The organism is Cerasicoccus frondis (genome assembly GCA_031296915.1).
GTDB classification, from domain to species: domain Bacteria; phylum Verrucomicrobiota; class Verrucomicrobiia; order Opitutales; family Cerasicoccaceae; genus Cerasicoccus; species Cerasicoccus frondis.
Window position 1 is genome coordinate 1 of sequence record JAVDPC010000011.1, and the last position, 57,104, is coordinate 57,104.

The window sequence follows — 57,104 nt, forward strand, 5'->3', positions numbered from 1 at the left end:
ACGTCGCGGACCTTGTCCACAAAGTTGGGGTCGGTGGAGAGTTGGAAGCTCTCGGTTTTGTGCGGGGCCAGACCGAAGGCTTTCCAGATGCGTGCAATGCTCTCGTGCGAGAGTCCGCATCGCTTGGCCATCGAACGGGTGCTCCAGTGCGTGGCATCCTCGGGCTTCTCCTCCAAAGTCGCCGTAACAACCTCCTGAACCTTTTCATCGCTGATTGTCCGGGGCGCGCCACTGCGAGGAAGCTCACTGATGCCCTGCAATCCTTCAGCAACAAAACGTTTGCGCCAGGAGCTCACCGTGTGAGCGCACACGCCCACTTCCTCGGCGATGGTCTTGTTGTTAAGCCCCTCATGCATCCGCATCAGCGCACGAGCACGACGCGATTCGCCCTGAGGTAGATTACGGCGACGAAGAAGGGGTTGAAGATACCCAAGCTCATCGCTGTTTAGCTCAATCTTTGCTACATTGCGTCCACGTGTTTCCATGCAAAAGAGCATGAATGGGCTCTCCGAAAAAGTACAGCTTATTTTGAGATAAACTTCGCTGACACCACACTAGGAACAGCCTTCCGGCCTCTGCTGGAGGGCTGTTGTGATTTGGGTGAGAGGAAAAAGGAAAAAGATTAAAGGAAAAAGTGGCTTCGGGGACTGTTGTCCCTTTGCGCTTTAAGCGTCGCGAATCAACTGAAGCATAGCGCCAGAGGCTGGCGCAGTTCATAGTCCCATCAGAAACCTTTTCCTTTAATCTTTTTCCTTTTTACTGCTCTCCATTAATAGAGAGCACAATCCGTCGCGAGTGCGGCATGTCGCGGTGCTCCCAGAGGAAGACGCCCTGCCAGGTTCCCAGACAGAGGCGCCCATTGACAAAGGGAATGACTTCTGAGGTGCGCGTGAGCGCCATTTTGATGTGGCTCGTCATGTCATCCGGCCCCTCCAACGTGTGTGTGTAGTTGGGGTCGTCATCCGGAACGAGTTTGTTCATGAAGTAGTGCAGGTCAGCGCGCGCTGAAGGGTCGGCATTTTCCATGATGACCAGACTGCAACTCGTGTGCTGGCAAAACACCGTCACCGTGCCCGCCTGTAGACCAGACTCACGTAAAGCGGCAGCAATTTCACTGGTAAATTCGTAAGTGCGCTGCCCACTCGTCCGCAGTGTGATCGTCTGGGTAAAATTAGGCATTCTGCACGGAATTACCCATCTGGATTGCGAATTTTGCGCATTAATTTGCCCGCTTCGTTCGTCAGGAAAGTTCGAGGCAGGTGTTGGGAGAAAAAGCACATCAATTTGTTCATAAACCCGGCGATGACGTGCTTCTTTTGCTTCGCAATGGCCTCAAGGCACGTATCAACAACGAGTTGAGTACTCGTCATGCCCGGAGGATTGTCGCCAAAGCCCGCAGCCTTGAAGAAATTAGTCTCCGTCGGTCCCGGACAAACGACAATCGTATTTACCTTAGTGTCCTTGAGGTCATTACCCAATGCTTGGCTCCAATTGAAAACAAATGTCTTCGTCGCGCCATAAACGGAGAGCACCGGCGTGGGCTGAAAAGCCGCCGTCGAAGCAATGGTCAGCACCGTGCCTCCGCGCTCCAAAAGCTGCGGCAGGAGAATCTGCGTCAGGTGCACAACCGCGCGGACATTGAGGTCGATGACCATCAATTGCTTGTCCATCGGGATATCCTGCGAAAGGCCATAAGCGCCTACCCCGCTGTTATTTACGAGCAGCACCTGGCCGGCGCCACCGTTGAGCTTCAGCCAGTCGATGACCTTCCCGCCCACGTCCGCCACTTGCGACGGCTGAGCCAGATCACCCGCGATGTGCGTGAGCATGCCGGCCGGTAAATTATTTTTAGGTTCCGAGCGAGAAATGTTGCATATCTTCGCGGACGGGTTTAATTTTGCGATCGCATCAATGAGACCGCTGCCAATACCAGAAGAACCGCCCGTCACAATGACGGCGGTATATTTTTGTACGGCACGGGATAAGCTATCGTTGTTCATGCATGGAACCTTGCGTTCTGGGCCTAGTCTTAATGTGAAGACGCAGCCTGATTGCGTGAAGGAAAATAAATGAGTGCTCCTTTACTGGAGCGAAAAACACAGAACCACAAACGGAAAATGCCAATGAATACCAAAGAAGTCATCATAAGCGGCGTTCACCTCGATCTCACGGACTCGCTCAAGCGGGTTGTGCGTGAAAAGGCTGAGAAACTCTTTAACCACGAAGAGCGCATTATTCGACTTCGCGTGGAGCTCGAGACCAACGGTCACAAGGGCAACCAGGATGAATTCATTGCGAAAGGACATATCGAAATTAACGGCCCACCAATGGTCGTTAGCGATTCCAGCGACGATCTCTACAAATCGATCGACGGGATGATCAATAAACTCGACCGTAAACTGCGCCGCCGCGCCCGCCTCATGAAGGTAAAGCGTAAGAACAAGCACAGCGTCGACATCCCTGCAGAACTTCCCAAGATGGAAGTCGCCTGACCTACGCAACTATTCGTACCACTTCCTGGCCCGTCGTTTTCTCGGCGGGCCTTTTGTTTTTGGAGACGGTGCGGGCCTTCAAGCCGCATTTGGTATGATGGGCAAATTTCCCAGACACCCGCTAAACCACTTTGCGGAAATAATAGCCGGAGAGCATCAGCATTAGCCCAAACGGCAACCAAACCGCCACTTCCAAGGGAATGACGCCCCGTGAACCCAACAAGCGGAAGATTTCCTCCAGTGCGAAAAACAAAGCAAAAAAGCCCAACGCTTTCGCCACGCCCACCACGGGATTGACCCGCACGCCAGCTACCGCGAATGGCACCGCAATGCCCACCATCACCAAGCACACCAGCGGTTGAGACAGGATACGCTGTTGCCTCAGCTCATACATAGGCAACTTGGGGTTGTCCGAGCTGGATAACGCCAGAAGCTTTTGGATTTCGGGCAACGACAAGTTATCCGGCTCATCATTGAGCGCCTGCATGAGCCAGGGGTCTTCGGTCAGCTCCGGATAAGCCTTTTCCTCGAAACCCAGTGAGCGGTAGGATTCGCCCGTCTCCGGGTCGAACAACATTTCACGCCCGTTGACGAAAACCCAGTGCCCCGCTACTTCATCAAAGTAGGCTTCATCGCCAATCAGGCGGCGAACCTCCCTGCCCTGGTCATCTCTTTCGTAAACATTCACGCCAAAGCCGTCGTAAGTAAACTCGCTAAACGCATTCATATACCAAATGCGATTTTCCGAGCGATTGTCGAACGACATGAGCGCGACCATGCCGACTCGTTTAGAATCACGGATGGAGGCCTCGTGCTGCATCTGCCAGTTGTTGCGTAGCAGGCGGCTCTGCTCGATCGAATCCGGCACCACCTTCGCGTTGAGCGCAAACAACAATACCGTTAGCAGTGCGCCGGCGATCCACAGAGAACGCGTGATCGTAAACAAATGCAGCCCACTGGCTCGCATGGCGGTGATCTCGTTATTCCGGTGCAAATTGCCCAGCGTGAACAGAATCGAGATTAACAGCGCAATGGGGAGAATCAGCGGCATGAAACTTGGCGTGAGATACAGGTAATATTTCGCCATGTCCATCGCGGTCGCCCCCCACCCGATGTAGTCCTGCATGTCGTCCTGCACATCCTCCAGCAGCAATACGCCCACCATCGCCGCCAGGGCCATGATGAACGCCTTTAACCACTCGAAGAATACATACCGGTCAAGCATCCGCCAAACCTTCACACTCCCCTCTCATTTCGCAATCCCTAAACGAGCGGCAGCCCGCCTCCCCAACCTCGCCTATCGCATTACGCCTGTTAATAGGCAATGCCTATCAATCGAATACTTACGATATATTGGCCCAATCGCAGAAACTATGTGATAATCGCTCATATCTCAGGGGCAGCTGCCGCGCTCCTGCTTGGTTTAACTAACAATATAAGGCAATCCTATGAAGCGCATGACCACCTCCGCCGGAAACCCCATTTCCGACAACCAGAATTCACTTTCCGCCGGGCCTCGCGGTCCCTTGCTGATGCAAGACTACCAGCTCATTGAAAAGCTCGCCCATCAGAACCGCGAACGCATCCCCGAACGCGTCGTGCACGCCAAGGGTTGGGGCGCACATGGCACATTCACCGTCACCAACGACATCACACAATACACCTGCGCGAGCATTTTCTCCAAGGTTGGTAAGAGCACGGAAATGATTTCCCGCTTCTCGACCGTCGCGGGCGAACTGGGCGCTGCCGATGCCGAACGCGACGTGCGGGGCTTCGCCCTCAAATTCTACACCGACGAGGGTAACTGGGACTTGGTCGGCAACAATACGCCAGTCTTCTTCGTCCGCGATCCCTATAAGTTCCCAGACTTCATTCACACGCAAAAGCGCCATCCAAAGACTAACTTGCGCTCAGCCACCGCTATGTGGGACTTCTGGTCGTTGTCTCCAGAAAGTCTGCATCAGGTAACCATCCTCATGAGTGACCGCGGCATCCCGACCGACCCGATGCACATGAACGGCTACGGCTCTCACACCTATTCCTTCTGGAACAAGGACGGCGAACGCTTTTGGGTAAAATTCCACTTCAAGACCCGCCAGGGCCACAAGCACTACACCAACGAGCAAGCAGAAAAGATCATCGGCTCTACCCGTGAAAGCTACCAGGAAGCACTCTTTGGCGCCATTGAAGACGGAAACTTTCCGCAGTGGGACGTCTACGTGCAAGTCATGCCGGAAGCCGAGGCTGAAACGACGCCATACAATCCGTTTGATTTGACCAAGGTCTGGCCTCACGGCGACTACCCATTGATCGAAGTCGGCGTACTGGAGCTCAACCGCAATGCGCAAAACTACTTCACGGAAATTGAAATGGCCGCGTATTCGCCGTCAAATATCGTCCCTGGCATCAGCTTTTCACCAGATAAAATGCTGCAAGCCCGCGTTTTCTCTTACGCCGACGCACACCGTTACCGCTTAGGCACGCACTACGAGATGTTGCCAGTCAACCAACCCAAATCCGCAGTGAACCATTACCACAAGGACGGCTCGATGCGCTTCTTTGACAACTTCAACGAAAATCCGGACGCCTACTATGAGCCCAACACCATGAATGGTCCGCAACAAGACCCATCGGTCGCCGAACCCCCATTGCGCATCAGCGGCGATGCCGATCGCTACAACCACCGTGAAGGCAACGACGACTACACGCAGCCGGGCAACCTCTTCCGAATGTTCGACGAAGGCCAACGTCAGCGCCTATTTGAAAACATAGCTGGCGCGATGGCGGGCGTCCCCGAAGAGATTGTGCAACGCCAATTGGTTCACTTCCACCGCGCAGATCCCGCCTACGCAGCAGGCGTCGCCAAGGCATTAGGAGTGGAAAACAAGGCGACCAGCATCAGCACAGAGCCGAGTCTCGAACCATCTACATCCAAATGAACGCCGTCCTAACCCCCACCGAAGAGGACCGCTACGTCGAGTTGCAAAAGCTCGCGCTCGACATGGCGCGCAAAGGCGAAACGGAGCAGCTGGCGTCGATGATCGACGCTGGGCTGCCGCCAAACCTTGCCGACGCCAAGGGGCAAAGCCTCCTCATGCTCGCCAGTTACAACGGTAACCTTGAGACCACCTGCATGCTCCTCGACAAGGGCGCTGATGTAGATCGCCGCAACGACCGGGGCCAGACCCCGCTGGGCGGCGTCTGCTTCAAGGGCTACCTGGACCTCGTGCAGCTCCTGGTGGAGCGTGGCGCCGACATTCATGCGGACAACGGCGGCGGCATGACACCCATCCGCCTAGCCGCGATGTTTGGTCGGCAGAACGTGGTGACTTACCTCAAAGGCAAGGGCGCGCGCTTGTCAGCTTTAGGCAAACTTATGGGCTTACCGGCTTACATGGGTTCGCTGTTCAAAGGCAAATAAACCGCACTTCTTTCATAGCAGCAGTAATCGACAGACTGCTTTATCTCCGGTCACCCCTGACCTGAAAACAGACCGCCACATATCTGCGGTCGGGCCCCCTCTGCCGGAGGGGGCTTTTTTAGTCACAATTACTTTCCGCCATTGCGCAAAAGAGCAGTTCGGTTACACTTCCAATCAAAAAAGATGAAAGACACCGATCCCCCAACTTCTTGGCCCCCTAGGGCATACAAAAATCTCGACTTCCTCAATAGCTCACAGGCGCGTCATATACGCATTCTCTGCGAACTGGCGGAACCCAAGAAACGCCTGCACGAAATGGGCATCTACAACACCATTGCCTTTTTCGGCTCCGCCCGCACCCCAGACAGCACCACCGCGCGCGAACGGCTGGAAGTAGCCCAAAAAGAAGCTGCTGAAGGCAAGCCCGACGACGAAGCCCTCGCCCAACGCCTGCGCGTCGCCCAACGCCAAATGCGCGCCTCCAAATACCACGACAAGGCCATGGAACTCGCGCGCCAGCTCGCGGAGTGGTCCAAGAATATTGCAGATCGCAAGCGCCGCTTTTACATCTGCACTGGCGGCGGCGCTGGCATGATGGAGGCCGCCAACCACGGAGCTTATCAGGCAGATATGCCGTCGCTGGGCTTGGGCATCAGCCTGCCCTTTGAGCAAGAGCTGAACCCCTACATCCCGCACGACCTCCAGTTTGAGTTTCACTACTTCATGATCCGCAAATACTGGTTCGCCTACCTGGCTAAGGCGATGGTGGCCACCCCCGGCGGATTCGGCACTATGGACGAGTTGTTCGAGATCATGACTCTGATCCAGACCCATAAAATCCACAAGCACATGCCAATCGTACTACTGGGCTCGGACTTCTGGAACGACATCCTCAACTTTCCCGCCTTTCTGGACTGGGGCATGATCAGCGAGCAAGACCTCAATCTCTTCCGCATTATGGACGACGTTGACGAAGCCCGGGACTGGATCATTGAGGAGCTCACCACCCATTACCTCAAACCCAAGTTACATGACCCTTACGCGCCTGGAGCCTAAGCGCTCGCTCGCATGCTGCTTGGTTCGCAAGGTCACCCCCCAAGAATATCCCCCGCAGGAATTTCACGGCTGATCTGGATGATAGCTGGGGTTTTCCGTGAGCGCCGCCCGATTACTCCATAGCCTCATATCGCTTAATTCCTCAATGGTCAGTGTCTGCACACTGCCATCAGTAAAGGCACAGACGGCCTTGCCATCATGCCGGGCGGCGACATTTCCAAATAGCGCCGGGCTAAGCTTTTCCGACCAGTCATAGCGATCCCATGTATACGGGGCGCGAATCAAGTGATACCCAAGGATGTCATCATCCAGGTCCATTTCTGGATTAGCCCCAATCCCTGCAGATGCAAAGGCGATGATGGGCTCTGTCGCTTGAAAATGCGAAGTCACTACTTCATCGATTTGATCTGCCAACATAGAACCATCTCCATAGACCTCACCGCCAACAAAGAACATATTCATGCCTAAGGCGGGCCACAAGCTGACCATGTAATCATACAACCCGCCAGTAGAGGCATTGGCTTTGTCGATGATCTGCTCTTGATTGCCATTGACGAAGATTGCTCCTTCAAATTCGTAATTCAAGTAAGGAGCCAAACGATACGGATAGCGGTGCGGCGCTTCCATAAATGAGATTTTTCGGTCCCGGAAAGTGATCGATTTCTGCGTGCGGTCCAAACCAGGCATGTACTGACCATCATGGTCCACCGAATATAATTGATACGCAGCACTCACGTTTTTCGCGGCCCCAATCTCATTAATCATTTTTGCACGCTTACTGACGTTCGTGTTAACCGCAAAAACGATGGCGCTCAGGATCCCGATGATCGCAACGGAAGCCAATAGCTCCAACAGCGTAAACCCATTCCGCGCCCTCTGACAGGACATAGAAATATGGTTAATATGTTCAGGCCTTGATGGTACTATAAAAATATTACTTAAGTATTTCATTCAATATTGACACCCATTCTCATTATATCGAAACTGGGTGTCAATATCATTAAAAACGATGAATAGAAAACTAACTCTAACTATCGTCGGAGGGATGCTGCTCAGCACTGCCCTTTCGGCGCAAAACGCAATTCTAGACGCCCTCCCCGTAGCAGTGGACCTGGGCGGAAACACCAAGTACGACGGTTGGTATAATCTCACGGCGAGCCAGAAAACCAAAACGATTCATGGCGTGGAGCAGACCATTCCAGGAAATAGCGGGTACCCGGGCTTTATGGGCAGCACCAACGCCTGGCCAAGCCCGATTTATTCCCAATTGAAGTCTTATGGAGAGACCTCGACCGTTGGTCTGCAAAAGACCGCCAATGGCGTTGCTGGTGGACCATTTCCTTCCGGCGACTCACTCTATTATGGCAGCTTTGGCTCAGAGCCGAACACATTTGGTGGTTCCGTCGGAATTTTTGAAGATTCACCACTAGCTGATTTGAACACCATTCTGTTTCAAGTACAAATCGGTGAAGCTTGGACCTATGATTACTTTGTTGATCCAGTCGACGGCATACAAGAGCCAGTCTTAACACTGGAGTATGGAGATGGCCTCAGCGCTACGATTGCAGCGGATATTTCCGAACTAATGCTGGCTGCCTACAACGGCACCGTCGAGATGCCCACTGGCGATGAAGATGTATTCATCAACCTCTATGGTTACCAGTGGGACGTCAGCGACTACAGCAACATCAGCTCTTTCTCGATCGAGTTTGACGCTGTAGAGCATGCGCAGCTTTACGCACTACAGCTTGATCAGAGCTCCGTCGATTACGGCACTACATCGATGATTCCTCAAGCAGTCCCCGAGCCAGGAACTTGGGCTCTGATTGCGGGCAGCAGCATGCTGGCAATTGTCCTCGTGCGTCGACGCCGCCCAACCACACAAGTCCAGTCTGCCTAGCGCTCATTCTTTCCAGCCATAAGCAAACCATAAAGCGAAAAGCCAAACAATCGGCGCCGGAACTTTGTTTCGGCGCCGATTCATTTTTGAAGGACTGCCTCGCTAATTAATCCGCTGCTCCATGTAGCGAGCGAGCTCAATCAGAACACGGTTGTTGCCGCCTAGTTGCTCAAAGCGCTTGATGGCTTCTTCCGTGTGCTCGTGAGCCTTGGCGCGGGATGCGTCCAGGCCATAAAGCGCAGGATACGTCATCTTGTTGTTGTCTACGTCCGCGCCCACGGGCTTACCCATCGTCTCGGCGTCAGAGGTTGCGTCCAGAATATCGTCAATGATCTGAAACGCCAGGCCGATGTGCTTGCCGGCTTCACGCATGATGGCCACCTGATCAGCGGAAGCGCCAGTCAGGCGATAGCCCATCGTCAGCGAAGTGGTGATCAGGGCCCCCGTCTTATTTAAATGAATGAACTCCAGACGCTCAGCGGTCGGCTCATCGCGCTCGCCCAAAAGGTCTTCCATCTGCCCGCCAATGAGCTTCTCACTGCCCGCAGCATCGCCCAGGTCATGAACGAGGTCTACGGCGAGCTGAGGATCGTAGCGGTATTTATCCGCCAGGATCCACAGGGCGTAAGTCAGGAGTGCGTCACCGGCTAAGAGCGCCGTTTCTTCGTCGAATTGCTTGTGGCAGGTGGGGCGACCGCGACGCAGGTCAGAGTCGTCCATGCACGGTAAGTCGTCGTGAATAAGACTGTAGGTGTGCAGACACTCCATGGCGACGCAAGCAGGCATCGGATCGTTTTCGGACTCAAAGAGTTCGTACGCTGCAAGGATCAGGCAGGGGCGCAGACGCTTTCCACCTGCCTGGAGACTGTAACGCATCGCGTCGTGCAAGACGGCCGGGCGGGTGCTGGCGGCAGGGGTGAGTTCGTCGAGGGCTTTTTCGACGCGTTCGCGGTATTCGTTTACTGTTGCTTTGAAGTCCATGGGAGTAAGAATCTGCACGTAAAAACCGGCAGGTATGGCAAGCATTGAAACTATTGGCGAGCGCATTTTTACTGAAGAAGACAGCTGGAAGAAGCTGCTCATCGGTGGCGCCTTGTGTCTAACGATCATCGGGCTACCGTTGGCTTTCGGCTATTTATTCGCCTACGCCTACCATTTACGCAAGGATGCGGGCGCTCCCCTGCCCGCTTGGGACAACTGGCAACGCATGTTCATGGTTGGCCTGCACGGGCTCGCTGTCTTCGTCGCCTGGGTGGGCATTCCGATACTCTTGGCCATACTCATCACTTGGCTTTTTGGCATGGTCCCCGGCTCCTTTCTAGACATTTTTTCCTGGCTGGCTCGATCCGCTGCGTTCGTCGTCGGGCTGCCCATGTTTGCGTCCGCGCTGATCCTTTACCAGCGCACACAGGCGTGGGGTTCACTGGCGGATGTGGAGAAAATCTTTGCCCCGGTCGAGGCCAACTGGAAGAAGCTGATCATCCCCAGCGTGGCTTGGGTCGGACTGATGTCTATTGGCCTGCCGCTCCTGCCCTTCACCTTTTTTCTTGGCATGGTGCTTTACGTTGCTTACGCGATACCGCTGCTTTCCAAATCTACCGGAGAAGCGCCCAAGCTGTAACCAACCAACGACCATGCCGACATACGATTATCACTGTTCCGCCTGCGACACGGACTTCGAGTTTTTCCAGTCTATGAAGGACGACCCGCTGAAGGATTGCCCGCACTGTAAAAAGAAGGGCAAGGTGAAGCGCATGATCAGTTCTGGCGCGGGCATCATCTTCAAAGGCAGCGGCTTTTACGAAACGGACTACAAGACCAAGTCCGGCAGCAAATCGGAAGGCGATTCCAAGGGCGGCGAATCTAAGTCAGAATCCAAGAGCGAGCCCAAAGCCGAAACGAAGTCCGAGAGCAAGAAAAGCGACTCCAAGAAAGCAACGTGACGTTGCATCCAAAGATTTTTGCCGTGCAGAAATGGCAGTGACCAGTTGACCGAAAGCCGACGACTGAGATATCCGTCCTTACCTCTTCTGCATCGTCAGCATCGTCGAACGCACGATCACGGCAAGCATCCACAGTAAGCCGCCAACCATGATCAGGCGGCCGACCAGCAACACTGCGCGCGCAATGTAAATATCCTGATCCAGGCAATCGAGCATTGTCAGGATGTTATTCCAGTCGTGCCCGTCAACTTCTCGCCCGGTGTGCCCGCCAATCAGCGTTAACTGCAATGCCCGCGCATCATTGATGTAGATCGACGTGTCCACCAAGCTTTGCCCCGCCCACCACAGGCCTAGGCCAGTTGCGTAACAGTCGCGGTTTTTAAAGAAGAACGCCCCGCCGATGATCAGCGGCATGAGCAATTGCCCCAAACCACCACCCAGAAAAGTCAACAGCTGGTAGCCGAATACGCCAAAGATCCAGTGCCCCGCCTCATGGAAAATCAGGTTCACGCGATTGAGCCAAAAATAATGCTCGTCCAGCAGCCTCAGAGGCAGTCGGAAAAACGGAATGCTCACCCAAACCACCAGACACCAAAAAACAAAGCGCGCCCCCGTCGCCCAGGTGTCATCCGCTTTCGGAGCCCCCAAGAAGCGTTCGGCAAACCAATCAAAAAAAAGAGCCGCCTGGTTCTGCTGATTCCACTGCAGCCACAGCGACCTCCGTCAATGGACTTTGGCAAGCTGGGCACGCCAGTGACGCCGCATGTGCCTGGATGGTCGAGTCTTCAAACTCCCAGCTCTGTTGGCAGGTCTTACAACGGTAGTGACGCACGCGGGCATCATCAATCACCATACAAAATACGTAAAGGTGGAAAATCACGAACCTGTGGAACGTTGGGTTGCATTGTTGCCGTGAAGCTCTACGCTGCTTCGTTTTGCCCGAAATTGGGCTTTAGAAACCAACCCGAAAACCGCACAAAAACACATGGCTCTTACTCCATTTTCCAGCCGCCTCATTGCCGACGTTGGCGTCAGCATGGGGGACGAAGGCAAGGGACGGCTCATCCCCGAGGTGATCGCCGAACTAACGGAACAAACCGGAGACGAACATTGCGTGGGCATCGTCATGAAGGTCAATGGCGGCGCCAACAGCGGACACACTGCGGGCGGCCTCAAGCTCAACCTCCTGCCTGCTGGCGTGGTCGACCGCTCAGTGCGTTGGCTCGCGATTGGCAGCGGCGTGGTGGCCGACCCCCGCAAGGCCTTGTGGGAGCTTAAGCCACTGGAAGCCAAGGGTTACAATCTCTGGGAACGCCTCGTTTTCGACCAACGCACCATGGTCAGCGACCTCTCCCACCGCTTGCTCGACTTGGCTTGGGAAGACTACCGCGTGAACGTCCTCAAGGGCGAAGCACGCGGCTCAACCGGGCGCGGCATCACCCCCGCCTACCTCGACGAAGTCGGCCAAATGCAGATTTTCTACGGCGACCTCAGCGACACGCCGGAAAACATCATCAAGCTTTTCCGCGAGCGGCTGGAGCGCGCAGTCAGCGTTATTCGCCACGTCTGCCAAGTCTCGCCCGAGGCCTGGAGCGGCTTCTTCGACACGTTGACCAACGCCGAGCAACGCGCGAACAAGGATAGCATCGAAGCCGGTATTTTTCCCGCCAGCGAATTCGACTTCACGCAGTTCCGCGGCGAAGGCGATTATGGCCTCAACGTCGATCGCGTCATTGAGGTTTACATGGGCGCGCTCAAGGAACTCGAAAACAACATTGCCGACGTGCGCGAACTCGTGATCGGTAACCAACAGGCGGGTAAATACCTGGTCGGCGAGTTCGGCCAAAGCTACTGGCTCGACAAGCGCGCGGGCTTCTCGCCCAACGTCACCGCCTCACACACCTTTACGCCTGAACTCTTCCAGAGCGCTGGCATCCCCGCCCAGCCCGTCCACACCATCGGCTGCTGCAAGGCTTACGACACCAAGGTCGGCACGCACATTTTCCTCACGAAAATGGATGACGAAGCACCGCTGACCATCGCACTCAAAAAGCTCGAGTTCGGCGTGAGCACGGGTCGTCAACGCATGGTGGGTTGGTTCGACGCGGTGGAGAAAGGCGACTGCCTGCGCTTCGGCGGCTATCAGGACCTCGTCATCAACAAACTCGACGCCCTCACTCAGCCCGACGGCGGCAGCCTCAAGGTCTGCGTCGCCTACCAGGACAGCGAAGGCAAGGTAGTCAACTACGTCCCACGTGAGGACTCCTACCGCAAGACGCTGACGCCGATCTACGAAGAGCTCGAAGGCTGGACCGAAGATATTTCCACTGTCCGCAGTTTTGGCGACCTGCCCGCCGCCGCGCAACGTTACATCGCGTTCTGCGCCAAGGCTACGCTCGACATTGCTGGCCGCGGCGGTTCGCACCCACCACTCAACGTCCGCTACGTTGGCGTGGGCCCAGATCCGTCGCAGATTATTAAGGACGTGCCGGAAATCACGGAGCTGCTCAAGTTGGCGTAAGCCAACCTGAGCGCTATTTCAGCTCATAGTAATTACCATCCAGCCGGTAGCGCATGTCCGTTTCGGCGACGTCGCCTTCGAAAATCGCCTCAAACATCCGTTTCAGGTCTTCGTTCTTGGCAATGGCTTCGCCCCAGAAGTAACCATGCTCGCCCTTCACCCAGGAAGCCTCAGTTACATTTAGATACGTGGCGTTGCGCGCGACCAACTCTTTCAGGTAATGTCCCAGACGCGCTAATTGCTCTTCCCCCGGCTTGCGGCGCGACCACTTTAGCGCAAAGTCGTTTTCGTTGATCACGATGTAGAGGCGGTTGCGGGTCTGAATCCGCTCAACCCAGACTTCATGCTCCTTGTTGTTCGCGTCAGCCGCAACGAGCGCAACGTTGTCAAACACCAGAGATCGCGCCCCACTGTGCCCAGGAATCAGCGCATATTTCAGCACGTAATTGCCCATGCTGTGGCAAATCATGTTCAGCCGGGAATGACACTCACTATCGAGCAATTTCGAAAAGCGAATCTGAGCTTCAGTTGGATTGTCGCCGGCTTCCGTTTCGGCCTTCATCTGTAACTTCAGTCGAAGACCCTCCGTTAGTTTTTCGTGGAAAAAACTAATCTTCTGAATCGCCCGGGCAAGTGCGTCACAGGAAGCTCGAGCGTCGCGTTTGTCACTTAAGTAAGCCGGATAGCCCTCGATCCCGCCACCATTAGCCGGCCAGGAAAAGACCAGCACAATGACGTCGTAAGCTTTTTCCATTGCAGCGCTCGCCCGCAAGACATCGCCCATGTCATTATTGTAACCGTGCACATAGAACAGAATGCTCTTCTTTTTGCGACGCGCCTCTTCATAGAGAAGGCATGCCACTCGCAAACTCGAATACCAAGTCTTCGTTCCATCAATGACCAGCGAGTGTTTCTTGATCAGCGCGTTCACCTCCTCCTGTTCCAGCTTGTCCTCCAGAATCTCCGTGGTGACGCCACTATTGGTTGATTTGACTTCAACGAGTCGCAATTCGTTGGGTCCCTTGACATTGATTCTTTTCTCAAACTTATCCAGCCCCTTGGCGTCTTCGTTCAAGTTGCGGTTTGTGATAACGTACATAGCAGATTTCCCTGGTAGAGAGTGACGAAGCCTCCATGGCTTCAATAGGTAGCGGGCATCCGATACAGCAGGACGCCACATCGGATATCAAAAACCGATATTCCTCCCTCACCCAGATGGCAATCACAAAAACCCCTAAACGGTGAAATCTTCACCGAAAGAATATTTTAGCAAGCTAATACAGCCCCACGACGTGCCCCTGCGCCAATTTGATGACAAACACGCCAACATTACTCGCGCAATGCGCCGCCATACAGGGGATCAACGATTTTTGAGGATTCATCGCCGTGAAGCGCATATAGTAGAACCACAGTGAGTTGATGAACAATATTGCGCTCGTAAACCACGGCTTCAGCGAGAAGTCCCACACCAGCGTCCCCTGCCAGATCTGCCACCCAGCAACGCCCTCGGGCATGTCCAAGTCCCAGAAAAATGGGTGAAAAATCGTAAACAACAGCGAGAAACCAACCGCACTGCCGATCAAAGCCGCCTTTCCTTTTTTATCCACAACCAGAAAGCCGCGGAAAATCAGCTCCTCCACGAACGCCGCCGTGATGATCGAGATCAGAAACAGCCAGGTGATGTCGGACTGCTCGCCCGTAATGCCGAGCGCGATCTCGCCGCCGGTCTCCAGCCCCAAGATCACCAATGCGCCCGCAATCGCAATCCACACAGCCTTCATCGGCGCAGGCGTCGCGCCTGGAAAACCGCCCTTAATCTCCTTGCCCTGTTGTCCGGCCTTGAAGTCATCGAGCCACATTTTAAACACGTAAATCGAGATGGCCGCCATGATGATGATCATCGTCGGATCACTCTGCATGTCGGATACATTGTCCGCATCCGGCGTGACTTCTGCTAAGGTTTGAAAGAGAGAATAAGGGTAATTAATTGCCATGATGACAGATCGTGTTAACCTGAAAGCTGAATTGCTCCAGTTTTTGACATAATTCTACACGTGGTTGTAGTTGACTCCCTTGGGCTTTAAAGTCTCTTTTTGAAGTAAATTTGGAATTCTAATAACGACCATGCTCGCAACCGACCAGAAACGCTCCGCCGCGCTGACCTCCGTCACCGCGATCATGGAGCCTGTGTCTGAGCACATGAAGGCCCTGACCGCCTTTCTGGACGGACAGGTAGAGTCCTTTGAGCCAGAAGTGCGCGAAATGGTGCGCTATTGCCTCGTCAATCAAGGCAAACGCATCCGCCCCATGCTGCTCTTCTTTAGCAACTGGGACGCCGATGGCGCCGTCAACCCCGACGCTGTGCGCGCCGCCGCCGTGGTCGAGCTCGTCCACTTGGCCACCCTCGTGCACGACGACATTCTCGACGACGCCGATATCCGTCACAATTCCGACACCGCCAGCGCCAAATGGGGCCCCCACGTAGCTGTCCTGCTGGGTGACGCTCTGTTCGCCCAGGCGCTCAACCTTGCCAGTGATTTCCCCACTGTCGAAGTGTGTCGTGCTGTTTCGGCCTCCACCCGCCGCGTCTGCGCTGGCGAGATCTGCCAAACATTCGAGCGTGGCAATGCCGCGCTGCCGCTCGACGATTATTTCCGCGTTATCGACCTCAAGACGGCCGAGTTATTCAAAGTCAGCTGTTTCCTCGGCTCGCACCTTGCTGGATTTGAGCCCGCAGTCGTTGAAGCCTACGCCGAGTTTGGCCGACGCTTGGGTGTAGCCTATCAAATTTTTGACGACATGGCCGACATTCTCGGCGATGAGACCAAGATCGGCAAAACCCTGGGCACTGACTTGGCCAGCGGCAAATACACACTGCCCCTCATTCTGCTGCAGCAGCGCGCCGAAGGCTCCGCCAAGGCTGCGCTCGAAGCCGCCAAACAAACCGTCGGCGCAGACGAAGATCAGACGCAGCTCATCGAACTCGTCCAAACCACCTTGCGTGAGCTGGGCATTGCGGACGAAGTCACCGAACGCTTTGAAGCTGAATTAGCTGCGGGTGACGCCGCTCTCGCGCCCTTCGCCGACCGCCCGTCCGCGCAGCGTCTCCTTTCCCTGAGTAAATTCGTCCGCACCCAGATGGGCCGGATTTCGCCCAGCGCCTAGCTGAAAATCCTCTAGATTTGAAAGTCGACGCGATTGCTGACTTCGTGGAGGCCGCATTCACGCTTCATTCCATTGAAACGGGTTTCCTCAGCGGTCATTCCGTCCATCAGCTTGCTGGTGCTGTGCACATCCCCTACCGAAACGTACCCCTCGTCCCAGAGCGGGTGGTAAGGCAGATCGTTTTTCTTCAGGTATTGATAGATGTCACGGTCAGACCAGTCGATGATGGGATAGATCTTGTGCATCTTATTTTGTCGCTCCAAGGGGCGCAAATGCTCGCGAGTGGAGGATTGCTGGCGGCGAAGCCCGCTCATCCAGCCTTTGGCGTTCAGTTCGAGCAATGCGCGATTCATCGGCTCCACTTTGTTCTCAAGATTGTAAGCCTCAAGCGCTTCGATGTCCTGCTCCCAGCGTTTGCCGTAGAGGGCCTCCTGCCAGGCGGCCGTACGAAGTGGACTGTAAACTCTCAGGTTTAAGTTCAGGCGGTCACCAAGCTCATCCGCAAAACGGTAGGTTTCGGGAAAAAGATATCCAGTGTCGACAAAGATAACCGGAAGGCCCGGCGCCACACTATTGGCCAGATGCAGCAAGGCGGCGGACTGCACGCCGAAGCTCGTGCTCATCACCAGTTGCTCGCCAAAAGTCTCCAGCGCCCACTCCACTCGGGCGGCGGCAGTATCTTCCTCCAAACGACGGTTAATCGCTTGCAAGTCTTCCAGTTCCTCAAACATGCTGATTTTGTCGTTCACGAGCTGATTTCCTTACTAAGTTAGGTTGAATACTTAAGATAAGACATTTCTAAAAGTCAATCCACTAGTGAGTTATTATGACTGAAAACAAACATTGCCCAGACATGATCAACCTCGACAGCCAAGTCGGTCGGGCAATCTTGACCATTGGCCAAGATGTCGCCAACGCTGGAGGACGCGCAGTCATCGTTGGCGGCGCGGTCCGTGACGCCTTGCTGGGCGCCGAGCCCAAAGACCTGGATATTGAAGTTTTCGGCCTGCCCGCCAATCAACTTGAAAGATTGCTCGCCGCAAAGTTTCGGATCGACCAAGTCGGGCGCTCATTTGGCGTGTTCATCATTAAAGGGCTCGATATCGACGTAGCCCTCCCCCGCCGCGAGCGCAAAGATGGCCAGGGACACAAGGCTTTTGCAATCGAGGGCGACCCTGCCATGACCTTTGCTGAAGCCGCCGCGCGCCGCGATTTCACGCTCAACGCCATTTCCTGGGATCCGCTAACCGGTGAGCTGATCGACCCGGCCAATGGACAGGCGGACCTTGCCGATGGCATTTTACGCCACGTATCCCATCAGTTTGCCGAGGATCCGCTGCGTGTCCTGCGCGCCATGCAGTTTCTAGCGCGGTTCGAGCTGCGCATCGCCCCGGAAACCCTCGAGCTCTGCCGAAAGATCGAAGCCGAGGACCTGCCGAAGGAACGTCTGTTCGAAGAATGGTCGAAGCTCATCCGTAAGGGCAAGAAACCGTCGTTGGGGCTGTATTTCCTGGAGGACTGTGGCTGGCTGCGGTATTACCCAGAGCTCGTGGCGCTAACCACCTGCCCACAGGACCCGAAGTGGCATCCGGAGGGCAACGCATGGGTCCACACATTGCACTGCCTGGACGCCTTTGCCCGGGAAAAGACCGGCAACGACTGGGAAGACCTCGTCGTCGGACTGGCCGTGCTCCTGCACGACATCGGCAAGCCGGCAACGACTTACACCGACGACAACGGTCGCATCCGGTCGCCCGCTCACGATGTCGAGGGCGTGCCCATTGCCGAAAATTTCCTCCGCCGACTAACCAATCACCGGGAATTGATTGAGCAGATACTGCCACTGATTGAAACTCACATGCGCCCGGTGGATTTCTTTAAGAACAAGGCTTCCAACGCCGCCGTTCGCCGCCTGGCGGGCAAAGTTGGCCGAATCGACCGCCTGCTTCGCGTAGCCGCCGCCGACATGGGCGGGCGCCCCCCCCTGCCCGCAGATTTCCCTGCGGGCGCTTGGCTTCGCCAAAAAGCAGAGGAGCTCGCGGTCCGCGACCAGTCGCCGACGCCGATCATCCAGGGCCGACATTTGATTCAACTTGGGCTCAAGCCCGGCAAGCAGTTTAAGCCGATCCTATCTGCCTGCTTTGAAGCCCAGCTCGATGGAGAATTTGAAGACGTATCAGCCGGAATCGCGTTTGCTCGGCAATTTTTGGACGAAAATTCAACACCGAATGCGCCTCGACCGGAAAAGTGATTGATGCGCCATTGACAGGCCCGCCCGAGACGCCAAGTTATCTTTGCTTTTGCACCATTGCGCTAACACCATTTAGATTACCTGAAGTATGGCTGATATCATCAATATGCCCAAGCTGTCCGACACCATGGAAGTCGGCACCATCGCCAATTGGCGCAAACAAGAAGGCGACGAGGTCTCCGTCGGCGACATCCTCTGCGAAGTCGAAACTGACAAGGCCACCATGGACCTGGAAAACCTCGTGGCTGATGGGGTAATCCTGAAAATCTACGCCGGCCCCGGCTCGGAAGCTCCCGTCGGCGCGCCCATCTGCGCCATTGGTGAAAAGGGTGAGGCCGCTCCCGAAGCGCCGTCCGCTCCGAGCAGCAGCGAGCCAGAAAAACCATTCGACACCGAAGTCAAAGAGCCCAAGGAAGACAAGGAAGTTAGCAAAGACACTGGCTCCGCCGAGGGCCGCAAGCAGGAAAGCCTGCAGGTGAGCTCTTCCGCTGAATCCAGTGACGATGGCAAGCGCATCAAGGCCTCCCCCCTCGCCCGCAAGTTAGCGGAGTCCAAGGGCATTCCACTGAGCGCCGTCAAAGGTACTGGCCCCGGTGGCCGAATCGTCAAGAAAGACGTGGAAGAAGCTGCCGCCAAGGGCGTCACCGCTCCGGCTGCTGAAGCGCCTGCCGCAGCCGCCCCCGCCCTGCTCACTCCGGCCCCCGGTCTGGAAGAAAAGACGATCAAGGTGTCGCAGATGCGCAAGGTCATCGCCAAGCGCCTCCTCCAGTCGAAGACCGAGGTTCCCCACTTCTATTTGGAAACCGAAGTCGACGCCGCAGCGCTCATCAAGATGCGCGCCGAGCTCAATGGCTCGTTAGCCGATCTGCCTGCCGAACAAGGCGGCATTAAGTTTACAGTCAATGACTTCATTCTCAAGGCCAGCGCCGAGGCTCTTCGCCGCGTGCCGCAGGTCAATGCCTCCTGGCAAGGTGACGTGATCCAGCAGTCCGGCTCCGTGAACCTCGCCTTCGGCGTGGCGCTGGAAGACGGTTTGGTAACGCCCGTCATTCGCAACGCAGAGTCCAAGAGCCTGCGCACGATTTCCGCTGAAGCCAAGGCGCTCATCAAGAAGGCGCGCAGCAAGAAGCTCGGCGCTGACGAGATGTCCGGCTCCACCTTCACCGTGACCAACCTCGGCATGTATGGCGTGACCGGCTTCTACGGCATCATTAACATGCCGAACGCCGCGATTCTCTCCGTAGGCGCCACGATCAAGAAGCCGGTCGTCAACGACGCAGGCGAGATCGTTGTGGGTCAGCGTATGAGCATCGGCATGGCCGGCGACCACCGCATCATCGATGGCGCAGTCGGCGCAGAGTTCCTCATGGCGCTCAAGGAAACGCTCGAAAAGCCCGCCCTCATGCTCGTCTAGCCAGCCTCCGGCCGGACCGGAGAGTTTGCCGCATTACGGCAAAGGCTAAGAGGCAGTAAAGTGGGCGCAAGCGACTGAGCTAACGCAAAACTGATTTAAAACAATGGGCGACTTCGGAATCGTAGGCATACTCGGAGTCGCCCTTTTTATTGCTGGCGTGGCGCTGATGTATAACCACTGGGCCAACCGTCGCGTAAACAAGGAGTTCAAGAATACCCGCTTCATGCAGGGCTCGCAACTCGGGCGCCGCCCCTACGACGAAGACGAGGACGACTGACTCCGGCATAAAAAAAGCAAGGCGCGCGACCTTGCTTTTTGATTTGAGGGTGAATTGCTTGCCTAGCCCTTGAACTTCTCCTTGAGCGAGTCGACGACGCTTGGGTCGGCCAGAGTGGTCACGTTGCCCAGCGGACGGTCCTCGGCAATGTCGCGCAGCAAACGGCGCATGATCTTGCCGGAACGGGTCTTCGGCAAATCAGCGGAGAAGACGATCTTTTCCGGGCGGGCAAACTTGCCGATTTTCTTGTCGATCATCAAGGTCAGCTCCTTGCGCCAGACATCTTCCGCGCCTTCGGCGCCGGTGCGGATGATGACAAAGGCCACGAGGCCCTGCCCCTTGATCTCGTGCGGCACGCCGATCACGGCGCTTTCCGCGACAGCTGGGTGCTCCACAAAGACACTTTCCAGCTCGGCGGTGCCAATACGGTGCCCGGAGACATTCACCACGTCGTCGACGCGGCCTGTGATCCAGAAATAGCCGTCTTCGTCCTTAATCGCGCCATCGCCCGGGAAGTAATACTTGCCGCCCCATTTGCACCAGTAGGTGTTCTTAAAGCGTTCTTCGTCGCCCCAAACGCCGCGCAACATCGACGGCCAGGGCTTGCGGATCGCGAGAATGCCGCGCTCGCACTCGTTGCCCTCTTCGTCGAGGACCGCGGCGTCAATGCCCAGAAACGGCGTGGTGGCCGAGCCCGGCTTAGTCGCGGTGACGCCCGGCAGCGGCGTGAGCATGTGGCCGCCGGTTTCGGTCTGCCACCAGGTGTCCATAATCGGGCACTTCTCGGCGCCAATCATGCGGTGATACCACATCCAGGCTTCCGGGTTGATCGGCTCGCCAACGGTGCCCAGCACACGCAGGCTGGAGAGGTCGTAAGGCGTGACGAATTGGTCGCCCCACTTCATGAACGCGCGGATCGCGGTCGGCGCAGTGTAGAAAATGGAGACCTTGTATTTTTCGACGATCTGCCAGAAGCGGGACTCGTCCGGGCTGTTCGGCGCGCCTTCATACATGACTTGAGCCACGCCGTTTTGCAGGATTCCGTAGACGATGTAGCTATGACCGGTGATCCAGCCAACGTCAGCGGTGCACCAGTAAACATCGTCAGGCTTGAGGTCGAAGGTGAGCTTGCTGGTCAGGTAGGTGTAGACCATGTAGCCGCCCGTCGTGTGCATGATGCCCTTCGGTTTGCCGGTGGAGCCCGAAGTGTAGAGCAGGAAGAGCATGTCTTCGGAATCCATCTCCTCGGGCGGGCAGGCATCTGGCACGGTCGGCGCAATGTCATGATACCATACATCACGCTCGTTCCAGGTGTGCGCGAAAGGCTCCTGGCCAAGGTGCCGCTGGACGACGAGCACCTTTTCGATGGAGTCGCATTCCGCCACGCCTTCGTCCACAATGTCTTTCAGCAAAAGCGCCTTGCCGCGGCGCCAGCCGCCATCAGCGGTAATGACCAGCTTGCTCTTTTGGTCCTGCACACGGTCCTTAATGGACTCGGCGGAGAAGCCAGCGAAGATCACACTGTGCACGGCGCCAATACGGGCGCAGGCCAACACCGAGATCGCGAGCTCGGGGATCATCGGCAGGTAAATCGAAACGCCGTCGCCCTTCTTAATGCCGAGGGCCTTCAGCACGTTGGCAAACTTTTCAACTTCGGCGAGGAGTTGCCCGTAGGTCAGCACGCGAGTCTCGTCAGCGGGCTCGCCCTCCCAAAGGATGGCGGGCTTATCAGCAAGGCCGTTGGCGACATGGCGGTCGAGACAGTTGACGGTGATGTTCGTCGTGCCGCCGACGAACCATTCGTAAACGGGGGCCTTGGACTCGTCGAGGACCTTGTCCCAAGGTTTCATCCAAGTGAGCTCGGAGGCGACTTCGCCCCAGAAGCCCTCGGGGTCTTCAATGCTGCGCGCGTGCGCTGCCTGATAGGCTTCGACACCGCTCAGGTTGGCTTGGGCAACGAATTCTGGTGTGGGTTCAAACTTACGGACATCGAGGGATGGAGTGCTCATAAATAAGTATGGCGGTAGTCAGGGGTTAACGGGTTTTCAAATGCTCCGCAGAGCAAGGAAGACCTGTGATTAAAGGACAAAAACCGCCTCAGGCAATAGCGGGCTTTAGCAAATTTAATAATTTTTAGTCCCGTTGCTAACAACCACCCACAGCATTAGACATACAGCGCCAGCAACCAACATTTCGTGAACATTCGCACGGAAAAAGCTGATTCATATCAGGGGCTTTTGGTGATGCGGTTACTGATCCCGATCAACCACCTCTATGCACGGAAAAGGCCGACGCTTGCACGTCGGCCTGAAAAAAGTTTGCTGTCTCTCTTTTGCCCAACGGGCAAAACTCTCCGCTCCAGCCGGAGGCTGGCTAGGCCTGCTTCTTATCGGACTCGGCTTCGTCCTCGTCGTCGTCTTCGAGCTGGTCGTAGAAGTCTTCGAGGTAGTCGACATTTTCGTCGATGTCTTCATCACGCTCATCGAAGTCCGGGCGATCAAAGTCGTCATCTTCCCACTCTGGCGCCAAGTAGATGACCGCAGGATGCGGCTCAGAAATTTCGGCAATGCGCCGGCTGCGGAGGTTGATCGGCAGCGTAGTGTTGAAGCGTTCGAAGAGCACGAGAACAGAATCTTGGTGCGTATTGCACATGTCTTCGAAATCCGCGAAATATTTTTGATTTCCCTCGTCGCCTGAGTCGACAAAGGACTCAACGATTTCCGGCAGGTCGGATAATTGAATCTTGGCGTGAAGAGCGAATATACGCTCCCGGGCTGCCTTGATGTCTTGGTTTTCGTTGTTCTTGAGGAACGCCTGAACGCACTTAACGATGAGCTCGTCAGCTTCCTTGCGCTTGGAAACGTGAAACTCCTGGGTCAGGCTCTCATCCTTAAAAGCTTTTTTGATCTCCGGCGAAACGCGAACAAGCGTCGGTCCAGTCCAGTTGTCAGCGTACTCGATGTTCTCATCGCCTTCGCTGCCCCAATCGTCGTCGTCGTCCTCACTGGAGCGGCGATCCACCATTTTCTTAGGCTTGGCCTCGGCTTCAGTTTGCTGAGCCTTGACGTCGGCTGAAAATTTATCGTCATCCGAGTCAACACCGACGGCGTCGAGGGCATCGAGATCGGTGTCTGCGGTCGATTCGATGTCCCATGAGTCATCATCGCCCCACTCGTCCTCTTCTTCGACGACTGGCTTTTTGGCGGCAGGCGCCTCTTTCTTGACGGGCTCAGCCTTGGCTACAGGCGCTGGCTTTTCCTCTTGCTTGACCACAGCAGGGGCAGGCTCGGGCTTAGCCTCGACCGGCTTGGGCTTCAGCGGGCTGGAGACTGCCGCCTCAGCTTTTTCAACAGGCTTGGCCTCCTGCGCCTTACCATCGGAACGTGGACCGTAGTTGGGATTGCGGTTCACCAACGGCTGAGCGTGGCCCTGATTCTTGGGCTTCCGCGTGAGGATAAAGAGCGCAACCGCGAGAACGGCTATGACAACACCAACTATGATGGCAATGATCAGCGTATTACTATCGTTTTGCATGGAAAATGTCTGAGAAAACAAGACTGACGGGAAAGGAGAAATTGGCGCGTTGTTTCGCCAAGATCAATACTTTAGGGGTCACTTTTTGAACTTTCAGTTTGATTGAGGTGTAAAAGCAATATTTCTGCCCGTAATGTGTAGCGCAAAGAAAAACTCTCAACACAATAAAGACTATCCAATTTATCAGCTAGATATTATAACCCACCCCTATTTTTGAAGTATACAAATTTTTTACAAAGCAACTTTCCCTTCGCCTAAACAGCCCAACTCATGCAAACCGACGAATTTGACTACCCACTGCCCGAAGAGTTAATCGCCCAGGCGCCCGCCGACCGACGCGACCACTCACGCCTGATGGTTGTCAATCGCGCTACGGGCGAGATCACACATACGCACTTCCGCAATCTGCCAGAGTTTTTGCCTGCCTGCCGCGTATTTCGCAACAACGCCTGCGTCTTTCGCGCGCGACTGCCCGCCAAACGCCCAACAGGCGGCGCTGTCGAGTGCCTTCTCTTACACCCAGCAGAGAAGCCCTGGGAATTCTGGTGTTTGCTGAAGCCAGGACGCCGCTTACAGGAAGGCGCGACGTTTGGCGTGGATGGCGTTTTCTCCGCTGAAGTCGTCGAGAAACGCCCGGATGGCGAAAATCGCGTCCGCTTCACGCCTCTGGCGGGGCAAGACAGTGTAACCGGCATTGCGGAAATGGCCGGCAACCTCCCCCTCCCCCCCTACATTGAGCAAGCCCGCCGCGAGGCCGACGCATCTAAAGACTGGTCCAGCTTTGACCGCGAGCGCTACCAAACCGTCTATGCCGACCCAGCGCGCAAAGTCGCCGCCGCCGCGCCGACCGCGGGGTTACATTTTACCCCAGAGCTGATCGAGCAACTCAAGGCAGCAGGCAGCAGTTTCCATGATGTCACCTTGCACGTGGGCCTGGACACCTTTCGGCCAATCAGCGTGGACCGCATTGAAGATCACGAGATCCACCGGGAATTTTACGAAATCGCCGAAACTACCCGCCAAGCCTTAGTGACGGAAACCGGAGGTCCGCGCTTGGCTGTTGGCACGACCTCCCTGCGCGCGGTGGAGGACTACGCCCGCAAAATGCCGGACGCATCGGGACCATTTGCCGCCGAGGCGGACATTTTTATCTACCCTCCAGCGCAGTTTCAGTTGATCGACAGCTTGATCACAAATTTCCACCTACCGCGCTCGACGTTGCTCTGCCTGGTAAGCGGATTTCTGACCCCCGGCAGCCTCGACGGAATTAAATGGTTGAAGGAACTCTACCAGGAGGCTATCTCCCTGCGGTATCGATTTTATAGCTATGGAGACGCAATGCTACTGGTGTAGAACACTTATTATATGGTCAAAAGGCTTGGCTTGGAGACATTTTCCCTATGCGATGCCCAACCAACACACCTAAAATGCCCTAATTGCGTCAAGGGAGTGATTTTAAAGGGAATAAACTTAAACTGAGCCGACTCGCATGTCTGAAAACCCGGATATAGACTTCCGCCAACTAGTGGCCGATTACTACCAGCCGCTGTATCGGTTCGCCTATAGCCTCACGAAGAATCAAGATGAAGCATGCGATCTCACCCAGCAGACCTTTGTGGTCTATGCCGAGAAAGGCGACTCCCTGCGGGACGCCAGCAAGGTTAAGTCTTGGCTCTTCACCACGCTTTACCGGGAATTCCTCCGCATCCGCCGTCGCGGCGCCAACATGTCATTCCAGGAACCCGAAATCATTGAAGCAGAAGCCCCCAAAGTTGATCCTGGCATCGCCAGCAAACTCGACGGGCGAAGCGCTGTGGAGGCTCTTGAAAAAGTCGAAGAGACCTACCGCGAGCCACTCACCCTCTTTTACCTCAAAGATCTCAGCTACAAGGAAATTGCCGAGGTGCTCGACATCCCAATCGGGACCGTTATGTCGCGTCTTTCCCGCGGAAAGACCCAGTTGAAAAAAGCCTTACTCAGCGCGTAATCATTCTCTCTCATCTCAGACAACATGGACATCAATAAGATTAAGGAACGCCTGGCTGCTCTCCGACCGGAAGACCTCGACTCTGAGGATCCCGAGATCGGCGAGCTCCTCATGCTGGTCGAGGAAGACCTCGAGCTGGCCGAGTGGTTTGCCCAGGAGCAGGTCTTTGATCAAAACTTCGCCAGCAAACTGCAGGAAATCCAACCGCCCGCCGGCCTCGACGAACGCATCATCGAAGCTATGGAGCGAACCCAGTCCAACGACACGCCTCCTATCCCAGCCGCAACCGGCAGTGAGGAAAAAATCGAATCTCAGACCATCCAAGTCCCCGTGGCGCAAACGCCGGATGTGGACGACGATAAAGTAACTGAATTTAAGCCCGAAGCTGCCGCCGAGCCGACCAAGCAGGAGATCATCCCGCCCGAAGAAGGCGGCTCAGCCGTGCCGTTCAATCCTGCATCTGGCAAGCGTCCATGGTGGCAAAACCCCAGCATGATCTCCGCGGTCGCCGCGCTGGTGCTGATGGCGGTAGTTGCGTTCAGCATGTTTGGCGGGCCCGAACTGCAGGCCGAGGACATTGACCAATTTTATCAGGACATTGGCCAGCACCACCAGTCCGAGGCGCCATTGAGCATGGAGTCCGCTGATCTCAGTGCGATCAACCAATACCTGAACCAGCAAGGCGCGCCCACCGTTAAGCATTTGCCTCCGAACATTGATACGTTGCCCGAAGTCGGCTGCAGCATCATGCAGTGGGGGGGGCATGTCGTTTCCGTCGTTCGCATGGACGCCGATGAAATGATCGATGTCTACATTGTGCACGCCGGATTGTTTCCCGACTTTTCCGCCAAGCCACAGCCGCAGACCGTGCAACTCGACCAGATCGTCGTTCTGGGCTGGTCGGATGGCGACTTGATTTACTTCCTGGTCCGCACCGGCGATTTAGATAAGATCAACAGCCTGCTCTAAAAGCACTTGCTGAGTGATTCATTTAGACGACTTGCGGCTGGGCATGAATTTTTTCGCATATCCAGTATATTTGCCTCTGGGATCAAATTCCGGGTAAGCCAATATCAATTCGAGAAAACCTCGATCATACTCCGATAAGCTTTCTTTAGGGATTTTCCACTGATCGCCTCGCTTGTTTCGGATTATCACCATATCCTCCGTCTGCGAAAGGTATTTAGCTTCAAGAAAGAGGCCTTCGTTATTCATCCAAAGCCGATGCATGGGGTGGAACCCAGTCTCGCCCGGCTTGATCGCATTCTTCAGTGGCTCTTCTTGAATGTCTTCCAGCGCCAAATCCAATTCGGATATATAGTCTACGCTTCGCACCGTGTCAAAAGACGATGTAGACTTGCTCAGGCCATGCCACCTTAGCTGAAGAAACTTGAGAGTTTCAGTGCTAAAGCCCGAATACTCAGTTTCATACCTTCGCGGCTTCACTTCGGTTAAAATATCGTGGCAATAGTCTGACTGTATGTCCGACAAACCTGACTCTAAGCTGAAAAAACGATAGTCTATCTCGATTGCACGCTTAAAAACCTTTTGTCCGTAGAGATTCACTTCGGGCTCCGACTCGGTTGTCTCGATTCTGAACAGCAATAAATTGCTTTCGATTTTTAGAGCATAGGTTTCACCATCGCGCATGCCAAAAATCGTAGCGTCTCCATTCGATTCTGTTAGTAAAAGGAAAAGAACAGAAAAACTGATAAAGTATTTCAACAACCGCATTCAATAGGTGCTAGTTGAAAGTCCCTAAAAAACAACTCAGAAACTGGTTGCTCACTGAAGCAGCTAGATTTGAACCCCAGCACTGCCGCAATCCTCCCATTGGTCCGGTTTCGCAAAATCAAAAAAATCTGCGTTCTACGTTTGCAATTTATGTGGATCTGAATTTGTCTCGACGTGAAGATATAAATTCACAACCCAAGCAACCTATGAAAAAAGCCACCCTAGTACTCACTGGATTATTTGCCGCACTGAGCGTATACGCCAAGTCATACACTTACCAGATCGATCCCAACCACTCCACCGTTGGTTTCTCCGTCCGCCACTTCGTCAACGACGTCAATGGCACATTTGGCAAGTTTGAAGGCACGGTCACTTACGATGCAGACAAGCCAGCCAATTCCTCGGCCAAGGCGACGATCAAAACTGACAGCGTCAACACCAACAACGGAAAGCGCGACGGGCACCTCCAGCAGGACGATTACTTCAACGTCGCCAAATACCCGGACATGAGCTTCGAAACCCTCGAATGGAAAAAAGTCAGCGCCGACAAATTCGAAGTCACAGGCAATTTGACCCTCCTCGCCGTCACCCGCCCCGTCACCCTGGAAGTCCAGCACCTGGGCACCGTCGAAGGCACCGGCCACTACGAAGGCATGGAAATCATCGGCTTCAAGGGCACGGGCACAATCAAGCGCTCGGATTGGGGTCTCGACGCTGGCGGACCGATTGTGGGCGACGACGTCAGCGTCACCATTTCAGTTCAAGGCCATCGCAAGACTGACATCGAACACATGGACCGCTAAGCCGGAGCCAAAAAATTTCTCAACCCGATCACGCAATGTGGTCGGGTTTTTGTTTTTCAAGCGCGCAGAAATCCTCATGATACGCCGTAGTGAGTTTCAAGACCACCCAGCACTACTGCCTATTTTTCCTCCTCATCGCCTGCGCGTTGCTGTTCACCGGCTGCGCGAGTTATCAGGATGAAACCAAGGCGCTGCGCAACGCCTGGATCTCCGGCAATGATGATTCAGCCGCCTCAATCGCTGCATCCGCCGCGAATGACAAGGACGGCGGCGTGGACCAGATTGTTTTCCGGCTGGAGGAAGGTTCAGCCCTCCGAGCAGCCGGAAATTATGAAGCCAGCATCGCCGCCTTTGCCGACGCCGACTCCGAAATGAAGGAATACGACGCTGGCGCGGAAATTCGCCTCGCGGCCGAAGCGGGCGCCACCCTCACGAATCAGAGCTACCTGCCCTACACTGGCACGGCCTACGACAAGATCATGCTCAACACCTACCAGGCGTTGAACTACCTGCAACTGGGCCAATACGACGACGCCCGCGTCTTTTTGAACCGCGCCCTGGAGCGCCAGCGAGAAGCGGTTAATGAAAACGCAACTCGCATCGCCGAAGCCACCGCCGCCGCCGAGCAATCCACCGAAAAAGCCCGCACCCAAACCGCTGCAAATCAAAACAAGGACTATGATGTCGAGCGCGCCCAACGGGACCCGAAATTCCAACAAAGCCTGAACTCCGTCTATGGTTACCTCGACCAACTCAAGGCCTACGCACCTTACGTGAACCCGTTCACTGTCTACCTTGACGGCGTGTTCCACTTGGCGCAGGCCACGGATTTGCCAGATGTCGAGCGCGCGGCCAAAGACTTCCAGCGAACCGCGTCGATGATCGGCGCCAACGATTACCTGGCGGGCGATAACGCCGCCGTGCAAGCCTTGCTTTCGGGCCAATCACTCACACCGGCGACCTACGTTTTCTTCGAAACGGGCATGGCCCCCTACCGCGACGAAACCCGCATCGACATTCCAGTCTTCATTTTTGGCGCCAAGGGCGTGCCCTACGTCGGCGCTGCGTTCCCCAAGCTGAAAATGAGCGGCCAATACGTGCCCTACCTCGACGTAGCCGCCAATGGAAAAAATTTCCGCACCAAAACGCTGTGCAACATGGACTCCGTCATCGCTCAGGAGTTCGACAACGAGCTGCCAATCATCATCACGAAGACGCTGATCAGCGCAGGCGCCAAGGCGGCCATCACCTATGGACTTTATGAGGCCACCAAGAACGACAGCAATGTCGCCACCGCTGTCATGATCGCGGGCGCCCTTTACCAGGCCGCCATGAATCAGGCCGACCTCCGCAGTTGGATCACTTTGCCCAAAGAAGTGCAATTTGCCCGCTTTGACACCCCTGCAAACCGGAAATTGACGTTGACCCAACCCGTTGGTGGTCAGAAGATCACAGTCACGCTGGAACCCGGCGTGGTCAACGTAGTCTACGTAAAGAGTAACAGCACTGCGGCCCCAATGCGGGTCAGCCAATTTGTCCTCAAATCCGATCCTACCACAAATGAAACGCGTTTGTTATAGCCTGCTCGCAGTCACTTTCCTGGCCGTCTTGGCCGGATGTAATTCGGTCAACACCGTTGAGCCCGCCAACCCCAAGGCCGAGCCCAACCTGATTGCGATTAAAAAAGTCGAGACCGACCCCGCCCTCGCGCGCAAAGTTGAAGTCGTCGATGTCAACGAAGGCCAGCGCGGCGACCTGATGTTTGTCCAAGTGCAGGTCGAAAACCAGAATTACGGCCCCGAGGACTTCAACTACCAGTTCACGTGGATCGAAGCCGATGGGTTCGAAGTCCAAAGCCCGCCCGCCCTCTGGAAGAGCGGTTTCATCCTCGGCCGTGAAAAGATTTTCCTGACTTCCATCGCGCCCAACCCACGCGTCGTGGACTTCCGCCTGAAGCTCCTCGCCCGCGAAACCTACAACGCCACCGTCGGCCAGAGCTCCCGCCCCAAGCGCGGCTATTAATAAACGGGTTAATTCTCACGCAAAGACGCAAAGTCGCAAAGATGGACGAAAACATGATCAGTAGGGAAGTCGTCGATGCTGCTTTGAAAATTCATCGTGATCTTGGGCCGGGTTTATTAGAGACCGTGTATGAGGCAGTTCTGGCGAAAGAATTGGAAATTCGAGGCCTTAAATCTGAGCGTCAGGTCAAAATACCAATCAGCTACAATGGGCTATCGTTCGATGAAGGCGTTAGAGCAGATATCGTAATCGATCAGAAGGTTGTTCTGGAATTAAAATCAGTCGAGCAACTCAGTAAGGTCCATCACAAGCAGTTACTGACCTACCTACGACTAATGAACCTAAATTTAGGCCTGTTAATTAATTTCAATACTCCTCTCATCAAAGATGGCATCCATCGCGTCGTAAATCAATTGGCCGCATAAACTTTGCGCCTTTGCGTCTTTGCGTGAGTTTCATTTCGTATTTATAAGAATAATCATTTAACCATCAGCATCATGAAAACACGCCTTGCCTTGCTCAGTCTTGCCGCCCTGCCGGTAATTTTCGCGGGTTGCTCCTCTTCCGGAACACCTGGCCGTAATGCGCGCTACGTCGACTCCGAAGGCACGCAGACCATTGTCAGTCTCGACAAGATCAACATTCAGGACTGGTCCAACGCCGCCGACCAGATGGTGCAAAGTATGCTCCTCAGCGGTGTGCTTGACCGCGCGCCCACCCAGCCCGCCGTGCTCGGCATAGGCCGCATCACCAACAAGACCACACAGCAGGTCGACACTGATTATCTGACGAAGAAAATCCGCGTCGCGCTCAACCAGAGCGGCAAAGTCGTCACGACGACGACTTACGGCCTCGGCAACTACGCCGAAGACGAGCTGGCCCGCCAGACGATGGAAATCCAGAAGTTCGAAAACAACGACACGAGCACCCAGCCACTGCCATACTTCACCCTCACGGGCAAGCTGCTGGAAGACCGCGCCTCTGCGGGCAAAACAAACCAAGTCACTTACACGTTCCAACTCAGCCTGACTCAGACCAACAACGGCCTCGCCGTCTGGGAAGACGAAAAGAACATCACCAAGCAAGGCGAAAAGAACGCGGTGGGCTGGTAAGCCCGAACCAGCACACAGTCGCAAGCGCAAAGAAATCGTATATTTTAATACGGTCTGGAATTTTGCCTTGGCTAAGCGCTTGCGCTGAAAGAAGATGCGCACATGGCCAAACGCCCTCTGGATGACTTTAGCCAACGCCTCGACTGGGACGATATCGACTCGGACTGGATTGCGCGTCTGATCGAACTCGCCTGGCGCGAAGACCTCGCTGGCGGCGGGCTCGCCAACGCGCCTCAGGGCATTGGCGACGCCACCACCGAAACCGTCATCCAGCCCGGACAAGGCGCCGCTCAACTCACTGCCCGCAAACCGATGACGCTCGCCGGGCTGCCACTGATCAACCTGATCCTGGAACGCTACAGCCGCGGCACCATACGTGCAGTGTTCAAGACGCAACTACAGGACGGCGACTCTCTGGCGGCCGGGGAACCGCTTGGCCTGATCACCGGCGAGAAAAGCGTCATCCTGACTGCGGAGCGCGTGGTGTTAAATTTCCTCCAACGCCTGACTGGCGTGGCGACTGAAACCCAGCGTTACGTTGTCGCCTTGGGCGACACGCCCACCCGCTTGCTGGACACCCGTAAAACCACTCCCGCCTACCGAGTTCTGGAGAAGTATGCCGTTGCCTGCGGGGGGGGGTGGAATCACCGCATCGGCCTTTACGACCGCATCATGCTGAAAGACAACCACTTGGCCGCCGCGGGCGCAGACAAAGGCGCGCGATTGGCAGCCGCCGTCAAACTGGCCAAGGACAAGCGCCCCGACCTCGGCATCGAAGTCGAAGTGGACGAGATGGAGCAAATCTCACCCGTCATCGACGCTGGCGCAGACGTCATCATGCTGGATAATTTCAATAATGAACGCTTGAGCGAAGCAATATCTCTTATTGGTGACAAATGCCTGACGGAAGCCAGTGGCGGCATCACCATTGAGCGCATGCCGTCTTTGGCAACGCTTGGTTTGGACTACATTTCAACCGGCGCAACGGTCCACCAGGCCGCTTGGGTCGACATTGGACTCGACTGGCAATGAACGACACGATCAATGAATCGGACTTAAGCCTCCTGGCCGCACTCTGTGAAGCGCAACCGGACTTTGTCTCAGGCGAAGCGCTCGCCGAACGGCTCGGCGTGTCACGCGTCAGCATTAAAAGTCGGCTGGACCGCCTCAAGGAAGCAGGATTCGAGATCGAAGCCGCCCGCAAGCAAGGATATGCGCTAATCTCAGAGCCCCCTACCCTACATCCGCTGATGCTGGAGCTTCAGTTGCGCAAGCTCGGCACAGAGCTCAATTGGATTTTGCTCGATGAATGCGCCAGCACCAACGACGAAGCGATGCGCAAACTCACCGAAGGCGCCCAAAGTCCCCTAGTGGTGATATCGCGACGACAAAAAGCGGGGCGCGGTCGCCTGGGACGTCGTTGGCACAGCGACGACGATGGGAATTTGATGCTCAGTTTCGGCGTCCGCCCGGACAAGCCTCCGGCGTTCATGCAGCGCTTTACGGTTTGGGTCGGCCTTCGCCTGGCTGCGCGACTCTCCAACTATAGCGGCGTCAGCGTTAAGGCAAAGTGGCCCAATGACTTACTCATCAATGGCCGCAAGTTGGCGGGCATTCTGACCGAAGCACGCATGGATTCCGACCGCATGCGCGAGCTGATCCTTGGCCTCGGCCTGAACATCAATAGCGCCGTCGACACCTGGCCTGACGAGGTCCGCAACATCGCCACAAGCCTCGCCTACGCCAGCAAGCAGCGCTTCTCCATGAGCGCGGCCACCGCGCTGATCCTCACCGAACTCGTCCGCGCTTACGAAGACTACCAAAATGGCGAGATCGACGCCGAGCTGGACAAGCTTTGGGCGGAATATTCCGCCATTAATCACCAATCAGTGACTATATCTACTTACGACGGATTGATCGAAGGCGAAGTCGTGGGCATCGACAGCTCTAGCGCCCTGCGCCTGAAGTTGGCCAATGGCGACATTAAAACCTTTGCCGCCGGCGACGTCAGCCTGAGCGGTCAGTTACCAGCGTGATCATGAGCGAGATCCTTGTCATCGATGTAGGCAACACGCGCGCAAAATGGGCCATCGTCGGGGAGCAAAAAGTGGTGCAGCGCGGCGCAGTGCCGACCCTTGAGCTCATTGCCTCCCTACCGGATATTTTAGCCAAATCGGCGTCGACCATCAGTTGGTGCTCGGTCGTCCAAATGGTAAGCGAACCCCTCTCGACCGCCTTAACTCAAGCCGGACGCGCTCATCATCGACTAACGTGCCACGACGCCCCAGGCCTCCCCTTTTCCTATCCCAAGCCGGAGCAAGTCGGCCAGGACCGCCTGGCCAATGCAATTGGCGCTCAGGCATTGGTCGGCGCGCCAGCCGCCGTGGTCGACATGGGCACCGCGACGACCTTCGATCTGGTAAGCGCCAAACAGGGCTTTATTGGCGGCATCATTTTGCCCGGACTTGCCTCCATGACGGATTACCTGAACGAGAAAGTCAGCATGCTGCCCAAATTAAACCCCAATGAACTTTCCCTCTCCCCCCGCATTGGCCGCAGCACGCTCGAAGCCATGCAGGTCGGCTGCGCCCGCGGCTACCCCAGCATGATTCGCGGCCTGCTGGACGGCGTGCGCGATGAATTCGCGGCCCTCGGCGAGCCAGAGCCCACCGTCATCCTCACCGGCGGCGCCACCCGCGGCGTCATTCGTGAGGCCTTAGCCGAATATCGCGCCGAGCCCGACCTGACGCTGATTGGTCTGGCCGAGGCTCAACGACGAAGAATGACAACCCGATAGGATCGCGTGGTTTGATACTTGATTCCGGCGAGAACTTTCCCTTTGCTCTGCCGGTTTAAAATATTGGTTCGGGCTGTGATTTCGGTGAACGTAATTACGGTTTGAGCTGTCAGAAGTTCGCATCGTGCCAGAGGAGCAAGCAAAAGAATCCCCACCACCCGCAATTGAAGTCATCGGCCTAACCAAGCGCTATGGGCGCGTCAAGGCGATTGACGGCGTGTCCTTCCGCGTGGAGCCAGGGCAAGTCGTCGGCTTTTTGGGGCCCAACGGCGCGGGCAAAAGCACCACGATGCGCACCATTTGCGGCCTACAGCCCGCGACTTCCGGCATTGTCCGCATTTGTGGCATCCCGGTCGCCACCAACCCCTACGAAACCAAGCGCCACATCGGCTACATGCCCGAGCACAATCCGTTGCCCGAGGACATGCGCGTGCTGGAATACCTCCGCTACCGCGCCCGCCTGAAAGAGGTGCCTATGCGCAAGGTGAAGAGCCGCGTCGACGAGGCCATGGAAATTTGCGATCTCCAGCGGAAGGCCCGCCGCAAGGTGATTGGCGCCTTGTCCAAGGGTTACCGTCAGCGCGTAGGCATCGCAGACGCCATTTTGGCCGAGCCGGATGTCATCGTTATGGACGAGCCGACCATCGGCCTCGACCCGCACCAAATTCTGTCCATCCGCAACCTGATCGACAGCCTGCGCGGTCGCATGAGCGTGATCATTTCGAGCCACATTTTGCCGGAAATCGAAAAATCCTGCGACCGCGTGATCATCATCAACCAAGGCCGCATCGTCGCCAATGGCAACTCCGCCAGCTTGCGCAAAGAATTCCTGCCCAAGACCACCTACCGCCTCAACGTCAACCTGAACAAGGGCGACTTGGGGCGCGTGCTCTCCGGCGTGCACCACGACCTCACCATCGACACCACCACGCCGCTGGATGACGACTACTGGGAGCATCGCTGCAAGGCGCCGTCAGACCTGGTCTTGACCGAACCCATTTTGGAGGCACTGCAACGGTCCAACGCGCGCATTCGCGAGCTTGCCCGCCTCCAGCCAAACCTCGAAGACATTTTCATGGCCGCCACGCGCCGCAGTTGGGATGAGACTGCCGCTCCGTTCAAGGGCCACACCCGCCCCGGCGTCCCCATGCCCAAGCACTAACCATGCGTCACTTTTTCACCCTTTTGCTTCACGAATTGCGGATGCTGCTGATCGCGCCGGCCAGCTTTGTGGCGGCGGTGCTCTACCTGCTGCTGATGACGTTCGTATATTATTTCTATCTGAACACCGCCGCTTCCGAGCCAACCGATCAGACCGTGGCCGTGTGGTTTTTCCAGGCATTCTGGATTCCGGTGTGTTTCATGATCCCGCTGCTCACCATGAAGTCCATCGCCGAGGAGCGGCGCCTGGGCACTCTGGAAACTCTGATGACCACGCCCGCCACCGCGCTGCAGATCGTGCTGAGCAAATTCCTGAGCAGCTATCTGTTCTACATTTGCCTGTGGGCGCTGACGATTCCCTTTCCGTTCATCGTGCACTATTACGTGGGCGAAAGCGTGCCGCTGGACCTGCTGTTCAGCCCAGCCTCGATGATTGGCGGCTACAGCTTTATCGCGATCAGCGGCTTGCTTTACATCGCAGTAGGCATATTCGCCAGCAGCATGACGCGCAACCAACTCGTTGCGGGCATGCTGAGCTTCTGCATTCTTTTCGTGATGATCCTCGCTGGCGCACTCATGGTGAAGATGCCGGTGATCGACGCCCAGTGGTTACAGCAGTCCTTCGACATCGTGAACTACATCAACTCGTTCGAGCATTTGGAAGACTTCAGCCGTGGCGTTCTGGACTCTCGCCCGCTCTTCCTCTATGGCAGCTTGACCATGCTGCTGCTCGGCATCACCACCCTTGTCGTCGAAAGTAAAGCATGAGCGCCCTGGAAGATTTTCGCATAGCCCGCTGGGTCAAGCGGCTCAACCGCACCATCCAGATCACGCTCTCGCTGACGCTGGCCATCGCGTTGAACCTGATTGCGGCCAAGCACTTCGTACGTGAGGACATCACGCGCACGCACCGCTATTCGCTCGCGCCGGAAACCCTGGCTTACCTACAACAGATCGAGGAGCCGATCCGCATCATCGTCACCGAGCCGACGAACAACCAGTCACCGGAATTGGCGGAGATCTTTGCCGACATTCAAAATCTGTTGCGCGAGTTTGAATACGCGGCGCGCATCAATGGCCAGTCCAGACTGACGGTGGACTACATCAATATTTACAAGGACAGCCGCGCCACCGAAGAGCTCGTGCAAAAGTATCACGTGAAGCCCGAGGAAGAGGCGCAAATCGTCGTCATCGTTACCTGTGGCGACGAGTATCACGAAGTTTACCTGACCGACCTTTATAAAGACACCGCCTTGAGCGAAAAAATCTTCACCGGCGAGCAGGCAGTGACCACGGCAATACTGGACGTCATGCAGCCCGATAAAACGATGCTGTATTTCACCACGGGCCACAGTGAAATGAGCCTGGAAGACGTGTCCGACCGCCGCGGGCTGTCCCAAATGGCGACCTTCTTGAAAAAGCGTAATTTCCGCGCGGGCATACTCGACCTGAACAATGTCGCCGAGGTCCCCGAAGACGCCAGCATTGTCATCGTCGCCGCGCCGCAATTGCCCTTCATGCCAGAGGAGCAGGAGAAGCTCCGCAAGTATCTCGACAACCGTGACGGACGCCTAATCGTGCTGCTGGACCCAGCCATTCCGCATGGGCTCGATGAATTGTTTTATGACTGGGGCGTGTTGGCTGACGACATGATTGTGCTCGAAGCCTCCGACAATTTCGTGGCGTCTGGCGGCGACATGATCGTCTCGAAATTCGCCGAACACCCGACCACGGAATACTTGCTGAAGAACAACATTAAGGGCTTGTTCGGGCTGAGCCGTCCCGTGCGCATCGACCCGGGTTCGCCATTGGATGACCGGTTGCAGACCGTGGAGCTGATTGGCTCGTCGCCCATGAGCTGGGGCGAACGCAATTACCGCAAAGACTCTTCCCAATACGACATGGCCACCGACCTGGCTGGCCCAGTCAGCCTCGCAGTGGTTTCCGAGCGCGTCACGGGCTCGGACCTGGGGCTGGATTTGCAGGGCGGCAAGTTGGCCGTGTTCGGCAACTCCAGTTGGCTGGCGAACGCAAAGTTCAACGTCGGCGCCAACCCGATCTTCTTTAACAACGTGCTCAACTGGATGTTGGAGCGCGACGAAATGGTCAACATCCCCCCCCGCGTGATTGAGCGTCATCAGCTCTTGATCAGCCGGGACGAAGCCTTTGAAATTTACAAACGCCTGCTAATGCTGCCTGGAGGGGTGGCCTTGGTCGGATTCATGATCCTCATGCTACGCCGCCGATAACTATGCGTTGGAAACTCACATTCGTGCTATTGCTGCTCAATGCGGCGGCGTTCTATTACCTTTATTACCTTGAGAACCGCGAGGACCCGCGCGCTGCTGGCGATGAGGAAAGCTCGCTCGTGTTGCCGGAGTCCAGCGAGATCGTCGGCATCACCGTCAAGTCCCGCGGCGCCGATGGCCAGGAGCAGGTTCGCGAGCTCAAGAAAGAAGGCCGCAGCGGTTGGCAACTGGTTCAGCCGGTTAAGTGGCCCGCGAACGAAAATGCGGTGCAAAAGATTCTCGATCAGCTTCGCTTCCTGGAGAAGGAAACCCGCATTCCGCTGTCCGACATTGAAAAGCATGGGCAAGGTCTGGCTGACTTCGGGCTGGACCCGGCGAAGTTCGAACTCGTCCTAACCTCGATGGGCGACAAGGAAACCAAGCTGCAAATCGGCTCCCCCACCCAAATGGGCAACCGGCTCTACATCATGGCGCCCGGCGGCAACGATGTCCTGGTAGTCGGCAACGAACTGCTGGGCTCGATCGCGGCGCCGCTCTCCGAGCTCCGCAACCAGCGTATTTTCGACATTCCGGTTTTCGAGCTGGAAAGCCTCTCTGTGCAATCACAGGGCCAACGCATCCGCCTCGTGAAAAGCACCGATGGCTGGGCCTTTGAGACGCCCGTTCCGGCCAAGGCAGACGATCAACTGGTTCAAAACACCCTGGCGCTGATCGTCGGCCAGCGCGTCATTCGCCTGGTGCCCAACGGCCAGATCAGCCCCGAACTCGCTGGCTTGACCACGCCATCTCTCCGCGTGACCCTGGGCGGCAACAACCGTCGGCAAACGCTACTGCTCGGTGGAGACGTCCCCAACCTGCCCGAAGACACCCCGCCGCAGTTCTATGCGCGACTCGAAAACGGCGGCGACGACACCACCATTTTCACCGTCAACAAGAAGCCTTTCGAACACCTGACCCGCGCTCAGGAAGAACTCCGCGAACGCCGCATCCTGCGCTTCGATCCGAGCAAAGTGACCACGCTGGAGATCAACCGCGCCGGTAAAACACTCACCCTGCAACGCCTGGAATCCCGCACGCCAGACGAACCGCCCGCGTGGCAAAGCGTAGCCAAGGGCGCCAACGGCGGCGCGGTCAAAACCGAAGCTGCCGCGCCAGGATTGGTGGATAACTTGATTCGCGAATTGCACAAGCTGGAGGTCGTCGCCTTCGTCAGCGACGCCCCCGCGCCCAGCGACCTGGAAGCCTGGGGCCTCACGGACCCCGTCGCCAAAGTCACCATCAAGGGCGCCCGCGATTGGACGCTACTCATTGGCAACAACATCAGCCCAACCGAGGGCGAAACGAATCCGCCACACTGGGCCAACCCGCGCAACCTCTACGCCAAGACCGCTGACAAGGCGTCGGTTTACGCAATCGATCTCGGCATTCTGGGCGCCTTACGCGCCGACGCCCTCGCCTACCGCAGCCGGACGCTAACCAGTCTGCCCAAAGACGCCCGCGTCGAGTCGATCAAGATCACCGACTTAAAGACGAACACTGTGCTCCTCGACAAGAGCATCAAGACAGACTCGGAAACCTGGCCCACCGCCTTGCCGGACGACGATGTCGACCGCGCGGAAATCCTCACCATTGTCGACACGCTCAAGAACTTCGAAGTGAAGGAATACCTGATGCCCGAGTTCCGCGAATTGCCGAACCTGCCCTGGCGCTATCAATTGGACGCCGGCATCATCATTCCCGGGGGCGATGGCAGCAGCGAAAAGCGCTCCTACTCCTTTACGATTCGCGACGGCGTGCGCCAGGTCGGCGGCTCACCGCAACAAAACGTCACCTTCCTCCTGACTCAGGATCTGATCGACTCGCTCTTCCCGTTGACCTTGGCGAAAAATCCACCCGCAGCTCCCCGCAGCCCGCAGGAAGTGCTGGATGCGCCGGTCAATGCCGAAGAGAACCAACCGGCGCCCGTCCCTCAGGACCCAAAGAATTAGCATCAAACCGACGTGGAACGTTGCAAATATCCAGTCAACCTTTGATGATGTAACTCGATGCGCTGGCTCCGACTGATTGGCCGAGGAATTCATTACGTGGCAAACACGTTCTTGGCCATTTTGCTATGCCTGTTTTGTGCGCTCATCATTTTCGTGCTGCGGAACAGCCAAACGCCAGCGCCGCCGCACCTCATGAAATTGCTCGATGAGGAAACGGCCAAACACGGGCTGGAGGTAAAATTTGAAAGCCTGGACATCGACCTGCGCGGCATTGTGTTTGCCCGGGGAGTGAAAGTTTACACGACCGGAAATTCCGATCCCGTGATTGAGGCCGACCGGGCCCAGGTAAACATTAGCCTCATCAATGCGCTGCTCGGCGATCTGACGCCAACGCAGGTTTCGCTCTCCAACGGCAGCTTCTATGCGCCCGCAGTGATCTCCCCAAGCGGACAGCGTGAGCAGTTGATCAAGCGCCTGTACATCAACATGGCGCGCACTGGACAAAACTGGAAGCTGAACACCTTCATCATGGACGTCCTGGGCGCCCGCGCTCAGATTTCGGGTAGTTTCTTTACTCCGCTCCCCGGCATGGATGAAGCCGACAGCAGCGATCAACCGCCCGACATCACCGGGATCTACGTGGACACCTGCCGCGAAATGTTTGAACTGAAAACGATCTTTTCGCGCTTCGAAAACTGCATCCTCACCGTGGCGCTGGACAACGAACGCAACGGACCGCTGAACATTGATACTCAGGCATTCATCGATGGCTACTACGATCCGGAAACCAAAGTAAAATACGGCGCAGCCAATATCCACCTGTTGGCCGATCTCGGCGTAGACGGCATTATACGACCTGAAGGTCCCGGCCGACTTCGGCTGGAAAGCCTGGAATGGTCAGACCACGTGAAGACCGGTTTCACCGAAGGCCACGTCCGCCTGAGCAACGGAGTAAAAGGCTTTTCGAGCCTGCCCCAATTTGCCGACCTTTATTCCTATGACATCACTGCCTGGGGCATGCCTTTCGATGGCGCTTTCGCCAGCCTCAACATGCGCGACTTCGAAACGACCAAGCGCGTCAACGGCGAAGTCATGGTGAAAAGCGACCGCAATTGGATGGCTTTCAAAGGCCATTTCTATCCGGAGAACGAGTCGGGCCACATTAAAATGCGCGCCCGTTGGAACCCGAAATTCATCTTACAATGCTCAGCCCTGCCCAAGGATGACATCCCGGAGAACATCGATGTCATTGGACGCCCCTACTGGCAGGCGTCGGTCAAGCTGGAGCCCGGACTGAAGCCCAGCAATTCTCAGTTCGAGGTTACCCTGAGCGACGTGAAGTATGAGGACATTCACCTGCAGGCCGCCCACGTGGAAGGGGAAATTGCAGAGGAATACCTGAACCTCTACCAAGTCGATCTTTACGCGGATGATTACCAGGTGTCCGGCAATTACTATCAAAAGTTTTCCAACGACTATTACCGCTTTCAATCGGTGGGCACAGTCTGGCCCAACCTGCTCAATAAGATCGTCGATGAAGACTGGTGGGACGAGCTTTGGCAGGAGATCCAGTTTAAGGGACCGCCCCCCCATGCGTCGATTGACATGTCAGGCCGATACGGCATCGATGGAGTAGAAAATCGCATCTACGGCTCCGCCAGTCTGGAAAACGCCGAGTATGAAGGCCAACACGTCGATCGGGCGTTTACCCGCATTTGGCAAACACCCAAAACCTTGGACCTGTTTGATTTTTCACTGAGCAACCAGTCAGGCAGCGCATCGCTCAATCTGCATTGGGAGTATTTGCCCAACGACGAAGAGAAATACATCTCGTTCCTGGCGCAAACGCACATCCCCCTGATCACGGGCGCCACGATCGCAGCGGCAGAAGCGGTGCCGATCGCCAAGATGTTCCCCTCCAAAGAAACGCCGCGTCTCGACTTGGCCGGGCTCGTTTATGGCGACCATTCCGAGCATCCCGGCGACCTTTACTTAAAGACCCACGCGATCTTTCCCGCGCGCTTCGAGTTTGAGGACATTTATTTCGAAAATGGCGACTTCATCTGCGCGGTCACCCCACAGGAAATCCAGATCGACCAAGGCAAATTCGGCCTGGCTGGCGGTTCCGCCACGCTGGAAACCGTCATTGAGCGGCAGCCCAAAGACCAGCTTTACGTCAAGAGCTCCAGCATCCACCTGACCAATGCGACGCTCTACAAACTCTACGACGCAATCCCTTTCCTCCGCGTCGCCCGGGCCAAACAAGACGCGATGGAGAAAATCAACCGCGCAAAATCCAAGACAAAAGACGACAAGCAGAAGCCGTTCAACGAGCGCTACGCCGGCCTCGTGAACCTGCAGTTCGACACCCACGGACAGCTGCCGGACTTTAACCAATTTGTTGGCAAGGGACACATTGAGCTATCACAGGCAAACCTTGGTCAATTGCATCTGCTCGGGGGGCTTTCCAGCTTCCTGTATTCCATTGGCCTGCATCTGGGCACACTCAACTTTAACGCTGCGCAGACCGACTTCACGCTGGCGCGCAGCAATCTCTATTTCCCCGAAGGCCGCATAACCGGCTCCACCGGAGAAATTGCCGCCAATGGCAACTTCCACGTCGAGAATGAAAACCTCAATTTCATGCTCACCGTTCACCCGTTGGGAAATGTGCAGACCCCCATCCTCAGCCAAATGCTCTATGTGCTAAGCCCGCTGGCCAACACCATCGAAGTGGAGCTGACCGGCACGCTCACATCCCCACATTACGACATTTCTGTCCAGCCATTCGCGATCTTTACCGGCCAGGAAAAAGTCGAAGATAAAAATGCGGACGTGATTCAGCCGAAGTCTCAGCCCGCCGCAGAAAAGGATTCGCAGTAGCGGATTGCCTCATCCATCCGGGTGACATTGATTTTGCGGATATCTTTCAGGTGGAACATGTCCGAAATTTTGGACCCCTGGTCGTCGAAATCATCCTTAAAGATCCGGATAATCTGCCCAATGCTTGTTCGCTCATAATGCGCCCACAACACCCGCAGTTCGTCGATCGCATCAAGCTGGCTGCCAGTGGACTCGCGTAAATCAATAACAAGACTCACTGGCTCATCGAAGAGCTCCAACAGCGGAACAATCTCCTCGCGGATATCACGAACAATCTGCGCGCTGATCCGCTCGCAAATGTGCAGAAGAATGCATTTCTTATCCAGATTGCTGGTGATTAGGTAGTGCTTGTCCATGGTTTAAGGGAATTAGACAGCCAGCATGCAATTATTCTTCCAATTTTTTAGTCAAAAGCATTTTTCCATTAATTGGGCTACCTTAGCCAGTGGCTGAAACTGGATGCAGCCTCAAGAACCTCGCCAAGCACGCCCGATGCAATCGGGCATAAAGCCCCTCAAGACCAGTTGCCTCACTCTCGGTAGGAGTGGCGGTCTTAATGCCGCGATCCCCTGCGCACTTCGAGGTTAGACAGCCACCTCGCTGACTTCGCTAACGCCACAAGAGGCAACAGATCGAGCAAAGCTAAAAAGGCCTGCTGGGAATTTACAGGCCTCAGGAGGTTAGATCAGTCAAACCCCGCCAACAAACCACTATTATAGTAAATTTTAGAAGATAAACATTGACTACTCCGCCAATTTTAGTGATATTTACCCCACTTAAACGCCATTCTAAGATCTATTTTCCACCACAATAATAAATAAATAACCGATAAAACTAAACATATGAATCCATAAATGCTCGGGTGATCGACTATTTGATCGCCCGTTTCCAACCACCAACGCCATCATGAAATACGCACTATTCCCAAACGCCCTCGCTAACGAGGGGAACCAATACCGGGCCATCACCCAGATCAGCGGCAGCAAGGACCTCGAAGCGGTCGTTGACCGCATGATCCTGCTTGGCTCCACCATCACCGAGGCCGACATCCGCGCGGTTCTCGTCGAAGCCATCCGCGCCGTCGAAAGCCTCCTCATCGACGGCAACCGGGTCAACATGGGCGGACTCGTCCAGCTCTGGCCCGGCATCACCGGCTCGTTCAACGGTAAAAACGACGCCTATGACGCGTCCCGACACCAACTGTCGCTCAACGCCACAGCGGGCCGTCGCCTGCTGAAAACGCTGCGCGACAAGGTTGCGCCCGAGCGGGTGGACGGCATTCCGCCCGCCCCACTCGTCTTCGACTTCATCGACGACGGCAGCGGCACGATCAACGAACAGCTCACGCCGGGCGACATAGGCTCAATCGTCGGCAATCGCCTGAAGTTCAACCCCGACGCCCCGGATGAAGGCCTGTTCTTCATCGACGTAGACGAGGGAACGGAAACGCGCTTGGCGAACATCAAGCAGAACCACCCGAAGGAGCTGATCTTCCGCGTCCCGCCAGACCTCCCCGGTGATCACAACTACCGCATCGAAGTCCGCGCCCGTATGCCGCGCTCGGAATCGCTCCGTACCGGAGTTCTGCAGGACATCCTCGCCACCTAACCGGCGATTCAAGTCACCAGTCACTCAACTGCCACGGGCTTCTCGGTCCGTGGCAGTTTTTTTGCGCCCATCAAGCTGGCAGCTCCGCGTCAATTCCTCGCCGAGGAACTGCCAGTTCCTCGGTTAGGAGTTATCAGTTCCTCGGCGAGGAATCGTTAGATCCTCGGGCAGGCATTGCCGGTTCCTCGGCGAGGCGCCACTCATCGGTGCCCACAGCACTGGTAGTGCTGTAGTGCTTGTGGTAATCTATGCCAACATAAGGTTGAGCGATGGGTGCAATTGTCATGATAGACTTATCGTTGGAAGCACAATCGCTATTATGCCAATCCACGCTAGATACTTTCCACGTTATCTGCCCCTTTCAAGCCTGCTATACCTTCCCGAACTCCTTTTAAGTATCAGTTCACTTCAGCTGATTTACTGAGAGTGATGTATAGTTCAAATCTGAAACGACGTCTTCAATACTTCCATTACCAATAAATATTGTTTCACGAATTTCACCAACTTCATCGATTATTAAGCAAGCGTCTTCAAGCAGAGTTAAATTTCCTTCCGATAAAAATATGACATTGTCACTATAACCATGAGGTTCCACTTTCATAAAAGCATAATATTTTACATCTTCGGTTTCATCAGAGTGTATCAAACATGTAAGATATGCCACGCTACCGTCGATGTCAGACACATATTTATCTATGGAATAGCTAGATTCTGTATATCGTGGTTTTACATCCATGCAACCAAACGCTAAAGCCAGCAATAGTATAAAAACTAAATTCCTTGCGTTAAGCTTTGGTTTCGTTTCGGACATGAGAGTTACTCCAAATTGTATACTCAATAGTGATATTATAAAACAAATAAAGGAGAGGAGAGGGTCAAACATGAATGGCGCTAAGATTTGAGTGTAAGTCGCTCATAACTTCAGTCTTCTGGATGGCGCTACGACTATCTGTGCTCTTGGCTTGGTGAGGAACTGCTATCCCTTGGTATTCGTTTGACTGCTCTGGGTTCAGAGCGGTTCGGACGATCCGGAATCGGATCGGTTCCAATGCAGCGAAGCAGTTCACAGATGGTCGTAGCCTCTCTTTAAGAAGGTTGAAATGATCAGCGATTGGGGACCAAATTTTAGCGCTATTCACGTTTGCCCCCTTCGCCTCCCCTGCCCCTTCGCCTCTCCCCAGCGTTCGGCTTTGCGCAGCGTCACTCTTCGCGCCCCGCAATCGCTTCCTTGAGCAACCCGTCAAACAGGACCTGCGCGCCGCTGTCGTTCAGGTGATTGAAGTCCGAATACAGGAAGCGCCCATCCTGAATATACTTCACTTGATGGCCATCGATGGCCAGCAGCTCGTGCGGATCCAGGTAGCGAATCCGCTCATTGTGCAAGCCATGGACGATCTGCTCGATCCACTGATTCACGGCGATTACCTCGGGCGATAGCGGCACAATCAGCTCCTGCCCACTGAGCGCAAGCGAAACCAGGTATTTGCGCAGCGCGTTGGCATAGCCGTCAGGCAGTTGCGCCATCGGTGCCTGCCCCAGTACAATCACGCGATCCGCAGCGGATGCGAGTAACCGCAAGCGCTCCTGCAACACCTCCGCAGAATGCTCATTTTCAAATTCCACGAACCAATTTCCCGCGACAATAACAATGCTTGGTTTTATTAATTTCAGCGTATTTATCTTATTTTCATTGATCGTGTTCGCATCTGCTCTTTCAGCAGTTGGGCCATCCACGGTAATACCAACGCCGGAAGTCGAAAGCGATACAAACTGCGAACCACTCGCGGCTGCATAGGCATCGATCGGCGGGCAGATAACCCGGGCATGCGATGATCCAACCACCGCAATGATGGGACCGCCGCTCTGCAAGTGCTCGAGCTCAGTCACAGGAAGGACGCCGCCAGATTCGTATGCCATGCCACGTGACAGGCTAACCGGGCTTTCGAAATCTCCGAGCCCCGAGAGCAACGGCGAACGGGGTATTGCATTTAATACTGCGAAGCTCACGGCAACACCGCTGGCGCCGACCACCAGCACACGACGCGTCATCCGTGCTTTTTGACGGAAAGGCTGCTCAATGAAATGATAGCTCAGTACTGAGGCGGCAAATACCAACGTCAGCAGCAGAATTGGATTCGGCGATGGATCCAGGTAGTGACCGAAAACAAAGACCGGCCAATGCCAAAGGTAGAGCGAGTATGAAATCCTGCCGATATAAACAACCGGCGCCAGCGAAAGGACACGCGGGACAACCCCGCCCGCGCTGCCCAACCAAAGCAAAAGGAATGTCCCGGCGCACTGAAACAGCGGCCATACGCCAGGGAAGTTTTTCCCGTTAGGAATCAGTAGAAAACTGCCCAGTATCAATACCACCGCCGTTACCTGCAGAGCCTCGACGAAAAGGCGACTCTGCGGCTTGCGCAATCGTGGTTGATAGCACGCCAGCAAACTGCCGATCAGCAGCTCCCACATGCGCATGGGCAGCAGGTAAAACGACGCACTACGCTTGATCTCCGTTAGCCCGATACACGCAGCCAGACTCAATACACAAAGCGCGATTAACACCACGCCAACGCGCTTAGGAAAACGCCAATAAACAAGCGCGAGTACGAATGGAAAACAGATATAAAACTGCTCCTCCAATGAGAGCGACCAGGTGTGCAACAAAGCGATCGTCTCCGAAGCAGTGGTCCAGTAGCCGCCGGTGCTCTGCCACAGGTAAACGTTGGAGTAAGAGAATAGCGCCGCCAGCGCCTGAAACGGCATCGCCGCCCGTTCGGGATTCGGCAGGATAATCGCGCCCGCAATCAGCGATCCGCAAACGGTGACCGCCAACGCAGGATAGAGCCGCCGAAAACGGCGCCCCCAGAATTCCAGGAAGTGAAACCGCTTCTCCGCAAACTGCGGCAGCAGGATCGAAGTTATCAGATAGCCGGAGATCACAAAGAAAACATCGACGCCCAGAAACCCACCCTTGATGTAGGCTGGATTCAGGTGAAACACGATGACCGCCAGAACTGCGATGCTGCGCAGACCATCGATCTCCGGACGATATTTGATCTCTACGCTCATGAGGTTCTTGGTAATAGCCCGACACCGGACTCCTACAACCACCTAATCCGACAGTGCTCAAAGTCACGATAATTCCATGAATACGCCGAAGAAAGAACGCCTCACTTTTTCATCAAAAGCTTTAATTTGAAAACACTACCTAAGGTGAGTTCGATCAACGTGCTAATTCTGAGCCGTTCACCGCCATTGTCGATTTTTGCCGTCGTCACAACCTTTTGAGGGCCGCGTAGCTACTCAGCAATGCTTGTTTTGATGAACTTTGGAGGTGGGTTTTATGCATGCGTGCAGGCTCATGCCCGTCCATGGAACATTGCGAAGCGCTCGAGGTTGTAGGTCAGATTGATTAAAGTCGTCTCGAAGCAACATCGTCGTTTTCCGATACGGCGGAATCGGTCGCCGCCGAACTGAGCGATGCGTCTAAAGGCGTGTTCGACGCGGGCGCGGATGCGGCTCTTTTTCTTGTTATTCAGTTTTTGTGACCACGTGAGCGGGTATGCGGCGTTGCCTTTTCACAGATGTTGGTGAGCATCGCGAAGCGTTTCAAGATGGGTCAGCGCCATTCGGGTCGGAGCGCCATTCGGGTCAGAGCGTCACTCAAGCCAAACGTAGATTTTAAATATCGATGTCCATCGAGATAACGTCCTGAGTTTGCGCAAAAAGCTTCTCTGCGCTGGCGAAGATTCAGAGCGGTAAGGTGACCAAACAAAACACCATGACAATCCCCAACGCGGAGATGTCATAAACAAAATAATAACGACCTCGGCATCAAGCGTAGGTGTTTTACAACGACTTCGACCAGCTCAATGAGGGCTAGGTGAGCTTGTCGCAGGACCGTAATCCGCTTGGGGCTGCAGCGCACTTTTTTCATATGGCTTCGCGGTGTCTATGACCGGAAACCTTCCAACTAGCAATGGACCGGTTTTAGGGAGACCGGCGACTTCTGAAAACGCTACACGATGAAGTGGGCGTCCGAGCGGGTGGACGGTATTTCCGTCTGCCCCGCTCGTCTTCGGCTTCATCAACGGCGGCGGCGCAATACAACCAAGCCAAGCACGGCGACGCCAGCAATCAGCGCGTAGGTATGCGGTTCGGGGACGGCGACCGCGTTGACCGTACCAAATATATCTGCCTGCATATCGATGCTGTCACCCCAGAATTGTCCGGGAGTTGCCAAAGAGTCATCGATCTCATAGCTGATACCATTTCCCGCGATGTTGAAGGACCCATCAAAGTTGAGTGGAAAACCCAAAAAAGCGGAGGTATCCACATTGAAAGTTGTCGAGATAGACAAATCAATTGAGGTCAGAACACCATCAGTGAAGGTCACGGTATCACCGGCATCCAATGCGCCAAACGTAATGGATCCTGGATAATTGAAGAGCCACAGACCAATTGCGTAGTCTGAAATATCAGACTCGACAGTAGCGTCAGTTGGCTCAGTAGACGTACGTGACGGGTCGGATGCCCAAAAGCCGCTGAGGTCAATGGAATCGATGGAAAAAATTTCGACGCCGACGCCTGTCATGGTGCTATCATTGTAGGTAAGGTCGCCCACCACAAACCCCTCTTCACGTGGAAAAAGGTTTATCTTATCACCGAAATCGGGATTGGAATCATCGTCGCCCGCATTGCCATTAGCTGCTGTGCCATCACCGTTACTAATGATAAATGACTCAGATCCAGGTCCCTGTAACGCCATCGAGCTGGAAGAATCCATCGTCGAGCCCAGATTAATAATCGCAGCGTCTACACATAGTGCAGAAATAGCAGAGAGAATTGCAGTTGTTGTCAGTTTCTTGTTCATCACTAAATTATTGACGATTGAAATTACTTGGCTCTCAGGCGGCGAACAAACGTAAAGCTCAGCAATACCGTCCCCATGAGCATGGCGTAAGTTTGCGGCTCTGGAACGAGATCAAAGGTCCCAGCAGCATCGAAATAAACATGTACATCGGCAGCTGGTCCATAAAAGGTTCCAATGTCTTTAGTCTCATCAACATCAAAGCTGAAGCCATTGCCGCTAAAGCTTACGATCCCGTCAAAGGTGTCACTAACGGCAAGAGAGTCTAAATCGTAGCCTTTGGCGAGAATGGCGAGGTCCGCCACGATATCGACGGATGTGAGGACACCGTCATTAAAAGTTAATCCCGCGCCAGTCAGATTGGAAGTGATCAGATCGTAAGCCCAGGCGAACTCATTGTTGTAATTATGATCGCCATAGAGTGGTGAGAAGCGTGTGCCATCGAGGTTCAGCGATAAATCGCCAACGCCGATGGTCTCTTGCCCCACTCCGGTAAGTGAGCTGTCGTCCCAAGATAGCGCGCCAAAGGAGTAAGACGAGACATTAGCATCAGTCGTCGTATTATTGACCACCGTGAAATTCGCCTCTTCATATGGGTACACATTTGCTGCTGAAAGCGGCTCAGCCACGATAGTCTTCCAGCGATTTCCATCCGAGGGATCCTGATAATATGGATATGCATATGGCTTACCATCAATACCATTTGGCTCACTGTCCGCATTTTCGTTGTTGAAGTTTGCCAGGTACAAGGTGCCCGTGGCGTCATGCGTCGTTAGCGTCAAAGTTTGTTCAGCGGCGTTTAGCGAGAGGCCCCCTGCAAAAATGCTCAAGATGATGGTGCGTATCGTTGATTCCATAACGTATGGCTCGGATACTGAGACTCGTTTCCATCATGGCGCAAGATGAAAACGCTAAAAAATCTCTGATCCCCGTAACGAAGGGCAGTTAAACAGGAGAATTCCGTCCATAACCAAGCATCTAGGGAGTTATTGCCGCAACGCATTTTGTTCTTGAGACGCATATTCATTACCTCAGAGTAACGATTGGCCCAGTATTAGAAATGCGACGAATTTCCATGAACAAACGCAACATTCACCATTCCCGAGCGTTCACCTTGGTAGAACTTCTGGTATGCATCGCCATACTCATCGTCCTTGGCGCTATCACGATTCCGGCAATTTCAGGAGTCCGGGCGCGGGCCAAAATTGCAGCAAGCTCATCCAATCTTCGTCAATTAGGGCAAGCAGCAAACCTCTACCGCATAGACAATAACAACCGCATGCTACCGCTGGGAGAATATGATCCTCAAAACGAAGTGATGAAGGAATGGTGCTTTTCTTTTCGATTCGACCACATTTCATTTTCAAACGGAAACCTCGCACCTTACCTCGACAATGTTGAAGAAGTCCTCCGCTGCCCAGTATGGGAACCCTCTGAAGCATACCAGCAAACGAATTTGATGTATCCCAATTTCATGGGGTATGGATTCAATGCGCTGAATACCGGTGAACGACTCGAGCCAGAAGAGAGCGTCAGCGGAAGTGACGGTGAATGGATCGGTTATCACTATTCACGCGTGCTCAAGCCCTCGGAAACCGTCCTATTCACCACCGCAGCCAACAAGCTAAACACCGAGGCGGTCCCCCCAACTCAGGGTATGATTTGGCCACCCGACCATAACACTCAACCCTGCGTCCGACTAGTCAACAGCCATGAAGCCATCGTATGCATGATGGATGGTTCCGTGAGAATGATGAATGCGACTACTGAGCTCCAAACCAGCAGCGACGGCGTTCGGCTTGGCTACCTCGATAAGGATATGGACGGCAACGGCGATCTCGACATCTGGTATCCAAGTCCAGAACTACACATCGTAGGTAAATAACGATCTTCAGTTAGGCACTAACCCGAAGTCGTCTCAATATAGCGCAAGTGTTCGCTCCAATCAGCCATCTCTGCCCGAGCGTTCTCATCGCTCGCAGCCAGGCCACCTTCGACCGACGCTTCCCGCAGGACACGCCGAACGGACTCACCCATTTCACGGTGACCGCTGATAAACAAACCAGCGCCCTGCTCCAACCATTTGGCAATGTCCTCTCTGACGTGATGAACAAACCCAGGCGTTCGCAAGCCCTGCCCTACACGCGGCCTCGACTCGACCACGTCCAATCGCTCGATCAAGCCACTGTGCGCATAGGCCTCCAATTCCTCGCGGTAGAACATGCCATCTTCCCGGTTGCGCACGCCCCAGATGAGCCACAACCGTTTTGGGGCCACGCCTGCCCGCAGGCAAACCAGCACTGCCGCGATGCCGGTGCCCGTGACGATGCAAATGCCCGACTCGCCATAACCATGCTCCACCGGCAAGCGATGCGGATGTGGCATGCGATTCGCGCGCACAACAGCTCCCGGCTCCAGCGACGTCAAAAACGCGCCACTCCTTCCCACCGCTGGCGCCGCGCCGCACGCGTATTCCTGGCGCACCGTGCTAACGAGCAGCTCGACCGTGGTCTGGCCAGCATTGATTTCCTGGCGCGACACGGTGTAAAAGCGCGGCTTGATGCGCAATTGCTCGCGGGCCAGCAAACGCCAATTCGCCAAGGTCGGAAAACGCTCCAGAAGCGCGATCAAATTGACCGCGCCATCGGGTTGAAACGACGCATCCAGCGCCTGCGCGCGGGCGACCAGCGACGCCGAAGCTTCGGTCAGGTCCAGCACCGATTCCAGCAATTCATCCGGCGTGACTGCACGATATTTTTCCGGACCAAACGCGGTCCCGTAGTCCCACAAACGCAGCTTGCGCGGCGCTTCGCCCAGCAGCGCGCGGACCTGCTCCACGTGGCCGGGCAAGTTCCGCCAGTGGATGTAAATCAAGTCGCCAGTGCGCCAGCCAGCGTCGACGGATACCCGGAGTTTTATTTCAAAAACGCCCAGCCCGTCGCCCTTATCCACCAGCTTCCGCCGATCGATAAACGCGTATTCCCGCGTGTCGCGAATGTGGTGAAAAAGCCAGTGCCAGTAATTCTTAAACGCCACCTCACGCGACTGTGGTTGCGGCGCATTGCGGCGGTAAAGCAGTCGCCCAATTCGATGGCGGACATGATTGCGAATCGCACTTTTCACGACGGGAGTCATGCCCGGAGCAGCATGGGGAGCGCCGCCAACTAGCCAAGAATTATATGACACAATTTCAACGTAAGAACCTGTTTCAGCTGACGCTGCCGCTGTTTATCATCGGAGTGTTCACCGTCGGCGTGATGCTGGTGGACACCCTGATCCTCGCCGCCTATTCCGATGAGCTCGCCGCCGCCGTCAGCGTGGCAAACCAGATACTCAGCCTAGCCTACGACTTCTCCGGCTTGCTCGCCATTGGCGCGGCCATCCTGATTGCGCAATACTTGGGCAAGGACGATATCCAGAGCGCGCGCCGCATTTCCGTCATCGCCATTTGCGCCAATACGATACTGAGCTTTTTCATTGCGCTGGTGTTAATGATCGGCGCTCCGACCTTCATTGATTGGGTCAACACGCCGCCTGAAGTCGCACAAGACGCCCGAAGCTACATGAACGTCATTGCGGTTGCGATGATCATGAATGGCTTTATCGCGGCGGGTTACGCCGTGCTCCGCGCCTTCGGCCACACATGGGAAATCATGGTCGCCAGTATGTTTGGCAGCATCCCCTACCTGCTGCTGGAGTGTGTCCTGATTTTCGGCCTTTGGGGCGTGCCCGAACTGGGTGTTTATGGCTCGGCGCTGGCCACGCTGATCATACGCATCGTCACGGTAGCGTTCCTGTATTACGTGATGCGGCGACACCTAAAATTCTCCTGGAGCTTCAACGCCTTCAGCCGCGATGTGTGGAAGCATATTTGGAAACTGACGCGCATTTCCCTTCCCAGCGTCACCGATAACCTGCTCCACAACAGCTACCAGTTAACGATCTTAAAATTCATTTCCGCGTTCGGAGTGGCGGCGGTCTTAACGCGCTCTTACGTGCTGACGCTCACGGCGTTCGCCTCCATGGTCGCCTACATTATTTCGCAGGGTAACGAAGTCCTCGTTGGCTATGACAAAGGCGGAGATGACAATGAATCCGCACGGAGACGCGCCACCCGCGTTGCGCTGGGGACCGGAACCTTCACGGTGGCGCTCTCCCTTTTGTTCTACGTCTTCTCGGATGTGCTGATTGGAATGTTTACGCAAAACCCGGAGGTCCTGGCCGAGGCCAAACAGGTGTTCCAAGTAAACATTCTCCTGCAGTTTGTCATGACCGCAAATTTGATTCTGTTCAACTCACTCAAGGCGGTGGGCGATGTTTATTGGCCGGTCGCTTACAGCCTCTCGATCACGTTTCTCTTTGCGCTGCCACTCGGCTGGTTGCTCATCAGCCATTATGAGATGGGCGTCGTCGGCATGTGGATCGCGATGACTGCGGAAGAGGCGCTCAAGGCATCCGTAATGTATGTTCGTTGGCGTCGCATGAGTTGGACCCGCTACAACATTACCGAAAGCCCAGTCACCATCGCATAATCATGAATTACAGTATTATAAGACTAGGCGCCACAACGCAATAAGCGCCAGTTTTACCGCACTTGATCCAACTGCGCAAACAGAGCCAGCCATTGCCTAGGGCATGTTCGAAAATGCATAAAAGCTATTTCAACAGCTGGCGCCTAATCTAGCCGAATTGATTGGCTGATATAGATCATCAAGAATTCAAAGGTTGAGGTAACCATTGAATGCCCCGCAACAGCGTCATTCGAAGGGGCAAGATCCCGGCGAGTACGCAGGCAGAAACCCATCACCGCAAACACCACTTCGACTTGTATTGCAAGCGTCTTCGGCAGCAATAAAACTGCTTACGCATACGAATACGTATTATACTAGCATTAATTTAAATATTTTAATTGCGCATAGAGCTCGTTCGCTTAAACGCTGGTGGCCTCGCTCGCAGAAAACTCCCACCCCAGAGCGAAACACACTTGCCACGCAGCGGCTACGTTCGAGGACAAGTAGAACGCACCGGCGTAAGCATCCTCTCAGGATTGTTTAATTAAATTTATGATCAAATCACCATCAAAACTGAACCAATCATTAACCGCATTGGCGATTGCGCTGATACTAAGCGGATGCGCAAGCACCGCACCTTCAGCAAATTTTTCGAAAGCAATAGCAGAGGAAGAAGTTGTCGATGCGAATGACTCGGTGAAACTAAAGATCCAGGCGCAACGTGGTGTCTCTGTTGCCCACGATGACCTAAATCGTCTGGCAATTAGGATTGGTGAGCGAATTGACGTGGAGCGAAATGAATTGGGCGTAGTGAACGATCCTCGAAAAATTGAGGTCGTTGTTTTGATTACGCGATACGAAAAGGGAGACGCAATGGCGCGTGCGATATTAGCAGGTACGGGGCAGATTCATATCGACGCCCGTGTGGTTGTGAAGAATTCCGCTACAGGAGAATTGATCGGAGACTTTGAGATCGATAAAACTTTTGCCTGGGGTGGTATTTACGGGGCAACCACCTCGATCGAAGATGTCGAGGAAGGCTTTGCTGACGGAGTCGCAAAAGCTGTGGCTGAATCGTCGAACTCCTGATTCGCCGAATGACCAGCGAGGAGCCTTGCTTCAGTTAAGTAGCCCCACTGCATCCAACCGCCTTGAGTCGCACCAGTTAGCACTTGGATATTTCAAGTGCTCTGTTCAAACGGTGGGAATGGAGCCACCGTCAATGATGTAGTCCGCTCCGTGAATGGAACCGGCGCGCGGAGAGGCAAGAAAGGCCACCAGTTCTGCGATCTCCCACGGCCAGGCCGGGCGACCAATCGGGATGCCACCCAGCGCCTTTTCGATGCCTTGTCGTGCAGTCTCCTCGTCCGTACCGCTGTGTTCAGCAAGCCGGGACACCATGGCCTGCGCCGCCGTCGTATAGATCCAACCGGGGGAGACGGATGTGACGCGCACTCCTTTGGGCCCAACTTCTTTCGATAGCGCTTTGCTGTATGTGGTCAGCGCTGCCTTCGCCGCAGCATATGCAGTAGTTGACTCAGGTAAGGGCAACTGCCTCTGAATCGACGAGATGTGGATCACGACGCCGGATTGACGCTCTACCATCGCTGGAACGACGACTCTGTCGACGCGCACGGCAGCCAACAGATTCAGGTTCAGCTCTTCCATCCACTGTTCATCACTGAGAGCTGCAAAACCTCCACCCGGCGCGCTTGAACCGCCGAGATTGTGGACAACAATGTCTGGCGCACCACCGAACGCATCCAGGAGTGCAGCGGCGGTTTTTCCAGCGCCTTCCGCTGAAGACAGGTCCCCCGCGAAGAAGATGCCTGGGAGGTCCGACTCCGTTGGAGCCCGACGTGCGGTGGTGGCGACCGATGCGCCAGCGGCGGCAAATCTGCGAACCATCGCTTCGCCTGCCCCCTTGGTGCCTCCTGTCACGAAGACACGTCGTCCGGCAAACTCATCGCTTGAAATTGCCAAGTCTGGTTGTTCGATATTCATAGGATGCTCAGCTCAGAAATTTGTTCATTACTCATCCGCAATTCGTAGTTGAGATCGGCCGGGCTGCCGGGAAAATTCCCGGCTACCCTGACGGTCATCTTCAGTTGATCTCCGAACATCTGCGCGCTCATCACTGTGGCGTGTGGTTGATACCTAAGGCTCGTTTGTGAAACCCAAGATTCGATAGCAGCGGAGCCGACATGGTCCTCTTGCTCGTCGTGGACTGATGCGTCAGGCGTAAAGCAGGCAGCAGCGCCTGCGGCGTCGAAGCGGTTGACTGCTTCGACATATCTGGTCACCGCATTGGGCAACTGGTAGGTGGTGTTCGTTTTCATCACTTGAAAGTTGCAGTATCATATCTCATTACCAGCAAAGCGTCCAATGCCGTGTTTTTGGGCTCGCTAATACTTTTAGTTTGAGTCAGCTCAAAAAGGTGGAACTTCGCCACCTTCGTTACTTCGTCGCCGTAGCGGCGCACGGATCGTTCAACCGAGCCGCTCAGGTCCTGCACCTCACCCAGCCCGCGCTTAGTCGCCAAGTGAAGGATCTTGAGGACGAGCTGGGCGTGCGGTTGTTTGTGCGAGGAAAGAACGCAGTGAAACTCACCGAAGCCGGTGAGCGATTCTATGATGAAGCCCGCGAAGTGTTGGCCCGAGCAGAACTAGCCGTCCAGCGGGTGCGCGGCGAGACTGCTGGTGAAGTACTGCGCGTCGGTTACTCAACTTCGGCGACAGCCGACATACTCCCCCGCGCGCTGCAGCGGTTTCAGGCAGAAAATCCTGGGGTGCGAGTCGAGCTCGCGGACCTTTCACCGCCAGAAATGAAACGGATGGCAATTGAAGGTCGATTAGATGTTGTCATCGCACTGGAGCCATCGATCGCGACTGCACCTGGATTTCAATGGACCGAACTGCGTCGACTAACGCTCGTGCTGGTAATGCGCGCCGATCATCCATTGGCGAAATTGAAGCGCATCGCACCGAAGCGCCTGCGTGATGTCTCTCTCGTCGGGTTGGCCCAGCCTAATTTTCCCGATTATGTCCCGCATATCCGTAGAATCTTGAAACCCTTCGGCATTGAGCCACGTTTTACAGCCTTGGAGACGGACGGCATCTCCACGCTTTTCGCCAGCTTGGAGGCGTATCAGGCGGCAGCGATCCTGGCAGATAGCGTGATCAAATTCATGCCACGCTCGCTGGTGTCCCGACCATTCTTGCCAAAGTTCGATCCAGTGATCGCCACCATCGGTCAGTCGTCCACGCGTCCCAATCCAAACGCCGAATCGTTTGTCGAGTCACTGAAATCGGAAGTTCAGCACTCAAAGACTTCCGATAAATGACCACTCAAAAGTCCGACTCTTTGCCCCCAAGAATCGGATATTGCACCGGGACCTCACAG

At 55.2% G+C, this 57,104-nt stretch carries 55 protein-coding genes and 1 pseudogene; 33 read left to right on the forward strand and 23 right to left on the reverse strand.

Translation table 11 applies throughout. The annotated features are described in order from the left end of the window. The 3 genes from RBB63_RS10700 to RBB63_RS10710 all read right to left on the reverse strand — a co-directional run. Window positions 1–485: IS630 family transposase (locus RBB63_RS10700; RefSeq protein WP_309384006.1), on the reverse strand; the 485-nt coding region annotated here is incomplete at its 3' end. 271 nt (window positions 486–756) lie between these two features. Next, on the reverse strand, window positions 757–1,179 hold the full coding sequence (locus RBB63_RS10705; protein WP_309384008.1) for a secondary thiamine-phosphate synthase enzyme YjbQ: 423 nt from the start codon (window positions 1,177–1,179) through the stop codon (window positions 757–759). An 11-nt stretch (window positions 1,180–1,190) separates the two neighbouring features. Continuing rightward, the gene (locus RBB63_RS10710; protein WP_309384010.1) at window positions 1,191–2,000 is read right to left on the reverse strand and encodes an SDR family NAD(P)-dependent oxidoreductase; all 810 of its coding nucleotides are present in this window, start codon (window positions 1,998–2,000) and stop codon (window positions 1,191–1,193) included. 123 nt (window positions 2,001–2,123) lie between these two features. Between RBB63_RS10710 and hpf the strand changes: the two genes are divergently transcribed. Further along, on the forward strand, window positions 2,124–2,492 hold the full coding sequence (hpf, locus tag RBB63_RS10715; RefSeq protein ID WP_309384012.1) for a ribosome hibernation-promoting factor, HPF/YfiA family: 369 nt from the start codon (window positions 2,124–2,126) through the stop codon (window positions 2,490–2,492). Window positions 2,493–2,613: 121 nt separating this feature from the next. On the opposite strand, the gene RBB63_RS10720 is transcribed toward hpf, so the two are convergent. Continuing rightward, window positions 2,614–3,717: an LptF/LptG family permease gene (locus tag RBB63_RS10720; protein ID WP_309384014.1), complete on the reverse strand. Its 1,104-nt coding sequence runs from the start codon at window positions 3,715–3,717 to the stop codon at window positions 2,614–2,616. A gap of 223 nt (window positions 3,718–3,940) precedes the next feature. Here RBB63_RS10720 and RBB63_RS10725 point away from each other — a divergent pair, with 223 nt between their 5' ends. From RBB63_RS10725 to RBB63_RS10735, 3 genes are all read left to right on the forward strand, one after another. Then, window positions 3,941–5,431: a catalase gene (locus tag RBB63_RS10725; protein ID WP_309384016.1), complete on the forward strand. Its 1,491-nt coding sequence runs from the start codon at window positions 3,941–3,943 to the stop codon at window positions 5,429–5,431. Next, a complete protein-coding gene (locus RBB63_RS10730; protein WP_309384018.1) occupies window positions 5,428–5,913 on the forward strand; it encodes an ankyrin repeat domain-containing protein in 486 nt (161 codons plus the stop codon). Before RBB63_RS10725 ends, RBB63_RS10730 begins: the two co-directional genes overlap by 4 nt. 183 nt (window positions 5,914–6,096) lie before the next feature. Then, window positions 6,097–6,969 carry an LOG family protein gene (locus RBB63_RS10735; protein WP_309384020.1) on the forward strand — a complete coding sequence of 291 codons (873 nt, stop codon included), beginning with the start codon at window positions 6,097–6,099 and terminating at the stop codon, window positions 6,967–6,969. Between the two features lie 63 nt (window positions 6,970–7,032). Here RBB63_RS10735 and RBB63_RS10740 read toward each other — a convergent pair whose 3' ends face one another. Continuing rightward, entirely contained in the window at window positions 7,033–7,920 is an 888-nt protein-coding gene (locus RBB63_RS10740) for a type II secretion system protein (RefSeq protein ID WP_309384021.1), read from the reverse strand. Between the two features lie 58 nt (window positions 7,921–7,978). Here RBB63_RS10740 and RBB63_RS10745 point away from each other — a divergent pair, with 58 nt between their 5' ends. Next, window positions 7,979–8,869: a PEP-CTERM sorting domain-containing protein gene (locus tag RBB63_RS10745; RefSeq protein ID WP_309384023.1), complete on the forward strand. Its 891-nt coding sequence runs from the start codon at window positions 7,979–7,981 to the stop codon at window positions 8,867–8,869. A gap of 102 nt (window positions 8,870–8,971) precedes the next feature. Here the strand turns inward: RBB63_RS10745 and RBB63_RS10750 are convergent, their stop codons facing one another. Further along, on the reverse strand, window positions 8,972–9,895 hold the full coding sequence (locus tag RBB63_RS10750; RefSeq protein WP_309384025.1) for a polyprenyl synthetase family protein: 924 nt from the start codon (window positions 9,893–9,895) through the stop codon (window positions 8,972–8,974). Between RBB63_RS10750 and RBB63_RS10755 the strand changes: the two genes are divergently transcribed. Together RBB63_RS10755 and RBB63_RS10760 are read left to right on the forward strand one after the other, a co-directional pair. Next, a complete protein-coding gene (locus tag RBB63_RS10755; RefSeq protein WP_309384027.1) occupies window positions 9,885–10,490 on the forward strand; it encodes a hypothetical protein in 606 nt (201 codons plus the stop codon). The genes RBB63_RS10750 and RBB63_RS10755 overlap by 11 nt on opposite strands. 13 nt (window positions 10,491–10,503) lie before the next feature. Then, on the forward strand, window positions 10,504–10,812 hold the full coding sequence (locus tag RBB63_RS10760; protein WP_309384030.1) for an FmdB family zinc ribbon protein: 309 nt from the start codon (window positions 10,504–10,506) through the stop codon (window positions 10,810–10,812). A 78-nt stretch (window positions 10,813–10,890) separates the two neighbouring features. Here the strand turns inward: RBB63_RS10760 and RBB63_RS10765 are convergent, their stop codons facing one another. Continuing rightward, window positions 10,891–11,460 carry a hypothetical protein gene (locus RBB63_RS10765; protein WP_309384032.1) on the reverse strand — a complete coding sequence of 190 codons (570 nt, stop codon included), beginning with the start codon at window positions 11,458–11,460 and terminating at the stop codon, window positions 10,891–10,893. A 337-nt stretch (window positions 11,461–11,797) separates the two neighbouring features. On the opposite strand from RBB63_RS10765, the gene RBB63_RS10770 reads away from it, so the two are divergent. Then, window positions 11,798–13,333, forward strand: a complete 1,536-nt coding sequence (locus RBB63_RS10770; protein ID WP_309384034.1) for an adenylosuccinate synthetase — start codon at window positions 11,798–11,800, stop codon at window positions 13,331–13,333. Window positions 13,334–13,346: 13 nt separating this feature from the next. Here RBB63_RS10770 and RBB63_RS10775 read toward each other — a convergent pair whose 3' ends face one another. After that, window positions 13,347–14,432 (reverse strand): alpha/beta hydrolase, encoded by a 1,086-nt coding sequence (locus RBB63_RS10775; protein ID WP_309384036.1) that lies wholly within the window; start codon window positions 14,430–14,432, stop codon window positions 13,347–13,349. A gap of 175 nt (window positions 14,433–14,607) precedes the next feature. Continuing rightward, entirely contained in the window at window positions 14,608–15,327 is a 720-nt protein-coding gene (locus tag RBB63_RS10780; protein ID WP_309384037.1) for a CPBP family intramembrane glutamic endopeptidase, read from the reverse strand. A gap of 130 nt (window positions 15,328–15,457) precedes the next feature. Here RBB63_RS10780 and RBB63_RS10785 point away from each other — a divergent pair, with 130 nt between their 5' ends. Beyond that, on the forward strand, window positions 15,458–16,498 hold the full coding sequence (locus RBB63_RS10785; protein WP_309384039.1) for a polyprenyl synthetase family protein: 1,041 nt from the start codon (window positions 15,458–15,460) through the stop codon (window positions 16,496–16,498). Window positions 16,499–16,509: 11 nt separating this feature from the next. Here the strand turns inward: RBB63_RS10785 and RBB63_RS10790 are convergent, their stop codons facing one another. Beyond that, a complete protein-coding gene (locus RBB63_RS10790; protein WP_343219127.1) occupies window positions 16,510–17,229 on the reverse strand; it encodes a phosphoadenylyl-sulfate reductase in 720 nt (239 codons plus the stop codon). Between the two features lie 95 nt (window positions 17,230–17,324). On the opposite strand from RBB63_RS10790, the gene RBB63_RS10795 reads away from it, so the two are divergent. From RBB63_RS10795 to RBB63_RS10805, 3 genes are all read left to right on the forward strand, one after another. Then, window positions 17,325–18,749: a CCA tRNA nucleotidyltransferase gene (locus tag RBB63_RS10795; RefSeq protein ID WP_309384043.1), complete on the forward strand. Its 1,425-nt coding sequence runs from the start codon at window positions 17,325–17,327 to the stop codon at window positions 18,747–18,749. 88 nt (window positions 18,750–18,837) lie between these two features. Continuing rightward, entirely contained in the window at window positions 18,838–20,163 is a 1,326-nt protein-coding gene (locus tag RBB63_RS10800; protein WP_309384045.1) for a dihydrolipoamide acetyltransferase family protein, read from the forward strand. Between the two features lie 103 nt (window positions 20,164–20,266). Further along, entirely contained in the window at window positions 20,267–20,440 is a 174-nt protein-coding gene (locus RBB63_RS10805) for a hypothetical protein (RefSeq protein WP_309384047.1), read from the forward strand. Between the two features lie 62 nt (window positions 20,441–20,502). On the opposite strand, the gene acs is transcribed toward RBB63_RS10805, so the two are convergent. Together acs and RBB63_RS10815 are read right to left on the reverse strand one after the other, a co-directional pair. Further along, window positions 20,503–22,449, reverse strand: coding sequence for an acetate--CoA ligase (gene acs / locus RBB63_RS10810; RefSeq protein WP_309384049.1), 1,947 nt, complete (start codon window positions 22,447–22,449; stop codon window positions 20,503–20,505). Between the two features lie 364 nt (window positions 22,450–22,813). Beyond that, window positions 22,814–23,974 carry a hypothetical protein gene (locus tag RBB63_RS10815; protein ID WP_309384050.1) on the reverse strand — a complete coding sequence of 387 codons (1,161 nt, stop codon included), beginning with the start codon at window positions 23,972–23,974 and terminating at the stop codon, window positions 22,814–22,816. Between the two features lie 270 nt (window positions 23,975–24,244). On the opposite strand from RBB63_RS10815, the gene queA reads away from it, so the two are divergent. From queA to RBB63_RS10830, 3 genes are all read left to right on the forward strand, one after another. After that, window positions 24,245–25,327, forward strand: a complete 1,083-nt coding sequence (gene queA, locus RBB63_RS10820; protein ID WP_309384052.1) for a tRNA preQ1(34) S-adenosylmethionine ribosyltransferase-isomerase QueA — start codon at window positions 24,245–24,247, stop codon at window positions 25,325–25,327. Between the two features lie 136 nt (window positions 25,328–25,463). Then, window positions 25,464–25,961: an RNA polymerase sigma factor gene (locus tag RBB63_RS10825; RefSeq protein ID WP_309384054.1), complete on the forward strand. Its 498-nt coding sequence runs from the start codon at window positions 25,464–25,466 to the stop codon at window positions 25,959–25,961. 24 nt (window positions 25,962–25,985) lie between these two features. Continuing rightward, window positions 25,986–26,930, forward strand: coding sequence for a hypothetical protein (locus RBB63_RS10830; protein ID WP_309384056.1), 945 nt, complete (start codon window positions 25,986–25,988; stop codon window positions 26,928–26,930). Window positions 26,931–26,948: 18 nt separating this feature from the next. Here the strand turns inward: RBB63_RS10830 and RBB63_RS10835 are convergent, their stop codons facing one another. Next, window positions 26,949–27,686: a hypothetical protein gene (locus tag RBB63_RS10835; protein WP_309384058.1), complete on the reverse strand. Its 738-nt coding sequence runs from the start codon at window positions 27,684–27,686 to the stop codon at window positions 26,949–26,951. A 215-nt stretch (window positions 27,687–27,901) separates the two neighbouring features. Between RBB63_RS10835 and RBB63_RS10840 the strand changes: the two genes are divergently transcribed. From RBB63_RS10840 to RBB63_RS10900, 13 genes are all read left to right on the forward strand, one after another. Further along, entirely contained in the window at window positions 27,902–28,498 is a 597-nt protein-coding gene (locus RBB63_RS10840; RefSeq protein ID WP_309384060.1) for a YceI family protein, read from the forward strand. Window positions 28,499–28,587: 89 nt separating this feature from the next. Continuing rightward, window positions 28,588–30,078 carry a COG3014 family protein gene (locus RBB63_RS10845; RefSeq protein ID WP_309384062.1) on the forward strand — a complete coding sequence of 497 codons (1,491 nt, stop codon included), beginning with the start codon at window positions 28,588–28,590 and terminating at the stop codon, window positions 30,076–30,078. Next, a complete protein-coding gene (locus RBB63_RS10850; RefSeq protein ID WP_309384064.1) occupies window positions 30,059–30,520 on the forward strand; it encodes a YcfL family putative periplasmic lipoprotein in 462 nt (153 codons plus the stop codon). The genes RBB63_RS10845 and RBB63_RS10850 overlap by 20 nt, the downstream gene beginning before the upstream one ends. Window positions 30,521–30,561: 41 nt before the next feature. Beyond that, window positions 30,562–30,945, forward strand: a complete 384-nt coding sequence (locus RBB63_RS10855) for a GxxExxY protein (RefSeq protein ID WP_309384066.1) — start codon at window positions 30,562–30,564, stop codon at window positions 30,943–30,945. Between the two features lie 72 nt (window positions 30,946–31,017). Continuing rightward, entirely contained in the window at window positions 31,018–31,632 is a 615-nt protein-coding gene (locus RBB63_RS10860) for a penicillin-binding protein activator LpoB (protein WP_309384068.1), read from the forward strand. Between the two features lie 102 nt (window positions 31,633–31,734). Beyond that, on the forward strand, window positions 31,735–32,664 hold the full coding sequence (gene nadC / locus RBB63_RS10865; protein ID WP_309384070.1) for a carboxylating nicotinate-nucleotide diphosphorylase: 930 nt from the start codon (window positions 31,735–31,737) through the stop codon (window positions 32,662–32,664). After that, on the forward strand, window positions 32,661–33,668 hold the full coding sequence (locus RBB63_RS10870) for a biotin--[acetyl-CoA-carboxylase] ligase (RefSeq protein WP_309384072.1): 1,008 nt from the start codon (window positions 32,661–32,663) through the stop codon (window positions 33,666–33,668). Before nadC ends, RBB63_RS10870 begins: the two co-directional genes overlap by 4 nt. A gap of 2 nt (window positions 33,669–33,670) precedes the next feature. Next, a complete protein-coding gene (locus RBB63_RS10875) occupies window positions 33,671–34,429 on the forward strand; it encodes a type III pantothenate kinase (RefSeq protein ID WP_309384073.1) in 759 nt (252 codons plus the stop codon). A 124-nt stretch (window positions 34,430–34,553) separates the two neighbouring features. Next, window positions 34,554–35,591, forward strand: a complete 1,038-nt coding sequence (locus tag RBB63_RS10880; RefSeq protein ID WP_309384076.1) for an ABC transporter ATP-binding protein — start codon at window positions 34,554–34,556, stop codon at window positions 35,589–35,591. Window positions 35,592–35,593: 2 nt separating this feature from the next. Continuing rightward, a complete protein-coding gene (locus tag RBB63_RS10885; protein ID WP_309384078.1) occupies window positions 35,594–36,358 on the forward strand; it encodes an ABC transporter permease in 765 nt (254 codons plus the stop codon). Beyond that, window positions 36,355–37,839 carry a GldG family protein gene (locus tag RBB63_RS10890; protein ID WP_309384080.1) on the forward strand — a complete coding sequence of 495 codons (1,485 nt, stop codon included), beginning with the start codon at window positions 36,355–36,357 and terminating at the stop codon, window positions 37,837–37,839. Before RBB63_RS10885 ends, RBB63_RS10890 begins: the two co-directional genes overlap by 4 nt. 2 nt (window positions 37,840–37,841) lie before the next feature. Then, window positions 37,842–39,827: a DUF4340 domain-containing protein gene (locus tag RBB63_RS10895; RefSeq protein WP_309384082.1), complete on the forward strand. Its 1,986-nt coding sequence runs from the start codon at window positions 37,842–37,844 to the stop codon at window positions 39,825–39,827. Window positions 39,828–39,923: 96 nt separating this feature from the next. Next, window positions 39,924–42,710, forward strand: coding sequence for a hypothetical protein (locus RBB63_RS10900; RefSeq protein WP_309384084.1), 2,787 nt, complete (start codon window positions 39,924–39,926; stop codon window positions 42,708–42,710). On the opposite strand, the gene RBB63_RS10905 is transcribed toward RBB63_RS10900, so the two are convergent. Next, a complete protein-coding gene (locus RBB63_RS10905; RefSeq protein WP_309384086.1) occupies window positions 42,680–43,066 on the reverse strand; it encodes a hypothetical protein in 387 nt (128 codons plus the stop codon). The two genes, RBB63_RS10900 and RBB63_RS10905, sit on opposite strands and share 31 nt — an antisense overlap. A gap of 550 nt (window positions 43,067–43,616) precedes the next feature. On the opposite strand from RBB63_RS10905, the gene RBB63_RS10910 reads away from it, so the two are divergent. Next, the gene (locus RBB63_RS10910) at window positions 43,617–44,318 is read left to right on the forward strand and encodes an HU family DNA-binding protein (RefSeq protein WP_309384088.1); all 702 of its coding nucleotides are present in this window, start codon (window positions 43,617–43,619) and stop codon (window positions 44,316–44,318) included. Between the two features lie 133 nt (window positions 44,319–44,451). Here RBB63_RS10910 and RBB63_RS10915 read toward each other — a convergent pair whose 3' ends face one another. The 6 genes and pseudogenes from RBB63_RS10915 to RBB63_RS10935 form a co-directional block, all read right to left on the reverse strand. Next, a complete protein-coding gene (locus RBB63_RS10915) occupies window positions 44,452–44,604 on the reverse strand; it encodes a hypothetical protein (protein ID WP_309384090.1) in 153 nt (50 codons plus the stop codon). Between the two features lie 117 nt (window positions 44,605–44,721). Beyond that, window positions 44,722–45,129, reverse strand: coding sequence for a hypothetical protein (locus RBB63_RS10920; RefSeq protein ID WP_309384092.1), 408 nt, complete (start codon window positions 45,127–45,129; stop codon window positions 44,722–44,724). Window positions 45,130–45,518: 389 nt separating this feature from the next. Continuing rightward, window positions 45,519–47,390: an acyltransferase family protein gene (locus RBB63_RS10925; protein WP_309384094.1), complete on the reverse strand. Its 1,872-nt coding sequence runs from the start codon at window positions 47,388–47,390 to the stop codon at window positions 45,519–45,521. A 290-nt stretch (window positions 47,391–47,680) separates the two neighbouring features. Then, window positions 47,681–47,869 (reverse strand): annotated as a pseudogene (locus RBB63_RS23655) (transposase); the annotation flags it as partial. A gap of 539 nt (window positions 47,870–48,408) precedes the next feature. Beyond that, window positions 48,409–49,194, reverse strand: a complete 786-nt coding sequence (locus tag RBB63_RS10930; RefSeq protein WP_309384096.1) for a PEP-CTERM sorting domain-containing protein — start codon at window positions 49,192–49,194, stop codon at window positions 48,409–48,411. Between the two features lie 23 nt (window positions 49,195–49,217). Beyond that, window positions 49,218–50,048, reverse strand: coding sequence for a hypothetical protein (locus tag RBB63_RS10935; RefSeq protein ID WP_309384098.1), 831 nt, complete (start codon window positions 50,046–50,048; stop codon window positions 49,218–49,220). Window positions 50,049–50,266: 218 nt separating this feature from the next. Between RBB63_RS10935 and RBB63_RS10940 the strand changes: the two genes are divergently transcribed. Next, window positions 50,267–51,076 (forward strand): type II secretion system protein, encoded by an 810-nt coding sequence (locus tag RBB63_RS10940; protein ID WP_309384100.1) that lies wholly within the window; start codon window positions 50,267–50,269, stop codon window positions 51,074–51,076. Between the two features lie 17 nt (window positions 51,077–51,093). Here the strand turns inward: RBB63_RS10940 and RBB63_RS10945 are convergent, their stop codons facing one another. After that, window positions 51,094–52,377: a ferredoxin reductase domain-containing protein gene (locus RBB63_RS10945; protein ID WP_309384102.1), complete on the reverse strand. Its 1,284-nt coding sequence runs from the start codon at window positions 52,375–52,377 to the stop codon at window positions 51,094–51,096. Between RBB63_RS10945 and RBB63_RS10950 the strand changes: the two genes are divergently transcribed. Next, the gene (locus RBB63_RS10950) at window positions 52,371–53,723 is read left to right on the forward strand and encodes an MATE family efflux transporter (RefSeq protein ID WP_309384104.1); all 1,353 of its coding nucleotides are present in this window, start codon (window positions 52,371–52,373) and stop codon (window positions 53,721–53,723) included. The genes RBB63_RS10945 and RBB63_RS10950 overlap by 7 nt on opposite strands. 531 nt (window positions 53,724–54,254) lie before the next feature. Next, window positions 54,255–54,791, forward strand: a complete 537-nt coding sequence (locus tag RBB63_RS10955; protein WP_309384106.1) for a DUF4410 domain-containing protein — start codon at window positions 54,255–54,257, stop codon at window positions 54,789–54,791. 105 nt (window positions 54,792–54,896) lie between these two features. On the opposite strand, the gene RBB63_RS10960 is transcribed toward RBB63_RS10955, so the two are convergent. Then, the gene (locus RBB63_RS10960) at window positions 54,897–55,706 is read right to left on the reverse strand and encodes an SDR family oxidoreductase (RefSeq protein WP_309384108.1); all 810 of its coding nucleotides are present in this window, start codon (window positions 55,704–55,706) and stop codon (window positions 54,897–54,899) included. Next, a complete protein-coding gene (locus tag RBB63_RS10965; RefSeq protein WP_309384110.1) occupies window positions 55,703–56,041 on the reverse strand; it encodes a nuclear transport factor 2 family protein in 339 nt (112 codons plus the stop codon). Before RBB63_RS10965 ends, RBB63_RS10960 begins: the two co-directional genes overlap by 4 nt. 80 nt (window positions 56,042–56,121) lie before the next feature. On the opposite strand from RBB63_RS10965, the gene RBB63_RS10970 reads away from it, so the two are divergent. Then, window positions 56,122–57,045: a LysR family transcriptional regulator gene (locus tag RBB63_RS10970; protein ID WP_309384111.1), complete on the forward strand. Its 924-nt coding sequence runs from the start codon at window positions 56,122–56,124 to the stop codon at window positions 57,043–57,045. The last annotated feature ends 59 nt before the right edge of the window (window positions 57,046–57,104 follow it).

Excerpts from the sequence above, each read along its gene's own strand:
- RBB63_RS10860 (WP_309384068.1), top strand. The coding sequence starts at position 31,018 with ATGAAAACACGCCTTGCCTTGCTCAGTCTTGCCGCCCTGCCGGTAATT.
- RBB63_RS10830 (WP_309384056.1), top strand. The coding sequence starts at position 25,986 with ATGGACATCAATAAGATTAAGGAACGCCTGGCTGCTCTCCGACCGGAA.
- RBB63_RS10930 (WP_309384096.1), bottom strand. The coding sequence starts at position 49,194 with ATGAACAAGAAACTGACAACAACTGCAATTCTCTCTGCTATTTCTGCA.
- RBB63_RS10965 (WP_309384110.1), bottom strand. The coding sequence starts at position 56,041 with ATGAAAACGAACACCACCTACCAGTTGCCCAATGCGGTGACCAGATAT.
- RBB63_RS10855 (WP_309384066.1), top strand. The coding sequence starts at position 30,562 with ATGGACGAAAACATGATCAGTAGGGAAGTCGTCGATGCTGCTTTGAAA.
- RBB63_RS10890 (WP_309384080.1), top strand. The coding sequence starts at position 36,355 with ATGAGCGCCCTGGAAGATTTTCGCATAGCCCGCTGGGTCAAGCGGCTC.
- RBB63_RS10950 (WP_309384104.1), top strand. The coding sequence starts at position 52,371 with ATGACACAATTTCAACGTAAGAACCTGTTTCAGCTGACGCTGCCGCTG.
- RBB63_RS10785 (WP_309384039.1), top strand. The coding sequence starts at position 15,458 with ATGCTCGCAACCGACCAGAAACGCTCCGCCGCGCTGACCTCCGTCACC.
- RBB63_RS10800 (WP_309384045.1), top strand. The coding sequence starts at position 18,838 with ATGGCTGATATCATCAATATGCCCAAGCTGTCCGACACCATGGAAGTC.
- RBB63_RS10905 (WP_309384086.1), bottom strand. The coding sequence starts at position 43,066 with ATGGACAAGCACTACCTAATCACCAGCAATCTGGATAAGAAATGCATT.
- RBB63_RS10760 (WP_309384030.1), top strand. The coding sequence starts at position 10,504 with ATGCCGACATACGATTATCACTGTTCCGCCTGCGACACGGACTTCGAG.
- RBB63_RS10920 (WP_309384092.1), bottom strand. The coding sequence starts at position 45,129 with ATGTCCGAAACGAAACCAAAGCTTAACGCAAGGAATTTAGTTTTTATA.
- RBB63_RS10750 (WP_309384025.1), bottom strand. The coding sequence starts at position 9,895 with ATGCTTGCCATACCTGCCGGTTTTTACGTGCAGATTCTTACTCCCATG.
- RBB63_RS10960 (WP_309384108.1), bottom strand. The coding sequence starts at position 55,706 with ATGAATATCGAACAACCAGACTTGGCAATTTCAAGCGATGAGTTTGCC.
- RBB63_RS10925 (WP_309384094.1), bottom strand. The coding sequence starts at position 47,390 with ATGAGCGTAGAGATCAAATATCGTCCGGAGATCGATGGTCTGCGCAGC.
- RBB63_RS10795 (WP_309384043.1), top strand. The coding sequence starts at position 17,325 with ATGACTGAAAACAAACATTGCCCAGACATGATCAACCTCGACAGCCAA.
- RBB63_RS10825 (WP_309384054.1), top strand. The coding sequence starts at position 25,464 with ATGTCTGAAAACCCGGATATAGACTTCCGCCAACTAGTGGCCGATTAC.
- RBB63_RS10745 (WP_309384023.1), top strand. The coding sequence starts at position 7,979 with ATGAATAGAAAACTAACTCTAACTATCGTCGGAGGGATGCTGCTCAGC.
- RBB63_RS10780 (WP_309384037.1), bottom strand. The coding sequence starts at position 15,327 with ATGGCAATTAATTACCCTTATTCTCTCTTTCAAACCTTAGCAGAAGTC.
- RBB63_RS10740 (WP_309384021.1), bottom strand. The coding sequence starts at position 7,920 with ATGAAATACTTAAGTAATATTTTTATAGTACCATCAAGGCCTGAACAT.
- RBB63_RS10790 (WP_343219127.1), bottom strand. The coding sequence starts at position 17,229 with ATGTTTGAGGAACTGGAAGACTTGCAAGCGATTAACCGTCGTTTGGAG.
- RBB63_RS10870 (WP_309384072.1), top strand. The coding sequence starts at position 32,661 with ATGAACGACACGATCAATGAATCGGACTTAAGCCTCCTGGCCGCACTC.
- hpf (WP_309384012.1), top strand. The coding sequence starts at position 2,124 with ATGAATACCAAAGAAGTCATCATAAGCGGCGTTCACCTCGATCTCACG.
- queA (WP_309384052.1), top strand. The coding sequence starts at position 24,245 with ATGCAAACCGACGAATTTGACTACCCACTGCCCGAAGAGTTAATCGCC.
- RBB63_RS10955 (WP_309384106.1), top strand. The coding sequence starts at position 54,255 with ATGATCAAATCACCATCAAAACTGAACCAATCATTAACCGCATTGGCG.
- RBB63_RS10940 (WP_309384100.1), top strand. The coding sequence starts at position 50,267 with ATGAACAAACGCAACATTCACCATTCCCGAGCGTTCACCTTGGTAGAA.
- nadC (WP_309384070.1), top strand. The coding sequence starts at position 31,735 with ATGGCCAAACGCCCTCTGGATGACTTTAGCCAACGCCTCGACTGGGAC.
- RBB63_RS10720 (WP_309384014.1), bottom strand. The coding sequence starts at position 3,717 with ATGCTTGACCGGTATGTATTCTTCGAGTGGTTAAAGGCGTTCATCATG.
- RBB63_RS10730 (WP_309384018.1), top strand. The coding sequence starts at position 5,428 with ATGAACGCCGTCCTAACCCCCACCGAAGAGGACCGCTACGTCGAGTTG.
- RBB63_RS10815 (WP_309384050.1), bottom strand. The coding sequence starts at position 23,974 with ATGCAAAACGATAGTAATACGCTGATCATTGCCATCATAGTTGGTGTT.
- RBB63_RS10725 (WP_309384016.1), top strand. The coding sequence starts at position 3,941 with ATGAAGCGCATGACCACCTCCGCCGGAAACCCCATTTCCGACAACCAG.
- RBB63_RS10755 (WP_309384027.1), top strand. The coding sequence starts at position 9,885 with ATGGCAAGCATTGAAACTATTGGCGAGCGCATTTTTACTGAAGAAGAC.
- RBB63_RS10840 (WP_309384060.1), top strand. The coding sequence starts at position 27,902 with ATGAAAAAAGCCACCCTAGTACTCACTGGATTATTTGCCGCACTGAGC.
- RBB63_RS10775 (WP_309384036.1), bottom strand. The coding sequence starts at position 14,432 with ATGTACGTTATCACAAACCGCAACTTGAACGAAGACGCCAAGGGGCTG.
- RBB63_RS10770 (WP_309384034.1), top strand. The coding sequence starts at position 11,798 with ATGGCTCTTACTCCATTTTCCAGCCGCCTCATTGCCGACGTTGGCGTC.
- RBB63_RS10895 (WP_309384082.1), top strand. The coding sequence starts at position 37,842 with ATGCGTTGGAAACTCACATTCGTGCTATTGCTGCTCAATGCGGCGGCG.
- RBB63_RS10915 (WP_309384090.1), bottom strand. The coding sequence starts at position 44,604 with ATGACAATTGCACCCATCGCTCAACCTTATGTTGGCATAGATTACCAC.
- RBB63_RS10735 (WP_309384020.1), top strand. The coding sequence starts at position 6,097 with ATGAAAGACACCGATCCCCCAACTTCTTGGCCCCCTAGGGCATACAAA.
- RBB63_RS10935 (WP_309384098.1), bottom strand. The coding sequence starts at position 50,048 with ATGGAATCAACGATACGCACCATCATCTTGAGCATTTTTGCAGGGGGC.
- RBB63_RS10885 (WP_309384078.1), top strand. The coding sequence starts at position 35,594 with ATGCGTCACTTTTTCACCCTTTTGCTTCACGAATTGCGGATGCTGCTG.
- RBB63_RS10850 (WP_309384064.1), top strand. The coding sequence starts at position 30,059 with ATGAAACGCGTTTGTTATAGCCTGCTCGCAGTCACTTTCCTGGCCGTC.
- RBB63_RS10705 (WP_309384008.1), bottom strand. The coding sequence starts at position 1,179 with ATGCCTAATTTTACCCAGACGATCACACTGCGGACGAGTGGGCAGCGC.
- RBB63_RS10875 (WP_309384073.1), top strand. The coding sequence starts at position 33,671 with ATGAGCGAGATCCTTGTCATCGATGTAGGCAACACGCGCGCAAAATGG.
- acs (WP_309384049.1), bottom strand. The coding sequence starts at position 22,449 with ATGAGCACTCCATCCCTCGATGTCCGTAAGTTTGAACCCACACCAGAA.
- RBB63_RS10710 (WP_309384010.1), bottom strand. The coding sequence starts at position 2,000 with ATGAACAACGATAGCTTATCCCGTGCCGTACAAAAATATACCGCCGTC.
- RBB63_RS10910 (WP_309384088.1), top strand. The coding sequence starts at position 43,617 with ATGAAATACGCACTATTCCCAAACGCCCTCGCTAACGAGGGGAACCAA.
- RBB63_RS10805 (WP_309384047.1), top strand. The coding sequence starts at position 20,267 with ATGGGCGACTTCGGAATCGTAGGCATACTCGGAGTCGCCCTTTTTATT.